Below are 52,304 nucleotides of genomic sequence, written 5' to 3'. Positions count from 1 at the left end.
AATCATGGAAAAAGCGGTCTAGGAGCGACGTCATGATCCAGGTAGAAACCCAGCTCGACGTGGCGGACAATTCCGGCGCGAAGAAGGTCAGCTGCATCAAGGTGCTCGGCGGTTCCCGCCGTCGCTATGCCTCGGTGGGCGACATCATCGTCGTGTCCGTCAAGGACGCCCTGCCCAATTCCAAGGTGAAAAAGGGCGCGGTCATGAAGGCCGTGGTGGTGCGCACCAAAAAGGAAGTCGGCCGTCCCGACGGCTCCTACATCAAGTTCGACTCCAATTCGGCCGTGCTGCTGTCCGCCCAGCTCGAACCCGTCGGCACCCGTATCTTCGGACCGGTCGCCCGCGAGCTGCGCCAGAAAAACTTCATGAAGATCGTGTCCCTGGCCCCCGAGGTCCTGTAGGGCGATCGGCCGCGACATCGAGGAAGCCATGAAAACGTATCGGATCCGCAAGAACGACAAGGTGATGGTCACCGCCGGCAAGGACAAGGGCAAGGTGGGCAAGGTGCTCAAGATCCTGCCCAAGAAAAACGCCGTGCTGGTGGAAAAGGTGAACTTGGTCAAGCGCCACACCAAGGCCAATCCCTACGCCAAGATCCCTGGCGGCATCGTCGAGAAGGAAGCGCCGTTGGACATCTCCAACGTTTCGCTTTTGTGCGACGCCTGCGCCAAGCCGACCAAAGTCGGCTACAAGGAAACCGGTGACGGCAAGAAGGTGCGCTTCTGCAAGAAGTGCAACCACGAAATCGCGTGAGGAGAAAAGGAAACGGTATGACCCGCCTGGAACAAATCTATGCCGAGAAGGTAGCCCCGGAACTGAGGAAAGCGTTCGGGTACACCTCCAGCATGCAAATCCCCCGGCTTTCCTTCATTTCGCTCAACATGGGCTTGGGCGAGGCGAGCAACAACAATAAGCTCATCGAGGAAGCCGTGGTCGAGCTGACCGCCATCTCCGGACAGAAGGCCGTGATCACGCGCGCCCGCAAGTCCATCGCGGCGTTCAAGCTCCGGGAGGGCATGCCGGTGGGTTGCCGTGTCACGCTGCGCCACACCCGGATGTGGGACTTCCTCGACAAACTGATGAATTTCGCCCTGCCTCGGGTTCGCGACTTTCGCGGCGTGCCTGATCGCGGGTTCGACGGCCGCGGCAATTTCACCCTCGGCGTCCGGGAGCACACGATTTTCCCGGAAATCAACGTGGACCGCGTCGAACACGTCAAGGGCATGAACGTCACCATCGTCACCACGGCTCGTTCCGACAAAGAAGGCAAGATGTTCCTCGACCTTCTCGGCATGCCGTTTAAAAAGTAAGGAGAACGGTCGTGGCCCGCAAATCGTTGATGGTGAAAGCCAGCCGCAAGCCCAAGTTTTCCACCAGAGCCTATAACCGCTGTCCCATCTGCGGTCGTCCCAGGGCGTATCTGCGCAAATTCGGCGTCTGCCGTATTTGCTTCCGTAACATGTCGCTGACCGGCGAGATGCCCGGCGTGCGCAAGTCGAGCTGGTAGCTTTAAGGAGCAGGAAACCATGTCGGTGACCGACCCCATTTCCGATATGCTGACCCGCATCCGCAACGCCCACCGGGCCTTGCACGCGGATCTGGCCATCCCGGCCTCGAAACTCAAGGCCTCCATCGCCGCCATTCTCAAAGAGGAAGGCTACATCGCGGATTATTCCGTGGCCGAAGCCGCCCTCTCCATTACCCTGAAGTACCAGGGCGGCAAGCCGATCATTTCCGGGCTCAAGCGTGTCAGCAAGCCCGGCCGGCGCATTTACGTTGGCTCCGGTGCCATCCCCAAGGTCCAAAACGGCCTGGGCATCAGCATCCTGTCCACTTCGCGGGGCATCCTCGAAGGCGGCAAGGCCCGGGAGCTTGGCGTCGGCGGCGAGCTTTTGTGCGAAATCTGGTAGTAAGACACGTCGCGGAGAAGATGTCATGTCCAGGATAGGCAAACGTGAAATCGAGCTTCCCTCCGGCGTGTCCGTCGAGGTGGCTCCCGAGGCGGTGACGGTCGTGGGCCCCAAGGGCCAACTGTCCACGCCCACCCATCCCAAGATCGTCTACGCGGTCGAGGGCAACCTGGTTCGGGTCAGCCGCGTGGACGACACGCGCATCGCCCGGGCCCAGCACGGCCTGCGCCGCACCCTTCTGGCCAACTTGGTCGAGGGCGTGAGCAAGGGCTTCACCAAGACGCTGGAAGTCATCGGCGTGGGCTACAAGGTCTCCGCTGCCCCGGGCTCGGTGACCCTGGCTGTGGGCTACTCCCACCCGGTGGACTTCAAGCTGCCGGACGGCATCGAGGCCAAGGTCGAGGGCAACAAGCTCACGCTCTCCGGCATCGACAAGGCGCTTGTGGGCGAGACCGCTGCCCGCATCCGCCGTGTCCGGCCGCCCGAGCCGTTCAAGGGCAAGGGCATCAAGTACGATACCGAAACCATTCGTCGCAAGGCCGGTAAGTCCGGCGGCAAGAAATAGGACCGCATCATGAAGATGACCAAGACCCTGGCGCGCGCGCGCCGGAAAGTCCGCATCCGCAAGAAGCTTGCCGGTACCGCCGAGCGGCCCCGCCTGGTGGTGTTCCGGTCCAACCGGCACATCTATGCCCAGGTGATCGACGATCTCTCGGGCCAGACCTTGGTGTCCTCCTCCAGCCTGACCCTCGGGAAGGCCGGCGAGCCGCTTAAGGCCGACAAGGAAGCCGCCGCCAAGGTGGGCAAGGACCTGGCCCAAAAGGCCCTGGAACGCAATATCGAAGCCGTGGTGTTCGACCGCAACGGCTACATCTATCACGGCCGGATCAAAGCCCTGGCCGACGGAGCGCGGGATGGCGGCCTCAAATTCTAATAAGCGCGTCAAGGAAGATGGCATGGACCAGCAGTCCGACCTGGGACAGATCGAAAAGATCGTCTACCTCAACCGCGTGGCCAAGGTCGTCAAGGGCGGCCGGCGCTTCAGCTTCTCCGCCCTGGTCGTGGTCGGCGACGGCAAGGGCTCCGTGGGCTACGGCCTGGGCAAGGCCAACGAGGTCCCGGAGGCCATCCGCAAGGCCACCGAGCAGGCGCGCAAGGGCATGATCCGCATTCCGCTGCTCGACGGCACGCTGCCCTACGAGGTCCTGGGCCAGTTCGGCGCCGGCCGCGTCATGCTCAAGCCCGCCTCCAAGGGGACCGGCATCATCGCCGGCGGCCCGGTCCGGGCCATCATGGAAGCCTGCGGCGTCCACGACATCCTGACCAAGGCCATCGGCACCAACAACCCGCACAACGTCCTGCGCGCCACCATGGAAGGCCTGGCGTCCCTGCGTAGCGCCGATACCGTCGGCGCCATGCGCGGCAAGGCCCTGGCCACCCCGCGCAAATAAGGAATACCGCCATGGCGAGCATTACCGTGACCCTGGTGAGGAGCCGTTTCGGCAATACGCCCAAGCAGTGCGCCACCCTGGCTGCCCTGGGACTGAAAAAAATCCGCCAGGCGCGCACCTTCGAGAAGACCGACACCGTTGTCGGCATGATCGCGAAGGTCCAGCACCTTGTTGAGGTGACCGAGTCATGAAGCTGCACGAACTCTATCCCTTCCCCGAGGAGCGCAAGAGCCGCAAGCGCCTCGGCCGCGGCCGGGCCACCGGTCAGGGCTGCACCGCCGGCAAGGGCAACAAGGGCCAGAACGCCCGCTCCGGCGTGTCCGAGCGCCCCTGGTTCGAGGGCGGCCAGATGCCCCTGGCCCGCCGCCTGCCCAAGCGCGGGTTCAAGAACTTCGACTTCAAGGTCGTCTACCAGCCGATCAACATCGAGCGGCTGCTGGCCGCCTTCGAGGGCCAGGATTCCATCAGCCTGGACGACATCTATGCCCGTGGCCTGGCCTTGCCCGGCCAGCCGGTCAAGATCCTGAGCATGGGTGATATTGCCAACGCCATCACCGTTGAGGCCCACCGCTTCAGCGCCAAGGCGGCCGAAAAGATCACCAGCGCCGGCGGCAAGGTCGTGACCCTCGGGGTCGCCACCGAAGAAGCCGAAACCCCTAGCGAATAAACGGAAGTTGCCGTGGCCCTCACTGGAGTCGAAAATCTGGCCCGTCTGCCGGAGCTGAAAAAAAAGCTCCTCTGGACCTTCGTTTTGGTGGCCGTCTACCGCATCGGCGTGCACGTCCCCGTGCCCGGCGTGGATTCGGCCGCCCTGGCGGATTTTTTCGAAAGCGCCAAAAACACCCTGTTCGGCCTGTTCGACATGTTCTCCGGCGGAGGGCTGCGCAACCTGTCCATCTTCGCCCTGGGAATCATGCCCTACATCTCCGCCTCCATCATCATCCAGCTGCTGACCGTGGTCAGCCCCGAGCTGGCCAAGATGCAGAAGGAGGAGGGCGCGGCCGGACGCAAGAAGATCACCCAGTACACCCGCTACGGCACGGTGCTCATCACGCTGATCCAGGGCTTCGGCATCGCCGTGGGCCTGGAGAGCATGGCCAGCCCCACGGGCGCGCCGGTGGTGCTGGCGGCCGGCTGGGGCTTCCGGCTCATGACCATCGTGACGCTCACCGCCGGCACCGTCTTTTTGATGTGGCTCGGCGAGCAGATGACCGAAAAGGGCATCGGCAACGGCATTTCGATGATCATCTATGCCGGTATCGTGGCCGGGCTGCCCCGGGCGGTGCTGTCCACCCTCGACCTCATCAAGGCCGGCGAGCTGTCGCTGTTCGTACTGCTGCTCATCGTGGCCCTGATGCTGGCCGTGCTGGTGGCCATCGTCTTCATGGAACGCGGCCAGCGGCGCATTCCCATCCAGTACGCCAAGCGTATGGTCGGGCGCAAAATGTACGGCGGCCAGACGACCCACCTGCCCCTTCGGGTCAACACCGCCGGCGTCATTCCGCCCATCTTCGCCTCGTCCATCCTGCTGTTCCCGGCGACGTTGGGCGAATTCTCCAGCGTACCCTGGCTCAAGACGTTTGCCGGCTATTTCAGCCCGCAGACCATGACCTACAACGTCATCTTCGTAGCCCTGATCGTCTTCTTCTGCTACTTCTACACGGCCATCATCTTCGATCCGGCCGATATCGCCGAGAACATCCGCAAGCAGGGCGGGTTCATCCCCGGCATACGGCCCGGTGCCAAAACCAAGGAATACATCGACAAGGTTCTGGCCCGCATCACCTTGTGGGGGTCGATGTACATCTCCGTCGTCTGCGTGCTGCCCATGGTGCTGATCCAGCAATTCAACGTGCCGTTCTACTTCGGTGGCACCTCGTTGTTGATTGTCGTCGGCGTGGCCATGGACTTCATGTCGCAGATCGAGTCCTATCTGATCTCCCGCCAGTATGAAGGCCTCATGCAGAAGGGGAGAATCAAGGGCAGGCAGTAGACATTGAAAAAGGTCAGGGGGATCTTCCTCAAAAACGACCTCGAAATCGCTTCCATGCGCCAGGCCTGCCGTATCGTGGCCATCATCCTGGGCGAGTTGCGGGAAGCGGTGCGGCCGGGTGTCAAAACCATGCTCTTTGAGGAAATCGCGCGCAAACGCTGCGACGATTTCAAGGTGAAACCGGCCTTCCTCGGCATGTACGGCTTTCCGTTTGCCCTGTGTTGTTCGGTCAACGAAGAGGTCGTGCACGGGTTCCCGTCGGATCGGGTGCTGGTCCCGGGCGACCTGGTCAGCTTCGACATGGGTGTGGTCTACGACGGCTTTTACGGGGACGCGGCCACCACCGCCGTGGTGGGGGAGCCAGACGAAGCCCGGGCCAAGTTGTTGGACGTGACCCGGGAATCCCTGGCCCAGGGCATCGAGCAGGCCGTGGCCGGAAATGATTTGTATGATATTTCGCGGGCCGTGCAGAAATATGTTGAAGGGCATGGCCTGAGTGTTGTAAGACGGTTTGTTGGTCACGGCATAGGGCGTAAGCTCCACGAAAAGCCCGAAATCCCGAATTTCGAGCCCAAGGGTGCCCCCCGCGTCCCGCTCATGCCCGGGATGGTGCTGGCCATCGAACCCATGGTGACGGCCGGTGGGCCCGATGTCGAAGTCCTTTCCGACAACTGGACCGCCGTGACCAAGGACCGCAGCCTGTCCGCCCATTTCGAGCATACGGTGGCTGTGACCAGAAACGGTCCTCGGATTTTAAGCCTGCCCGATTGATGCGACCGATACCGCACGCGGCATCGGTTGTTTTCGTCGCCAGGAGACGGAGAGCGACATGAAAGTGAAACCCTCGGTGAAAAAACTTTGTCCCAAGTGCAAAATCATCCGTCGCCACGGCATCGTGCGGGTGATCTGCGACAACCCCCGGCACAAGCAGCGTCAGGGATAACGGAGGAACGTCGTGGCCAGAATCGCGGGAGTCGACCTGCCCAAAAACAAGCGGATGGATATTGCGCTGACCTACATCTACGGCATCGGCCGGACCACGGCCCGCAGCATCCTCGAGGCCTCGGGTGTGGATTGGACCAAAAATTCCGATACCCTCACCCCTGAGGAAACCAACACCATCCGCAAGGAAATCGAGGCCAACCACAAGGTCGAGGGCGATTTGCGGCGTGATGTCACCGCCAGCATCAAGCGCCTCATGGATATCGGCTGCTATCGCGGCCTGCGCCATCGCCGGGGCCTGCCCTGCCGGGGCCAGCGCACCCACACCAATTCGCGCACCCGCAAGGGCCCGCGTCGTGGTGTGATGGCCAAGAAAAAGAAGTAGCCTTCCCCATTTTTGGGTCAGCCTGATACAACATGGTAAAACGCCCCGTCGGGGCTTTCGGAGTACGTGATGGCGAAACCGCGCCGCACCGGCAAAAAGGAACGCAAGAACATTCCCGTGGGCGTGGCCCACATTCAGGCCTCGTTTAACAATACCATCGTGACCTTCACCGACCAGAAGGGCAACGTGGTCAGCTGGGCCACTTCCGGCGGCGCTGGTTTCAAGGGGTCGCGCAAGTCCACCCCCTTCGCCGCCCAGGTCGCGGCCGAAAACGCCGCGAGAAAGGCCCAGGAAAACGGCATGCGCACCGTCGGCATTCTGGTCAAGGGGCCGGGCTCCGGCCGTGAGGCAGCCATGCGCGCCATCCACAACGCCGGCTTCAAGGTCAGCTACATTCGCGATATCACCCCCATCCCCCACAACGGTTGCCGTCCGCCCAAACGGCGCCGGGTCTGATCGGGTCGGGGAATCGTCGGCGCCCTTGCGCGCCGACCTGGAGACAGTCATAAGGCCAGGCCCTTTTGGGGGCCTGGATCGATTTTCGGATCGCCGCGGGGGCGCACGTCGCCCGATAGGCCGAAACGGACAACCAGCGGGAAACAGTGCGCCGGCAGCTTGCCGCCACGGCCCGCGGCACTGAGGAGGAACGACCTTGGCACGTTATACTGAAGCGAAATGCCGGATTTGCCGCCGGGAAGGGGCCAAGCTGTTTTTGAAGGGCGACCGTTGCTACACCGACAAGTGCGCCTACGAACGCCGCCCCTACGCGCCCGGCCAGCACGGCCGCATCCGCAAAAAGATGAGCGACTACGCCATCCAGCTTCGCGAGAAGCAGAAGACCCGCCGCATGTACGGCATCCTGGAAGAGCAGTTCCGCGCCTACTTCCAGCGCGCCGACCAGAAAAAGGGCGTCACCGGCGAAAACCTGCTGACGTCCCTCGAACGCCGCCTGGACAACGTGGTCTACCGCCTGGGTTTCGCCAATTCGCGCAACCAGGCCCGCCAGCTCGTCCGGCACGGCATTTTCACCTTAAATGGCCGTCGCGTGAACGTCCCCTCCATCGAAGTCAAGGTCGGGGATGTCGTCGAAGTGCGCGAGCGCAACCGCCAGTCCCCCATCATCCTGGAAGCCCAGCAGGTCATCGCCCGCCGTGGCTGCCCGGCCTGGCTGGAAGTGGACGGCGAGAAGCTCAAGGGCAAGGTCAACGCGCTGCCCACCCGCGAGGACGTGCAGTTCCCGATCAACGAGCAGCTCATCGTCGAGCTCTACTCCAAGTAATCGGCAAAGTACGCTTTGCATAAGGTGACGCCATGTTGATTCGTAACGGCCAAAGGCTCATCAACTCCCGGAACTGGACCGAGCTGGTCAAGCCGGAAAAGCTCGAGCGCGACCCGTCCTCGACCGACACCGTCGGCCGGTTCGTGTGCGAGCCCTTGGAGCGCGGCTTCGGCACCACGCTCGGCAACGCCCTGCGCCGGGTCCTGCTGTCCTCGCTGCAGGGCGCGGCCATCGTCGCCGCCCGCATCGAGGGCGTGCAGCACGAGTTCTCCACCATCCCGGGGGTCATCGAGGATGTGACCGAGATCATCCTCAACCTCAAGCAGGTTCGCCTGGCCATGACTACCGAGGACTCCCAGCGGTTGACGCTTTTCGCCAACCAGAAGGGCGAAGTCCTGGCCAGTGCCATCCAGGGCAACCAGAACGTCACCGTCTTAAGCGAAGATGTGCTGATCGCCACCCTGTCCGAGGACCGGGAGCTGCGCATCGAGCTCGAGGTGCGCATGGGCAAGGGCTACGTGCCGGCGGACATGCACGAGGGCCTGGACGCCGAAATCGGCCTGATCCTGCTCGACGCCAGCTTCTCGCCGGTCAAGAAGGTGGCCTACACCATCGAGCAGGCCCGTGTCGGCCAGATGACCAACTACGACAAGCTCGTCCTCGACGTCGCCACCGACGGCTCCATCAGCCCCGAGGACGCCATCTCCTACAGCGCCAAGATCCTCAAGGACCAGCTGACGGTTTTCATCAATTTCGACGAGAAGGAATCCGAGGCCGACAAGGCGCGGCGCCGCGACGACATCGAACTCAATCCGAGCCTTTTCAAGAGCATCGACGAGCTTGAGCTTTCCGTGCGCGCCACCAACTGCCTCAAGTCCGCCAACATCCAGACCGTTGGCGAACTGATGCAGAAAACCGAAAACGAGATGCTCAAGACCAAGAACTTCGGCAAGAAATCCCTCGAGGAGATCCGCCGCGTCCTTGAGGACATGGGACTCGAATTCGGCATGCGTATCGAGAACTTCGAACAAAAATACCAGGAATGGCTGAAGAGGAAGCAGGTCGATGAGACATAGCAAATCCGGACGCAAGCTTGGCAGGACCGCCTCCCATCGGAAGGCCATGCTGCGCAATATGGCGCGCTCGCTTTTCATCCACGAGCGCATTCGCACCACCGAACACAAGGCCAAGGAGCTGCGCGGCGTTGTGGAGCATCTGGTGACCCTGGCCCAGACCGACAGCGTCCACGCCCGTCGCCTGGTCTACAAGGTCCTGGAAAACCACCAGCTGGTGGCTAGGCTCTTCAACGAGATCGCCCCCCGTTTCAAGGGCCAGCCCGGCGGCTACACCCGGGTGGTCAAGATGGGGCTGCCCCGGGCCGGCGACTGCGCCGCCATGGCGGTTATCGAGCTGACCAAGCAGGCCGGTGAAACCGTCGCGCCCGCCGCCAAGCCGGAACCGGAAGCCGCGGAATAAGTGACAAGGCAGGACTGCGGTCCTGCCTTTTTTTGCCCTTTGCTATAGTTTTTTTCTATGGAGTAAATATCTCCCATGGATGTCCACCGGCTGCAAGCTTTTGCCAAGGTGTATGAATTACGCAGCTTTTCCAAGGCCGGGGAAGAGATGATGCTGTCCCAGCCCACGATCAGCGCCCATGTCATGGCCCTCGAAGAGGAACTCGACACCCAGCTGTTCGATCGCTTGGGCCGCACCGTCCTGCCCACCCAGGCCGGCAATGTCCTCTACCGCTATTGCAACACCATTTTCAGCCAACTCGACAACGCCAAGGCCGACATCCTGGCCCTGTCCAAGCGCGTGGCCGGGGACCTGCTCATCGGCGGCAGCACCATCCCGGCCCAGTACATCATTCCCCGCCTGGTGGCCGGGTTTCTGGACAAGTACCCCGAGGTGCGCATCGAGCTGCTCGGCGGGGATACGACGGAGATCATCAATCAGGTCCTCGAGGGGGGCATCCATGTCGGCATCGTCGGCGCGCCGGCGTTGCAAAACGAACTGGTCAGCCGCTCCATCCTCGAAGACGAACTCCTGCTCATCGGCGCCCCCCGGTTCGCCGCCAGCGGCGACGCCGGCCGGGACTGGCAGGCCCGGTTGACGGCCTTACCGTGGGTCATGCGCGAAACCGGTTCGGGGACACGGCTGGCCCTGGAACAGGCCCTGGTCCGGGCGGGCATGGACATCCGGGACCTGCGCCCGGTGTTGCAGGTCCATTCCTCCGTGGCCGTGCTCCAGTGCGTGGAAGCCGGGCTTGGGGTGTCGGTGGTCTCGCGCATGGCCGCCGCCAGCTACCTGGAGCGCGGCACCGTGGTCGTCCTGCCCGTGGACGGCCTGGTCATGCGGCGGGAATTCTACGTGGTCTACCATGGCCGTCGGTACATGTTTCCGGCCCATCGCCTCTTTTTGGCCGCCTGCGGCGAACTTTAAAGCGCGTCCGGCCGCTGTCGGGCCATGTGTCGCCTCGGTGGCGCCAGGCCGATGGACCACTGGTGCCCCGGCCGAGGCCATGAAAAAGGCCGCTCCGGTTTTCCGGGGCGGCCTTTCCGTTTGGCTGGGGCGGGCGGTTATTAACCACCGATGAGCTGCATGGCCATCTTCGGCAGGGAGTTGGCCTGGGACAACATGGCCACCGCCGACTGGGTCAGGATCTGTTCGCGCACGAACTGGGTCATTTCCGTGGCCACGTCCACGTCGGAGATCTGCGACTCGGCGGCTTGCAGGTTCTCGGCCTGGATCTGCAGGTTGGAGATGGTGTTCTCCAGCCGGTTCTGCAGGGCGCCCAGGTTGGCGCGGATCTTGTCCTTGGAGACGATGGCCGTCTTGATGGCTTCCAGGGCTTCCTGGGCCTGCTGCTGGGTGGAGATGGAGCGGCCGGCGCTGCCCGAGGCGGCGCCGATGCCCACGCCCAGGGCCGAGGCGGTGGAGGTGCCGATCTGGACGTAGTAGTAGTCCTCGGCACTGGCGTTGCCGGCGCCGAAGTGCACCTTCATCTTGCCGGTCGACACGGCCCCGGAGCCGTCGTGGGTCGCGCCGGACAGGTTGCCGTTGAGCAGGTAGATACCGTTGAAGTCCGTGGCATTGGCGATTCGGGTGATTTCCGAGGCCATGGCCTGGTATTCGGAGTCGATGATCAGGCGCTGGTCCGAGGTGTAGGTGCCGGTAGCCGCCTGTTCAGCCAGTTCCTTCATGCGGATGAGCTTTTCGTCCACGACCTGGAGCGCGCCGTCCGCCGTCTGGATCATGGAGATGGCGTCGTTGGCGTTGCGCACGCCCTGGTTGATGGCCGAGATGTCCGACCGCATGAGTTCGCGAATGGCCAGGCCGGCAGCGTCGTCGGCAGCGGTGTTGATGCGAAGGCCCGAAGAAAGACGCTGGGTCGAAGTGGCCAGGGCGCCGTACGAATTGGACAGGTTCCGGGCGGCATTCATGGCCATCATGTTGTGGTTGATCACGAGAGACATGGCTTTTCCTCCTTGAAAAGTGTGTGCATCCAGCTAGTTTCCCATGAAGGCGAGGAGCTCGCCGGCGGCATGGGGTAGAACTGTTCTTTGGTTTAGGGCTTGCGCCGGCCTGCTCCGTCGAACTGACATTGTAGAAAGCCTCCTGATCCGTAAACCCTTCCGCGGTGCGCCTGGTCTGGCGACTGCTTGCCCCACCTATCGGACTTCTCGGAAAACCCTTTAGGATAAAAATGGGGAAAATATTGCTTCGGATCGAGAAAGCAACAGGACAGATTGTCCGGATGACCCAGAAATGTCCGGAGATATTGATACGTTTATGAGAACAGTTTGCGCTTGAGACGTGATGATGCAGTGATGTTGCATCATAGGTGGGAAATACTGCCCTTCGTCGCTCTTATCGTCAGCATCGCAAAACCCTTTAGCCGTGTTTTGCAAAAAGATTCCCGTGATTTTTCTGCCGGACTCGCCTTGTGGGGAAATGTAAGGTATGCCATAGTAATAGCTATGTTAAGTCAAACAAAACAGAGGAGAAAATCATGCGGATACCCACCAACCGGTTCCTGATTGTTGGACTGCTGGCCGCCATCCTGTGCGCCGCCCCGGCCGTGGCCCGTTGCGAGGCCACCACGCTCATGATGGCCACCACCACCAGCACCGACGACACCGGCCTTTTGCCCGTCCTGGCCGAAGCCTTTAAAAAGGACACCGGCATCGAACTTAAATGGGTGGCCGTGGGTACCGGCAAGGCCTTGGAGCATGGCAAGAACTGCGACGTGGACGTGCTGCTTGTCCATGCGCCGGGCGCGGAGAAGAAGTTCGTGGAGGAAGGCAACGGGGTGAACCGCACCGAAGTCATGTACAACGACTTCGTGCTCGTGGGGCCGGCCGCCGACCCGGCCAAGATCAAGGGCAAGAAGGTGGCCGAGGCCCTGGCCGCCATCGCCGCCGCCAAGGCGCCCTTTGTCAGCCGCGGCGACGACTCCGGCACCCACAAGATGGAACAGTCCCTGTGGAAGGGCGCGAACCTGCCCCTGCCGGACAAGGAGTCCTGGTACGCCTCGGCCGGCCAGGGCATGCTCCAGACCATGGCCATGGCCGGTGAACGCGGCGCCTACACCCTGGCCGACCGGGGCACGTTTATCGCCTACGAGGACCAGGCCAAGGGCAAGCCGGCCCTGGTGGTGCTGGTCGAGGGCGACAAGCCGCTGCTCAACCAGTACAGCGTCATTTCCGTCAATCCCGAGAAGTGCAAGAGCGTGAAATTCGAGGCCGCCGAGACCTTCCGCAAGTGGCTGGCCTCGGAAAAGGGCCAGAAGGTCGTGGGCGATTTCACCCTCAAGGGCAAGAAGCTGTTTACCCCCAACGCCGCCAAGCCGTAAGCCGGGCGGCCCTTTGGGCGGCCGGGGCGCCACCGGCGCTTCGGCCGCCCAAGGCCATACGCCATGAACTACATCCTGGACGGACTGCGGCGGGCCTTGGAGCTGCTGTGGGGCGGCGACCCGGAAACGTTTTCCGCCGTCTGGACCACCCTCGTCGTCACCTTCGAGGCCATGGCCGCCACCTTGCTCGTGGGCGCACCGGCCGGCTTTCTCCTCGGCTACGCCGAGTTCCCGGGCAAGCGGGCGGCCAGGCTTGTGGTCGAGACTTTTTTGTCCTTTCCCACGGTGGTCATCGGCCTCGTGGTCTACGCCTTCATTTCCCGGCGCGGCCCCCTGGGCGAGTGGGGGCTTTTGTTTACCGTGCCGGGCATGGCCGTGGGCCTGACCATCCTGGGCCTGCCCATCGTCATCGCCCTGACCGCCCAGGCCGTGGAAAACCTGGACCCGCGCCTGCGCCCGACGTTGCTCACCCTCGGCGCCCGGCCGCGCCACGTCTTCTGGACCACGGTCACCGAGGCCCGTTTCGGCATGCTGCTGGCCGCCACGGCCGCCTTCGGCCGTATCGTCTCGGAAATCGGCATTTCCATGATGCTTGGCGGCAACATCAAATGGGACACCCGCACCATCACCACAGCCATCGCCCTGGAGACCGGCAAGGGCGAGTTCGCCACGGGCATTGCCTTGGGCATCGTGCTCATGGTCATCGCCTTCGCCGTCAATCTGGTCGCAGCCGCCTGCCGGGGACGGTCGGCCGCATGAGCGCCCTGTACGAACTGTCCGGCGTCGTCCAGCGCTACGCCGGCCGCCTGGTCCTGTCCATCGACAGCCTGGCCATCCCGGCCGGGGCGATCCTGGGCCTGGCCGGGCCCAACGGCGGCGGCAAGAGCACGCTGTTGCGGCTGCTGGCCTTCCTAGAGCCGCCGGCCGCGGGCGAAGTGCGTTACCTGGGCCAGCCGACCCTTGGCCGGGAATACGAGCTGCGCGGCGAGGTCACCTACTTTCCCCAGGAGCCCTACCTGCTCAAGCGTTCGGTGCGGGCCAACGTGGGCTATGGCTTGGCCGTGCGCCGCGCCCGGGATATACGGGAGCGCGTGGACGAGGCCCTGGCTCTGGTCGGCCTGGACCCGGGCCGGTTCGCTTCCCGCTCCTGGCGACAGCTCTCCGGGGGCGAGGTCAAGCGGGTGGCCCTGGCCGCCAGGCTGGCCCTGCGGCCGAAAGTGCTGCTGCTCGACGAGCCCACGGCCAACCTCGACCGCGACAGCGCCGAACTGGTCCGCCGGGCCGTGGTGACGGCACGCCGGGAGCACGGCACGAGCCTGGTGATCAGCGGCCACGACCAGCAGTGGCTGCGGGCCATCAGCGACGACATCCTCTGGCTGCGCGAGGGCCGCCTGGCCACGCCGGCCAGCGGGGAACGGCACGGACAAACCGATTTTCCCGCCCCAGCGGGCAGGGACCAGGAGGAACGGACATGAAGGGCGTACAGGTTCTCGGTTTCAAGAAATCCGGCAAGACGGCCCTGTGCGAGGCCCTGGTGGGGCATTTCGCCGGACGGGGTATCGAGCCCTGTGCGCTCAAGTGCACGCACAACCCCAACATCGACAAGGAGGACACGGATACCGACCGTTTCCTGCGCCATTGCCGCACCGTGGGCGCCATTGCCGGCAAGGAAAGCGCGCTGTTCTGGAACGACCCCCGCAAGCTTTCGGACCTGATCGCCATGCTCGAGGGCGAGGTGCTGGTCATGGAAGGAGGGCGCGAACACGCCGTCTGCCCCAGGGTGCTGGTGCTGCGCGATCCGGCCGAGGCGGACGAGCTGTCCGATCCGGGGCTGGTCCTGGGGGTTTTCGGGGCGGTGCGCGTTCCGGGGCTGCCCCATTTCGAGACCGTGGAGGCCGTGGCCGAGGCGGTGCTGGCCCGGGGATTCACCCTGCCGGGGCTCGACTGCGCCGCTTGCGGCCGGGACAGCTGCGGCGCCCTGGCCGCCGAGATCCTGGCCGGCCAGGCCACGCCCGGCGACTGCGCCACCACCACCGTCGCCCTGACCGTCCATGTCGGCGGCCGCCAGCTCACGGTCAACCCCTTCGTCGAGCGCATCCTGTCCTCGGGCATCCGGGGCATGCTGCGCGAACTCAAGGGCTTCGGACCGGGCCCGGTCGAAATCCGCATCGGTTAGAACGCGCATATTGTCTTCGCCGGATATCGCGGGTATGGATGGGGAAATCGCATCCGGGAGGCCTCGCATGCAAAGCGCCAGGGACGTCTCCGAGACGCTTCGGGTCTTAAGCCTTGGCGCGTCCGATGATCCTTCCGTGCTCGACCGGCACGTATTGGAGGCGGTGGCCCGCCGTGTCCATCAGAAAATGGACGACTACGAGGCCTACAGCTTCACCACGCTGCAAAGCATCTCGCTCAACATCTTTTTCGACTTGGCCCAGGAGTTCCCCACCCTGGAGCATCTGTACGCCGTCTGCCTGCTCATCCCCAAGATGTTTTTCGACATCGACTGCAACCTCTACGTCCTTGACAACAAAAGCGGCAGTATCCGGCGCTGCGCCTACCAGTGCCTGGAGGCCGACGCCGGCGAACTGGCCGATCTGCCCTTTCCCCAGAAGACCGTGGAACGCGAGGGCCGGCTGTTAATCCCCATCAAGGGCAACCATGAACTGATCTCCCAGCTGCCGTTCACGCCCCGGGAGGACGTTTTCGGCATGCTCGAGATCTTTCCCATCGACAAGCTCTCCGAGCACGATAGGCTGTTTTTCGAGCGTTACGCCAACCGTTTCGGCTACCAGCTGCACAACCGCATCCTGGCCAACAAGAACAAGGAGCACCTGCAGTTCATCCGCAGCCTGGTCAAGGACATCGGGCACAACGTCATCGTGCCCAACATCTATTTCAAGCTCTATTACAAGCGCCTGCGTTCCAAGATCGACCTGCTGAAATTTTTTGAATGGAAGCTCAAGCAGTCCTTCGAGGCCGAGGCCGGCCCGGGCAACCCCGTGTCCGAAGCCCACGACAAGCTCCTGCGCGACCTCGGCTACATCCACGAAGGCCTCATGGACCAGTACCGCCAGATCCTGACCCATTACGAGCAGACGAGCCTGTTTCTGGAAACGCTCCTGCGCCGTTCCCACTTCGAGGAGGGGCGCTATGTGCTCGAGAAGCGCAACTGCAACTTCAAAAAGCAGGTCATCGACCTGCAGCTCGAGCGCTACCGGCCCCGGTTCGAGGAGCGCGGCATCGAGATCGACACCTCCCTTGGCGGCGTGCCGGACCAGGAAATCGAGGTGGTGGTGGACATCGGCCTGGTCAGCCAGGTCTACGCCAACCTGTTTTCCAACGCCGTCAAATACACCCGCGAGGTGACCGAGCCGTCGGGGCGCAAGCGGCGGTTCATCTCTTTTGGCTGGGAGCGCAAGGAAAACTATTTCGGCCCCGGCCGCGACGGCATCAAGCTCAACGTCTTCACCTCCGGCCCGCCCATCCCGCCGGAAACCGCCGCCCACCTCTTCGAGGAGGGCGTGCGCGGCGAGAACGCCTCGGGCGAGTACGGCACCGGCCACGGCCTCTATTTCATCCGCGAGGTGGTGCGCCTGCACGGCGGCGTGGAAGGCTACGAAGCCACGTCGCTTGGCAACAACTTCTTTTTCATTCTGCCCATGGACCCGGTGCTCTAGCCGCCGGGCCGCCTGTTACCGAACCCTTCCCGACCGCCACAGCCGCCACATGGTCGCGCCGTTGACCAGGGCGACGCATGTCTCCAGCAAGGTGCCGCCGATGGAGCCCGACAGTACGTTGTTGGCCAGCCAGCACAGCGTGGCGCAAAAAAGCAGCAGCCGCAGCCCGATCCCGCGCAGGAAAAACACGGCCACCGTCCCGGAAAGCCCGGCCGCGATGGGAAAGGCCGCCGTCCAGGACGCGGCCACGGCGATGCCGAGGGCGAGGTTCGCGGCCAGAAAAAAACCCGCCACCCAGGGCGAGCGGGTCCGAAGCGAGGTAAAGGTGCGCACGGCCGCCAGCAGGGCGCTCACCGCCGCCGCGTTGTTGCCGAGCAGGAAAAAATGGGCCGTGTAGACGAGGCATTCGCTGGCCACCAGGAACTTCAGCCGCCAGTCGATGCGTTGGGCGAAGGCGGCGATGCCGAGGACGAAGGCCAGGTAGCCGAGAAGCTGGGCCGGCGAGGCGAAATCCATGGGGTGTCCGAGGTGCTGTGTGTGTGATCCGGCGAAGGGGGAGGGCCGAGGCGGGCGGCCGTCCGGGGGCTTCGCGCCTGCACGGGCATAGTGTGCCTGGGGCGGCGAGGCAACCCTTTTGCCGGTCAGCCGGGTTATTGACACCACTTTCAAGTGGTGCTAGCTTCGACACCACTGAAGGGTGGTGCCATATGATCGATGCGCAGGAACTGACCGGGCTTGGCCTGACGTCCTACGAGGCCGCGGCCTATCTGGCCCTGCTCGAACGGGCGGAGCTGACCTCGGCCGACGTGGCCGCCCGGGCGGCCATTCCCCGGCAGCGGGTCTACGACGTGCTGGGCAGCCTCGCGGCCAAGGGGCTGTGCCTGGCCCGGGACGGCGCGCCCAGGGCCTTTGCCGCCGTGGACCCGGCCACAGCCCTGGAGCTTTTGGCCCGGGAGCGCGAGGCGGCCCTGGTCAGGCAGGGCGAGGCCGGCCTTGCCCTGGCCCGCCGGCTGGCCGACAGCCTGGGGCCGCTCTTCGCCGCCGGCCGGGGCGAGACCGATCCGTTGGCCTATGTGGAGGTGCTCTCCGGCCCCAGGCGCATCGCCGGCCGGGCCCTGGCTTTGGCCGAGGGGGCGAAGGTCAGCGTGGCCTCGGCCATCACGCCGCCCATGATTCTCTCGTTGGAACAAAACCGGGCCTTCATGCGCGTGCCGCTTGGCCGTGGGCTGTCCTATCGGGCCTTGTGCGACGACGGCGTGCTGGCCGATCGGGCGCTGGCGGCGTTTTTGGGCGAACTGCGGCCCCTGGGCCTTACTGTGCGCCGCGTGCCGGCGCTGCCGCTCAAGATGCAGATTTTCGACGACGAGGTGGTGCTGCTCTCCATGCAGGACCCGGCCGGCGGCGCGCCGCGCTTCACGGCGGTGGTCATCCACAACCGGGGCGTGGCCTCCATGCTGGGCCTGGCCTTCGAACACCTGTGGCAGGGGGCGAGCCCCCTTGGGGAGGAACGGTGATGTCGGCGGAAATCGGCGCGAAACGGACGGCTGGAGGCGACGTGGCCATCCGCTGCGGCTACGAACCGGGAGTGGTTGGCCGGGTGGGCGAGCTGCATGGCCGCTATTACGCCAAGGCCTGGGGCGCGGGCGCCCCCTTCGAGATCCTGGCCACCCGCGACATGTGCGCCTTCATCGAGGGCTACGATCCGGCTTGCGACCTCATGCTCGGGGCCTATGCCGGCGACCGGCTGGTCGGGTCGGTGGCCATCCTCGGCCGTTTGCGGCAGCCCGACGGCGCGCAGTTGCGGTTTTTCATCGTGGACCCGGACTGGCACGGCCGGGGCCTGGGCAAGGCGCTCCTCGACCGGGCCCTGGCCTGGTGCCGGGAACGCGGCTTTGGCCGGGTGTTCCTGTGGACCGTGGACGGGCTGCCGGCCTCGCGGCGACTTTACGAGAAAGCCGGCTTCCGCATCGTCGCGCGCGTGCCCGATGCCCGCTACACCGTGCCGCGCGAGAGCCTCAAGATGGTGCTGGAGCTGTCCGCCGAGTTCCTTGGCGGCCGCGCATCGTGATGCCGGCATTGCGCTTTCCGTGAGGCGTCAGTTCACTTATGGAAAAAAGAGAGATGGATATGCGTGCCCTAAAGTTGTTGCCATTATAACCGATATAGGCAGAGACGACACACTTGCAGGAAAAAGGAGGGGCGACATGGTGGACGCAACGACCTTTCCCGTAGGCGGCGGCGAGGTGTTGAATCTGTCCCGGGCGTTGCAGCAGGACCCCAGGCAGACAGCGACCGCCACCACGCAGAATTCCGCCCAAACCTCGGCGTCAGGTCTTTCGGCCGCCTCGCTCGCTTCGAGCAAAACCCCCGCTTCGAATGTGCTGTCCGGCAATTTCGTGCATACGGGACACAACGAATCGCAGTATATTGCCGCGACGAAAAACGCGCTTGCCATCGACAGGCAAATGGACGCCAGCAGCATGCTGGACGTTCTTGCGAGCATCCTGCCAGAATCCGTGACGGATGCGGCGTTCTGGTACGGCGATGACCAGATGGCACAGGCGAAGGCGCTCAAGGATTCCACGCAATCCAATGCGCAAAATCTCCAGGACATGCGAGAGGACATCGACCGGAAGGCCGCCGAGGCCCAGAGTCAGACCGCTGAAGGCGAATCCGGTCGGGAAGCGTCCCGGGATGGCGACGCCGGGCAAGCGGCCGCCCAAAACGACGACGCCGGGCAGGCGGCCGACGCGTCTCGGGCCGGCGGCGGCGATGCCGGCGCGGCGCCGGTTTCCGGCGAGCAAACCGTGGCGGCGCAGGCTTCCGCCACTGCCGCCGTGTCCGCCGCGGTTCCCGAAGGGGCGACAGCAACCGTTCCCGCGCCGCAAGACACGGCCGATGCCGCGGGCGCGCAAACGCTGCCAACGTCGTCCATCGACATTTTCGTCTGAATCATCCCCGGGCGAGCAAACCGCCGCCGCCGACGAAACGGCCGGGAGGCGATTCCCGGAGCCACGGGCAGTCGCGGCTCCGGTCCGCGCGCGAAACACGCCGGCCGTCCTTCACGGGAGCCGCGCCTTAGCGCCAGTATTGGGGATAGCGCCGCCGGGGGGCCAGGTTGTTGGCCAAAAGGGCCACGGCCAGCATCACGGCCGCGCCGGACAGGGCCGGAACCAGGGCGAAGAGGTAGCCCAGGGCAATGATGCCCGGGCCGCCGGTGACGGCGATCAGCGCCGTGGCCCCGCCGGGCGGATGGAGGGTGCCGGTTGCGTGCATCAGCGCAATGGCCACGGCCACGGCCAGGGCGCAGACGAGCCAGCCCGGCCCGGGCAGGAGCGACCGCGCGGCCACGCCCACGAGCGCCGACAGGAAATGGCCGCCCAGCACGTTTCGCGGCTGGGCCAGGGGGCTTGCCGGCGCGCCGTAGAGCAGCACGGCCGAGGCCCCGAAGGAGCCGATGAGAAACGGCAGCCCGGCCGGGCCGACCACGTCCTCGTGCAGCCAGGCCACCAGGCCGATGCCCACAGTGGCCCCGATAAACGACCAGGCGATTTCGGCCAGCCCCACCCGGGGCGGACTGGCGCCGCCGCCGCCCATTTTACCCAATAGGTTCATAGCCCGCAGCCTCCTCCCATGCCCCGGCAGGAGCGCACCACGTCGCCGCGGCTGACGATGCCGCACAGCCGGCCGGCGTCCACCACGGGCAGCCGGTTGACCCGGCGTTCGGTCATGCGCCGGGCCGCCTCCAGTCGGCTGGCCTCGCGGCTAATGACCAGCGCCGGGCTGGTCATGAGGGACGCGACGGGCGTTCGGCCGGCGTCGGCATCGGGCGTCGGGGCCAAACAGGCCGCCGGGTCCAGCAGCCGGGCCGCCACGGCCGCCACGCCGGCGTCCATGGGCAGGCGCAGGTGGCGGAGCAGGTCGCGCACGGACAGCACGCCCACCACCGTTTGGCCTTCCACCACGGGCAGGCCGGACACGCCGGCCTCGGCCATGCGGCGCGCCGCCGTCAGGGCGTCTGCCCGCGGGTCGATCACGATCACGGCCTCGGTCATGATGGCCGCCACGGGCATGTCCCGGGCCAGGCGGGCCGCCGCGTGTGCGTAGGCCCGCCGGTACAGGGCCAGGGCGTCGGCCGGGGCGATGTCCAGGTAGACGCCGGCTTGGCGCATGGCGTCGAGGATGTCCGCGTCGGACAGGGAAAGGGGCGGGGCCAGGGGGCCTTCGGGTCGGGGCATGGTCGTTTCCTCCGGCACCGAACCTGCCTCGCCCGGGCCGGCGGGAACATGACCTAAGTCAAATCCGTGGCCGGCGGCGCCCAAAACGCCACGGCCGGGGAGCGCCGGAACGCATTGTTCGAAAAACTGGGCTCCCCCTCGCAAAAAGCGAACACCGGGGAGAGCGCCGTAACGCGCTCTCCCCGGTGTCGGTGGGGCGGGGCGGGCGCGCGCCCGCCCCGCACGGGGCAACCGAGCCCTCAGATGGCCTGGTCGCCGGTCTCGCCGGTGCGGATGCGCACCACGTCGGCCAGGTCGTAGATGAAGATCTTGCCGTCGCCGATGTTGCCGGTATTGGCCGTCTCGCGGATGGCGGTCACGGCCTTTTGGGCCAGGTCGTCGGGCACGACCACCTCGAGCTTGACCTTGGAATTGAACTGCACCTGGTATTCCACGCCACGATACGCTTCCACGTGGCCCTTCTGGCGGCCGTAGCCGCGCACTTCGGTCACGGTCAGGCCGTGGATGCCGAGCTTGTCCAGGGCGTCCTTCACTTCGTCGAGCTTGAACGGCTTGATGATGGCTTCGATTTTTTTCATGGCGATCTCCGTGTCTTACCGGTGGGTTTTCTGCAGGACGAATTCCGGATAGGCGGTCACGGCCACTTCGTGCTGGTCGAGGCCCTCAAGCTCGTACTCCGGCTTCACGCGAAGCGGGGTGATGAGGTTGAGCACCTTGAAGAAGACATACATCACGAGGAAGACAAACACAAAGTTGGTGCAGATGCCGATGAGCTGGGCCATGAGCTGGCCGCCGTCGCCGTAGAAAAGGCCCTTCACCGTGCCTTCCACGCCGTTTAAGGCATCGCCGTAGGATCCATCGGCGAAAAGCCCCACCGAAAGCAGGCCGAAGGCGCCGTTGACGCCGTGGACCGAGATGGCGCCCACCGGGTCGTCGATCTTGAGGGTGCGTTCGACGAAGAAGACGCTGACGCACAGCAGCACGCCGGCGATGGCGCCGATGATGACGGCCGAGACGGAGTTGACGAAGGCGCACGGCGCGGTGATGGCCACCAGGCCGGCCAGCAGGCCGTTGGCCGACATGGAGATGTCGGGCTTGCCGTAGAAGGTCCACATGTACATCATCGAGGCGAACGCGCCGGCGGCCGAGGCCAGCATGGTGTTGGTGGCGATGACGCCGATGCGCAGGTCGGTGCCGGCCAGGGACGAGCCGGCGTTGAAGCCGAACCAGCCGAAGGCCAGGATGAAGCAGCCGGCAACGGCCATGGGGATGTGGTGGCCGGGCAGGGCGTTGGGGGTGCCGTCGGGCTTGTACTTGCCCAGGCGCGGCCCAAGGATCAGGCCGCCGGCCAGGGCGGCCACGCCGCCGGTCATGTGCACCACCGAGGAGCCGGCGAAGTCCACCGTGCCGTGGCCCAGGGCGAAGTACTTGCCGAGCGTGGACAGCCAGCCGCCGCCCCAGACCCAGTTGGCGTAGAGCGGATAGACGAACATGGAGATGAAGAAGGCGTAGACCACGAAGGATTTGAAGGTCCAGCGCTCGGCCATGGTGCCGGTGGGGATGGTGGCCGTGGTGTCCATGAAGACCATCTGGAACAGGAACAGGGTAAACACCACCGCGTCGTAGGACACGCCGGACAGGAAGAAGCCGGTGGTGCCGAACAGGCCGAAGTCGTTGCCACCGATGTTGATGCTGAATTCATTGGCCAGCACCTGGGCGCCGCCGAGGCTGGCCACGCCGCCCACGCCGCCCATCTGCAGGGCGAAGCCGCAGATCCAGTAGCCGAGCATGCCGATGCCGTAGACCATCATGTTCATGGCCATGGTGTGGCCGGCGTTCTTGGCCCGGGTAAAGCCCGTCTCGGCCAGGGCGAAGCCGGCCTGCATGAACATGACCAGGAAGCCGCAAACGAGCGTCCAGACCGTGTTGATGGAGATACGGTTGTGGCCGACCGCGTCGGCCACCTTGGCGGCCAGGGGTTCCTTTTCGGACAGGGTGGCCAGGTCTTCCTTGGTGGGCGCGCCGGGGGACATGCCGACGATGTCGGCGGCGGTGCCGATGGAGGCGCCCGAGGGGTCCGGGGTCGGGGCCGGGGCGTCGTCGGCCAGGGCCGTAAGCGGCATGGCCAGTGTGATGGTCAGCAGGGCCAGTAACAACAGATGGATGCCTTTTTTCATGTTCTTCTCCACGTCCGTGGTTTTCCCGGGCGGATGCGCCAGGGCCTTGGGGCAGCGTTTCCCGCACAAGCCGTATGGGTCCGACGGGCTATGAAGAATCGATTCCTGTGACCATGGTTCCCCTCCGCTTGAAATGTGTTGCGTCGCCTTGTCGACGGGGTGATGCAGGGACCGGGCCAGCGCTTTTTCCCCTTGAAATCATGGCTGATCCCTCGGTTTGGCCGCCGGCCGGCCCCGGTAGGCCGCGTGCTTGCGAACAAGAATGTCGTATGCGTCGCCATAGGCATGCAAAATTGTATTTTTCATGCCGAACGATGTCAGCTTTCTTTGTTTTTCCAGGGATGCCATACTCCAAGGCCGCTGATTTGTAACATTTCAAATTTGTAATAATTGACGTAATTGTCGTTTGTAGTGGCTTAGACCCCTTTACAGTCCTGACGTTTTGTTGCCGTTCAGGAATGAAAATCCGCCCAAGCCCGTCAGCCCGCGACTATCGCCCCGGCCCAGCCTCTGCCAATGGCGCCCGGACCACGCCCATCGCCCCGCCCGAACCGCTTCCCCGCCGCTTCCCACCGGCCCCTCCGGACCGGTGCTGGACAGGCGCCCTCCCTTGCCGCATTATCGAACCATGCTGCGCGCAACTGCCTGGTATCTCCTGGCCGCCCTTGCCGAAATCGGCGGCTGCTACGCCTTTTACGCCTGGCTGCGCCTTGGCCGTTCCCCCCTGTGGACCCTGCCCGGCCTGGCCTCGCTGCTCGTGTTCGCCTGGGCGCTGACCCGGGTCGAAGCCGCCGCCGCCGGCCGCATCTTCGCCGCCTATGGCGGCATCTACATTTTTGCCTCCCTGGCCTGGCTGTGGCTGGTCGAAGGCCAGCGGCCCGACCGCTTCGACCTGGCCGGCGTGGCCCTGTGTCTGGCCGGCAGCGGCGTCATCCTGCTCGGGCCGCGCCCCTGAGGCGCCGCCCCGCGTCGCCGGGCCACGAGGCCGGGCAATGGCCTTCGGGTCGCGTCCCGTGGCGCGGCCGTCTTGTCCCCGCCCCCTCCCTGGCCTAGACTGCCCCCATGCCCGACACCGACACCGCGTCCACCGTTTCCCTGGCCTGGAATGGCGTCCGCCTGAACGTTCCGGCCGATTGGCACCCGGCCCGCCTGGGGCTGGGCTACCTCTATTTCGAGGACCCCGACGGCCCGGCCTTCGAATGCAAATGGCGCCGGGGCGCCGGCCGCGACGGCATGGAGGCGGCGCTCACGGCCCTGACCCCCAAGGGCCGGGCCAGGGCCGGCGCGACGTTGCCCGAGTCCTGGTGCGACGCCCTGGCCGACTTCGAGCTCATGCCCCTGTCCTGGCGCCGCGACGGCCACACGGGCCTGGGGGCGGCCCTTTTTTGTCCCGAATGCGGCCTGGCCGCCGTGTTCCAGGCTTACGGCGGCAAGGACGGGCCGGACGCGGCGCGCCTGGCCGCCGTGGCCGCCGTGCTGGCAAGCCTTCAGCACCACGAGCCCGGGCCGCCGGCCTTTCGCCTCTACGGCCTGTCTTTCGTCGCGCCGGACGGCTTTTCCCTGGCCGCTTTCGAATTCGAGCCGGGCCGGTTTTGCCTCACTTTCGCCGCCAAGGGCCGCCGGTTGGATGTGGTGCGCCTGGCCCCGGCCGAGGTCATCCTGGCTCGCGAGGGGCTTGGCCAGGTGGCCGCCCGGACGTTTGGCTGCGAAACGGCCACGGTGCTGGAAGAGGCAAGCCTGGGCGGCTGCCCGGCGGTCTGGCTGGCCCGGCGCCAGGGCAGCGGCTTCGTGGACGTCCTGGCTAGGCGTCTGGGCCGGGAAGGGCGGCTGGCGGTCCTTCGCCACGACAAAAACGTCAACAAGCTCCTGGGCGCGGCCCTGACCGCCCGGGCACCCGTGGACCGCAACTGGCTTTCCCGAACGGCGGCGGCCTGTGTTTCCCTTTAAAAAGCCCGCCCCCCCGGCCGATGGCGGCCTGTCCCGGCGCCAGGCCCTGGCCCTGTGCCCGGTGGTCAGCCGCGACGTGGGCGTCGACGAAACGGCCGCCGGGCTGGTGCGGCTGTCGCTGCCCGTGGCCGTGCGCCCGGCCCTGGCCGGCCTGGCCCGGCGGTTGGGGCTGTGGGACGGCCGGGTGCTGCGCAAGACCGTGGAACTCGACGCCATGGGCTCCACCGTGTGGCGGCTCATCGACGGCCGGCGCACGGCCGGGGACATCGCCGCCGCCCTGGCCGCGCGCTACGGCCTGGATGCCCGCGAGGCCGAACTGGCCGTGGCCGCCTTCCTGCGCCAGCTCGGCCGCCGCGGCGCCGTGGCCGTGGCAAGGGGTGATGCCGAGACGGGCGAGCGGGAGGCGGGAGAAAAGATGCCTCCGGCGGCCGGGAGGGATTGAATCCCTCCCGGACCCTCCCCTTTGGGGGGAAGGGGCGGGATTGCGTCGACGGACGGGAATCGTGTAAGGATGGGGAGAAGGAGTCTCCTCATGGCAGGTATCACGCGAAGGATGTTTTTGGTGATCGTGGCCGGGACGGCGCTTTGCGGCCGTTTCGCCCGCGAGGCCTGGGCCCGGTTCGTCTCGTTTTTCCCTGTGCGCGCCGTGGAGGTCGAGGATTTCGGCTTCGACCCGGCCAGGGGGGTGGTGACCCACGACAACGGCCCGGCCACGCCCTATGCCCTGGTCGTGGACGGGCTGGTCGCCCGGCCGTTGCGCCTGGACTACGCCGCGCTCGTGGCCCTGCCCCAGGAGCGGCAGGTTTCGGATTTCCATTGTGTCGAGGGCTGGTCCGTGGCCGACCTGGCCTGGGGCGGCCTGCGCCTCAAAACCCTGGCCGACCTGGCCGGCCCGGCGCCCGAGGCCCGCTATGTCATTTTTCACAGCCTCGGCCGGACCCGCTCCCGGCCCGGGGGCCTGGACCATTATGTCGAGTGCCTGCCCCTGGTTGATCTCCTCAACCCCGACCTGGCCTACCTGTTGGCCCTGACCTTGGCCGGCGAGCCCTTGCCCATCGACCACGGCGCGCCGCTGCGCCTGGTGTGCCCCTACGACCTGGCCTACAAGGGCGCCAAGTTCATCGGGCGCCTGGAATTCACCGCCGCGCCCGTGGACGGCTGGTGGACCCGGGCCAACTCGATCTATCCGCCTGTCGCCCCGGTGGACCCGGATCGGCTGCGTCGGCCCGATCCCCGCAGTGGCCGGAAAACATCCTGAGGCGGCGCGGGGTTGCCTGGCCAGCCCTTGACGCGGCGGCCGGGATGGGACAGGCCTTGGAAAAGGGCGGCCCGCGCCGCCCCGTCCCCGCCCCTTCCTGATGCCGCCGCGTGGGCAAAGCCGGCAAGAGGCCCGCGCGCGTCGGCGCCGGGCGTGGCCCGGCGCGGCCGACCCGATCCACCGGGGGTACGGCCATGAACGAGTATCCGTATGAAGCGCAACTGCTGCTGCGCCTGGTCCTGGCGGTGTTGTGCGGCTCGGTCCTGGGCTACGAACGGGAACGCCACGGCATAAGCGCCGGACTTCGCACCAACCTGCTGGTCTGCCTGGGCTCGGCCCTCATGATGGTTATCTCCAAGTACTTCTATTACCTGGCGGGCGAGGACCCGGGCGGCATTCCCGTGGGCCTCGACCCGTCGCGCATCGGGGCGCAGATCGTCACGGGCGTGGGGTTTCTGGGCGCGGGCGTGATCATCAAGGACAAGGGCGGCATCCGGGGCCTGACCACGGCCGCGACCCTGTGGTTCAACGCCGGGGTCGGCATGGCGCTCGGGGCCGGCATGATCCTCATCCCCGTGGCCTGCACCGTGCTCGGCGTGGTCTCCCTGACCATCCTCAAGCACCTCCAGCGCCGCATCCGCCGCGAGGCCTACCGGGTGCTGTCCGTCACCTGCCGGGAGGCCCGGGACTGCCTGGACCAGTTGCTGGCCTTTTTCCGCTCCCGGGATTTGAGCGTCGAGAACCTGAGCCTCAGCAAGGTCAAGGGGGGGCTGTCCACCTACCGCTTCACCCTGCGCTGCGACTGGTCGTGCCTGGAGGCCGTGACCTGCGTGCGCGACCTGGCCGGCATCGGCTTCGTGGAGAAGGTCAAGATGGGCTAGTGGGGCGTTCGCTAAAAAATATGTTCATATTTTTTAGAAAAAACCATTAGTTAAGTATGTTGTTCTCGGGACTCGTATGTACGAATTTCGAGAACGCGACACTGGGGGCGGGCAGCCCGGCCGGTCGGCAGGCGCGGGGACGGGGGCCGCGCCCTGCGGGGAAGGCGCCGCCCGCCGGCGCCGCCTCAGCAGGCCGGGAGGACGGCGGCCAGAAGCCGGGTCAGTTCCGCCTCGGCCCGCCGGGCCGTCTCGAGGACCGCCTCGAGGGTCGTTTCGGCCATGCAGTCCGGCAGGTTGACGTTGGTCAGGCAGGAGATGGCCAGGACGGAAAGGCCCAGATGCCGGGCGGCGATGACCTCGGTCACCGTGGACATGCCCACGGCGTCGGCGCCCAAAAGCCGCAGCATGCGCGTCTCGGCCGGCGTCTCCAGGCTCGGGCCCACGACCCCGGCGTAGACGCCGCGCTCCAGGCGGAGACCGCAGGCCAGGGCCGCGGCGTCGGCGATGGCCCCCAGGCGCGGGCAATAGGCCCGGCTCATGTCCGGGAAACGGGGGCCGAGCGTGTCGTCGTTGGGGCCGGTCAGCGGGTTGCGCCCGGTCAGGTTGATGTGGTCGGTGACGCGCATGAGCCCGCCGGCCGTGAAATGGGGGTCGAGCGCCCCGGCGGCGTTGGTGAGGACGAGGGTTTTGACGCCAAGCCCGGCCAGCAGCCGGACGCCGAAGGCCACCTCGCGCGGGCCGTAGCCTTCGTAAAGGTGCTGGCGGCCGCACAGGACCAGCACCGGCCGTTCGCCCACGCTGCCGGCCACGAGTTTTCCGGCGTGGCCCGGGGCCGTGGCCCGGGGAAAGCCGGGCAGCTCGGCCGTGGGCATCTCCCGGGCCTCGGCCACCATGGCCGCGATGCCGCCCAGGCCTGTGCCGGTCACGACCCCCACGCAGCCTTCCCCGGGCGCGCCGAGGACGGCCAGGGCCGCGGCCACCGCCTGCTTTACATCCTCGCCGTAGTGCATATAGATTCCTCCCGTTGTCGCCAGGATAGCACAGCGCCGTGTCGCGGGAAAGGGGAAGGCCGCCGCGTCCGGAACACACCGTAACAATACGACAGCCCGACGGATGGTGGCATGGACTTCGCGACCTTTCTGGGGCTCGCCATTGGCGTGTCCATGGTGCTCGGCGCCATTTTCATGGGCGGAACCCTGGCCCCATTCCTGAACCTTCATGCCATCATGATCGTCGTCGGCGGATCGTTGGCCTCCATTTGCGTCACCTATCCCTTCAAGGAGGTCTTTCAAGCCTTCTCGGCCATGCTCCTGATTTTCTCCTCGCGCAAGGTCCGCGACGCCGAGGTCGTCCACATGATGGTGCGCATCGCCGAGATCAGCCGCCGCGAGGGCCTCATCGCCCTGGAGAACATCCACACCGAAAACGCCATCCTTAAGAAGGCCTGCCAACTGATCGCCGACAACGCCGATGCCTCGCTTATCCGCGAAACCCTGCGCATCGAGATCAGCTCCATGAAACACCGCCACGCCGTAGGCGAGGCCGTGTTCAAGTCCCTGGCCGGCTACGCCCCGGCCTTCGGCCTGGTCGGCACGCTCATCGGCCTGGTGCAGATGTTCTCGCTCCTCGACGACCCCAAGTCCCTGGGCCCGGCCATGGCCGTGGCCATCACGGCCACCTTCTACGGGGCGCTTTTGTGCAATCTCTTCTTCCTGCCCGTGGCCGGCAAGCTGCGCTCCCGCACCCTCGTGGAGACCCTCCAGCTGGAGATCATCTTCGAGGGGGCCAAGTGCATCCTGGAAAACAACAACCCCCGGCTGGTCTACGAGAAGCTGTCCTCCTTCATCGCGCCCAAGGACAGGCATTATGGCCGATGACGACGCCTTTTCCCTGGGCGAGGAGCGGGAGGAATCCGGCCCGTCGCACCATTGGCTCATCTCCCTGGCGGACATGTCCATGCTGCTGATGAGCTTTTTCATCCTCCTTTTTTCCATGTCCAACATGGACAGGCAGAAGTTCTCCGCCTCCGTGTCCTCGGTGCAGCAGGCCCTCGGCGAAAGGGGGAAACAAACGGTGACCGGGTCGGTGACCGCCCCGGTGGAGATGTCCGCCCTCGTCGAACAGGCCAGGGTCAAGCAGCGCCTGATTGGCGAACAGCGCCGCGTCTACGACCAGTTCCGGGCCTTCGCCGCCCAGCAAGGCCTCGACGGCCTGGTGTCCGCCAGCCTGGACTCGGGCAAGGTCACCATCTCCCTGCCCACCGGGGTGCTGTTCCCCAAGGGCGACGCGGACCTGACCGAAGCGGGCAAGGCCCGGCTGCGCCTGCTCTACGATTTCCTCATCAAGACCGCCGGCGAACGTATCAACATCCGGGGGTTCACCGACGACCAGCCGCCGGGGCCGGCCAGCCGGTTTCGTGACAACTGGGAAGTCTCGTCATTGCGGGCAGTTGCCGTCCTGCGCTACCTGGTCGCCCAGGGGATGCCCTCCAACCGATTGACAGCCACCGGATTAGCTGATTTAGAACCCCTCTATCCCAACGACACCCCCGAGCATCGGGCGCGCAACCAACGCGTGGAGTTCGTGTTGGAACGCTCCATCGGCGAGTAGGGAGGCCGGCATGGACTTCACGTTCACGCTGGAGGGGGAGGCCGGCCGGCGGGCCGCCCACCGGGAACGCGTCCGCGGGCTGGTCGCCGTGTGGGACGACGACGGCGATCGCCGCTTCGTCGTCCACGACGTCAGCGCCACGGGGCTCTCCCTGGCCGATACCGAGGGGGTGCTCGCCCCCGGCCGCACCGGCCGCGTGACCCTGGCCATCGGGCCGCGCACGCTCATCGCGGGCCTGCCCGTGACCGTGGTGCGCGTCTCCGGCCGCACCGGCCGCGTGACCCTGGCCATCGGGCCGCGCACGCTCATCGCGGGCCTGCCCGTGACCGTGGTGCGCGTCTCCGGCCCCGGGCTGGCCGGGCTGGCCTTCGGGGAACTGTCCCTGCGCCAGGAGGCCTGGCTCGACAAGCTGGTCCTGGAAATTCAAAAGCGGCGCATCGACCTGCGCAAGGCGCGGGAGAGGGCCGACAACCTCGAGGACAAGAAGACGGATCGTGCCGACGAATAAACATAAGGTCCTGGTAGCCAACCGGGGCGAGATCGCCATGCGCATCATCCAGGCTTGCGTTTCGCTCGGCCTGGATTTTGTTTGCATCCATACCAAGGCCGACGCGGCCTCGGGGCACCTGGCCCTGGCCCAAAGCCTCGGCGGCCCGGGCTGCGCCTACCGCGTCAGTTCCTACCACGACGCCAACGAGATTTTAGCTGTGGCCGACCATGCCGGCGCCACGGCCATCCATCCCGGCTACGGCTTTTTCGCCGAGGATTTCCGCTTCGCCCGGCGCGTGGCCGAGCGGTCGCGGGGGCTGGTTTTCATCGGCCCCTCCTGGCGCATCATCCGGTCGCTGGGGGATAAGATCAACACCAAGCGCCTGGCCCGCAGCCTGTCGATCCCAACCGTCCCCGGCTCCGACCGGCCGGTCTACGACGAGATGGAGGCCGAGGAGATCGCCGAGACGCTTTTTGCCTTCCAGGCCGAGCAGGGCATTGCCCACTCCGTGGTCCTGGTCAAGGCCTCGGCCGGCGGCGGCGGCATGGGCATCGAGGAAATCTACGACATCGAGCAGTTCAAGACCGTCTACCGGCGCATCCGCAACTACGCCAAGCGCCAGTTCCACGACGAAGGCGTGCTCATCGAGCAGCGCATCTTCGACTTCAACCACCTGGAAGTGCAGATCGTCGCCGACCGCTCGGGCAAAAACATCGTCCACTTCGGCACGCGCAACTGCACCATCCAGTCCACGGGCCGGCAAAAGCGCGTGGAAGTGGCCCCGGGCTTTCGGCCCGGGGAAGTCGCCTACGCCTTCGACGCGGCCAAGCTCCTGGACGACATCGTGGGCTATTCCCTGTCCATGGCCCGGGAAGTGGCCTACGACAACGTGGGCACCTGGGAATGGATCGTCTCGCCCACGGGCCAGCCGTTCCTGATGGAGGTCAACACCCGCATCCAGGTGGAAAACGGCGTCTCCGCCGCCATTTCCCGCATCAAGGGCCAGGGGGGGGTCAACCTCATCGCCGAACAGATCCGCATGGGCCTTGGCGAACCCATGGGCTACGACCAGTCCGACATTACTTTCGACGGGGTCGGCATCGAATACCGCGTCATCGCCGAGGACCCGGCCAACCGCTTCACCCCCTGGGTCGGGCGCATCGACCAGTTCCTGGCCCCGACGCTGCCCTGGGCCAGGCTCCATACCCACATCCCCATGGACGCGCCCTACGAGATCCCCACCGAATACGACCCCAACCTGGCCCTGGCCATCATCTGGGGCGCCGACCTCTCCGAGGCCAAAAAACGCGGCGTGGGCTACCTCGACGAGCTGACCCTGTCCGGGGCCGACGGCGCCGGCCAGGAACTCAAGTCCAACGTGCGGTTTTTGCGGGACAAGACCGCCACGATCCTGCAATTCTAGGACGCCCGCCCGGACCAGGCCCCGTGCCCGGCCCGGGCGGCGTTTTCGGGAAGACAGCCTATGGAAATCGAAAAGCGCGTGGTCGAACTGGCCGATCGCTTGCAATACATTCAGGACATCTTCGGCGGCCGGGAAAACGCCAATATCGCGCTCATGCGCTCGCGCCTGGCCGAGCTGCGCTCCCGGGAAGGCGCCCCCCCCGGCGAGTTGGCCCAGATGCTGCGCCAGCTCGAGGACCTCTTCACCTTCCTGGAAGGCAAGCTCGACGAGGAGCTCGTCCCCATGGACCGGGTGCGCATCGTGCGCCACCCGGCCCGGGTCAGCCTCAAGGACATCCTGGAAAACGTCTACGACAACTACACCGAGATCGGCGGCCAGGACGAATACTCCATCGACCCGAGCATGCTCATCGCCCGGGCCTACATCACCCGGCGCAAGGGCGACAAGGTCATCAACCAGCCCGTCATGGTCATCGGCCAGGAAAAGGGCCATGGCCAGGAGTTCCGCAATGGCGGCTCGGTCAAGCCCTGGGGCAACGCCAAGGCCCTGCAGTACATGAAGGTCGCCGAGACCGAGCGCATCCCCATCCACACCTACGTCTTCACCCCCGGGGCCTTTCCGGTGGAGGACTTCCCCGGCGCCGCCCAGCAGATCGCCCGCAACCTCTACGAGATGGGCGGGTTGCGCGTGCCGGTGGTGTCGGTGATCTCCGAGGGCGGCTCGGGCGGGGCCGAGGCCATCGGCCTGTCCGACGTGCGCCTCATGCTCTCCCACGGCTACTATTCCGTCATCTCGCCCGAGGGCGCGGCGGCCATCGAGGCCGGCATCCGCCAGGGCCAGCGCGTGGCCCCGGAGCTCATCGAGGCCTGCGCCAGGCGGCTTTGCATCACCGCCGCCGACAACCGGCGCATGGGCTACGTCGACAAGGTCATCGCCGAGCCGGACCTCGGCGCCCGGCCTCACCACTACGAATTCTTCAAGGACCTGCGCCAGGAGGTCATCCGGGCCACGGACCAGGTGTTCCTGGGCGTGGCCGGCTTCAAGCTCTTCCGGGCCCTGGTCGCCTCCCGGCGCAAGGGCGGCGACGCCGAGGGCATGTTCGTGCGCTGGACCCTGGACGAGGCCGCGGCCGACCGGCTGGTCTGGAAGCGCTACTGCAAGTACCGCCGCATGGCCGAGACGGCCTTCCGCGACGGCCGCCCCTCGGGCGCGCGCATCGCCTCCCGGGCCCAGAGCATGCTCTGGGGCGGCTATTCCTTCCTGCGCTACGACTTCATCGGCAAGCACGTCAAAAACCTGGCCAAGACCGTGGGCGACCTGGAGGCCGAGGCCCGGCTGGTGGTCAACCGCCTGACCGCGCCCCTGCGCCGCGCCCGCGGCAAGAACGCCCCGGTCACCTGCGACCCGGAAAAAAGCCGTATGCTGGTCGAGCTGTCCCAGCCCGAACAGGGCGCCTGCCTGGAGGATTTCGGCTGGCGCTACGTCAGCCCCAAGGCCGGCGAGGACAAGGCCGTCACCTGCCCCGAATCCAAGACCTACGGCTGCCCGGACCTGTGGGCCCCGGACCTCTACGGCGATTTCGCCGGCGTGTGCGTCCACTGCGGCCACCACTTCCCCATGGAGTACCAGTGGGTGCTCGGCAACGTCTTCGACCCGGGCTCGGTCACCGAGTACGACAACGACATCGAGGCCGGTAACCCCCTGGACTATCCCGGTTTCGAGGACAAGCTCAGGGACGCCAAGAAAAAAAGCGGCCGCCAGTCGGCCTGCGTGTCCCTCGATGCCAAGATCGACGGCATAAAAATCGTGTCCGCCGTGCTGTATTCCGCCTTCCGGGGCGGGTCGGTGGGCGCGGCCGAGGGCGAGAAGTTCATCCGCGCCCTGGCCAGGGCCCGGCGCCGCCATTTCCCCTTCCTGGCCTACGTCCACGGCACGGCCGGCATCCGTATCCAGGAGAGCTTAAACGGCCTGATCCAGATGCCGCGCGTCACCCTGGCCGTGCGGCGCTACATCGAGGCCGGCGGGCTCTACCTGGTCCTTTACGACACCAATTCCTACGCCGGGCCGGTGGCCAGTTTCCTGGGCTGCTCGCCCTACCAGTTCGCCGTGCGTTCGGCCAACATCGGCTTCGCCGGGCCGGGCGTCATCAAGGAAACCACCGGCATCGACATCCCGCCCGACTACCACCGGGCCCACAACGCCCTGGCCCGGGGCCATATCCAGGGCATCTGGGACCGCCGCGAGATCCGCAAGAACCTCAAGCAGGTGCTGCTGACCATCGGCGGCCGCAATTTGTACTATCGGTAGCGGGAAGAGGAAGATGCCTCCGGCGGCTGGGAGGGGATGATCCCTTCCCGGACCCTCCCCAAAGGGGGCGACGGGGGGGCGGCGCGATTGCTTCGGGGCGCGCCGCGATGTAACGATACGGAAACTCCAGTGCCGGGCCATGGGCCGGCGGCGGGGAATGCTCGTGATAGACGTCAAAGCCTTGCTGGAAAAGATCAAAGCCGCGCCCTTCGAGGAGATCGTGGTGGAAGCGCCCCACACGGGCGTGGTGCGTTTCGCCGCCATCGAACCCGGAACCAAGGTCGTGGCCGCCTCGGGCACCTACGGCGAAAAGCCCGGCACCCTGCTGGCCAAGCTCACCCGGGAACACAACGACAAGCCGCTTTTCGCCGAGGCCAAGGGCGTGATCGGCACGGTGCGCAAGGAACTCGAGGGCACCTTCGTCGAGGCGGGCACGGAGCTGGCCGTCATCCGGCACTACCTGTCGAAAGACGAGGTCATCGCCGCCATCCTGCGCCAGGTGCTGTACCTGTTTTGCGCCCCGGAGCGGGCCAAGTACTATTTCATCCCCAGCGTGGACAAGAAGGTCAAGGCTTCCGGGCCGCGCGCGGTCACGGTCAAGCCGGGGATGGAGCTTTTCATCGTCTCGCGCATGAAGCGGGAAAAGCCGCTCGTCTACGAAGGCCCCGAGGGGGTCATCTACGCGGTCTATTTCCAGCACGACCAGAACGTGGACCAGGGCGCGCCCCTTGTGGGCGTGTGCCCCGAGTCCCAGATGCACCTCATCCAGGACGTGGTCAACCGCGTGCGCACGGACTGGGAGGAAGGGGAGTAGCCGCCATGGGCAAGTTCCTGCAGATTCGCGTCATTGCCCAAACCTACGACGAGGCCGCCGCCGAGGAGCGTTTCGCCAAGCTCTATGCCCTGGCCTGGCCCGTGGCCGCCACGCCGCCGGCCGGCCCCAGGGGGCTGCTGGAACTCGCGGCCGCCCTCGACGACGCCGTGCGCCTGGGCGACCTGTCCTCCGGCGACCGGGCGGCGCTTCTGCCCGGGGTGGAGAAGGCCATGGCCGTCAAGGCCGCCCTGGAAGCGGCCCTGGGCGAGCGCGACCCCAAATCGGCGGACAAGCTGTCCTACGACCTGGAAGACGCCCTGGCCGAGCTGGAAAAGCTCGCGCCCAAGGCCTGACGGGTTTTTCACAACCGTCCGGGGCACCCGGAAACGGACTTCGGGCCGCAGGCCGACAGGTCGAAGCCGCGAAGGGATTCCGAAGGGCCAAGGCCCTTTGGCTCCGGCATTCCCCAGACACTTTGCCACGCCAAGGCGCGTGATGCAGGAGGCGGCACATGGCCGGAAGCATCAACAAAGTCATTTTGGTCGGCCGGCTCGGCCAGGACCCCAAGCTGACCTACATGCCCTCGGGCAGCCCCGTGGCCGAGATGAGCGTGGCCACGGACGAGTCCTACAAGGACCGCGAGGGCAACAAGGTGGACCGGGTGGAATGGCACCGGGTCAAGGTGTTCGGCAAATCCGCCGAGTTCTGCGGCAACTACCTGTCCAAGGGCCGGCTGGTCTATGTCGAGGGGACGTTGCGCACCCGCAGCTGGGAGGACCAGCAGGGCCAGAAGCGCTACATGACCGAGGTGGTGGTGACCGGCCCCGGCCACACCATCCAGGGGCTCGATTCGCGTGGCGGCATGGCGGCCGAGGCGCCCATGGGCGAGGACGAGTTCGCGCCCCAGGGCGGCCGGCGCGCCTACCAAAGCGGGCAGGGCGGGCAGGGCGCTCCCCAGGGCGGTCAGCCCGGCGGCGGCCCGCGCGGTGGTTCCGCCCCGCGCGGCGGCGCGGGCGCGCCCCGAAACAATCAGTCCTATCCCGACGAGGGGCCTGGCCCGGCCTTCCCCTCCGAAGCCTCGGGCATGGACGACGTGCCGTTCTAGGTCGCTTCGCTGGCTAAGGTTATGAATTTGGCTCTATTCGCGGTCGGCGTTGACGATTCCGTTCCGTGAATAGAGCCAAACTATTTATTTTTTCATTTTCTAATGAAGAAGATCGCGTTGTCATTCCCTGATAGAAGATTTTACAGCGCCTGTGGTCTGCCTATTTTTAAATTGTTTGTCAAAATGTTGCTGCGTGCAGGTTTTGCTGTCAAAGTACCCGTAATAGATAAAGCAGGAGTAGATTTCGTCAGATTTAACGTTTTTTGTGCTGTAAAAGTTAATATCCCACCCAACGTCTTTTGTGTTCGGTTTTACCCGGTAATTTGTATCGTATATGATTTCTCCTATTGGATCGGTGCTATATGTCCCTTCCTTAGGACTGGTTTTTACTAGGGCCGATGGCTTTCCTTGTTTGGCATTTACTGAATACCAGCTTTTTTTGACTTTTGTTATCACCATGTCGCAATCGCCTTTGTTTTCTATCCAGTACTCATGGTGAAACGTATCGCCAGGTTTATTGGGTTTATCGTCGGCTGGTAGCTGGGAAATATCGGGACAGGCAGCGGTTTCAATAAGGTCTGTTTGTGCTAAACAGGTAGCTGGGACGAGTAATAGAAAGAAAAAAAGGTAGATCCGCATTCAGGTACCCCCCCCCATTTGCCAGGGTTAAATATCTGTAAAAAAACAAGAAATCGTGTCTTTGTCAAGTAAGGCGTGAAAGATATTTTGCGTGCGGCGAGCTCTATTCGCACCGATCCAACTCTCGCTCATAAGTGCCAACAAAATAGTGCCCTTTGTAACTTTCGGAATATACTTCGAAATGTGTTTGTTGTGTTGCCCGCTAGCTAGATCGCGTTAACTGGTATTGCTAAGTTCTTTCGAGTAGCAGACATCTCCGGGCTATTCGCGCAAGAGCCGCAGCCCGTTGGCGATCACCAGCAGGCTCGTGCCCATGTCGGCGAACACCGCCAGCAGCATGGAGCCGTACCCGGCCACCGTCAGCGCCAGCACCAGCCCCTTGAGCCCAAGCGCCAGGGCGATGTTCTGCTTGAGGATGGCCACCGTCGCCCGGGACAGGCCAATGAACGCCGCGATCTTGCGCGGGTCGTCGTCCATGATGGCCACGTCCGCCGTCTCGATGGCCGCGTCCGTGCCGGCCGCGCCCATGGCGAAGCCGATGTCCGCCCTGGCCAGGGCCGGGGCGTCGTTGATGCCGTCGCCGACCATGGCCACGTAGCCCTGGCCGCCAAGGCCCGCCCGCAGGGCGTCCACCGCCGCCGCCTTGTCCTCGGGCAGTTGGTCGCCCCGGGCCTGCCCGATGCCGGCTTCCTTGGCGATGGCCGCGGCCGTGCGGGCGTTGTCGCCGGAAAGCATGATGGTCGTCACGCCCAGGCGCGAAAGCGCTTCCACTGCCTCCCGGCTGTGGGGCCGGATGGCGTCGGCGGCGGCGAAGACGGCCAGGACGCCTTGGGCGCCGGCCAGCAGCACCGTGGTCTTGCCGGCCTCCTCCAGGGCGTCGAGCCGCGCCTCTATGGCCGGCGAACACAGCCCCAGTTCCTCGATGAGCCGGTGGTTGCCCAGATGGTAAGCGTTCCCGCCCACGACGCCGTGCACGCCCAGGCCCGGCAGGGCGGTGAAGGAGTCCACATGGCCGGGCACGATGCCGTCCTGGCCGGCCCGTCGGGCCACGGCCCGGGACACGGGATGGTCCGAGCGCGCCGCCAGGCTGGCGGCAACGGCGCGGTTTATCGCCGCATCGCCGGAGAGGTTCTCGAAATCCGTCTGCACCGGCCGGCCCGTGGTCACGGTGCCGGTCTTGTCCAGGGCCACGGCCCGAAGCGAGCCGCCGCGCTCCAGGAACAGGCCGCCCTTGACCAGGATGCCGCGCCTCGCCGCCGCCGCCAGGCCGCTGACCACGGAAACAGGCGTGGAGATGACCAGGGCGCAGGGGCAGGCAATGACCAGGATGACCAGCCCCTTGTAGACCCAGTCCGCGAAGCTCCCCCCGAAAACCAGCGGCGGCAGCACGGCCACGGCCACGGCCACGGCGAAAACGGCCGGGGTGTAGACCGCCGCGAAACGGTCCACGAAGCGCTTCATGTCCGCTTCCTTGCCCGGCGAGGCGACTACCGCCTTGGTGATGCGGGCAATGGTCGCGTCGTCGGCCAGGGCCGTGCTGGTGGCCAGAAGCTCCCCTTCCTGGTTGACCGTGCCGGCGAAAAGCGCGTCGCCCGGCGCCTTCTCCACGGGCAGGCTTTCGCCCGTGACCGGCGACTGGTCCACGGACGAGCGGCCCTCGGCCACCACGGCGTCAAGGGGCACGCGCTCGCCCGGTGCGATGCGGATGACCGATCCCACGGCCACGCCCTTGGCCGCGACCGCCTCGAAGGAGCCGTCGTCGCGGCGCACGGTGGCCACCTCGGGGGCCAGGGATAAAAGCGCCGTCACGGCCTTGCCGGCCCGGGCCAGGGACACGGATTCGAGCTGCTCGGCGACGGCGAACAGCACCATGACCATGGCCGCCTCGGGGTACTGGCCAAGGATCACGGCGCCGGTCGCGGCCACGCTCATCAGGGCATTGATGTTGAGCTCGCGCCGGGACAGGGCGATCCAGCCCTTCTTGAAGATGGGCAGGCCGCAGGCCAGGATGGCCACTGCCGCGCAGGCCAGCGGCAGCCAGGGCCTGGCCCAGCCTTGCCATTCGGCCAGCTCGGACACGACGGCCAGCGCCAGCCCCACCGCCTGGACCGGCGTCACCCACGGCCCGGTTTCTTGGCTGTCCGCCCGCGCGGCGGTATCGGCCGTCACGGGCACGGCCTCCATGCCGAGCGCCGCGATGGCCGCCACGATGCCGAGCGTGTCCGGCAAATCGTGGTGCACCGTCAGCTCCCGGGCCAGCAGGTTGAACCGCAGCCCGGCCACGCCCGGCATGGTGCCCAGGGCCTTACGGATCATGGCCTCTTCGGTCGGGCAGTCCATGGCCTCGATGCGAAATACGTCGCTTCTGGCGGACTGGGGCGCGGGGCTGTCGTCTCCGGGCGGCGGGGTGTCGCCCTTGGCGCAGCTTGCGCCGCAACAACACGGCGCCTGGCCTCCAACGGGCCGTAATTCCTCGAATGTATGACTGTGGTCAGGGGTATGACCGGGATGGTGCGCAGGCATAGCAAAACCTCCTTGCCTTGTCCGTAATCATGAAGCACCTTGGAGCAACTCCAGGGTCAAGGTTTTTTTCAAGGAGGTTGCCATGCGCATCGGCGAACTCGCCCGCCGCACCGGCTGTCGGCCGGATACCGTCCGCTACTACGAAAAGGAAGGTTTGCTGGCCGATCCGGCCCGTTCCGACGGCAACTACCGGCTCTACGACGCCAGCCACCTGTCCCGGCTGACCTTTATCCGCAACTGCCGCGCCCTGGAAATGAACCTCGATGAGATTCGGGCGCTGCTGTCCCTCAAGGACGGTTCGGCCGGCGACTGCGCCGGGGTGAACCTGCTGCTCGATTCGCACATCGACCAGATCACCGAACGCATCGCCCGGCTGCAGGCGCTGCGGGAACAACTCGCGGCGCTTAGGGAATGCTGCACCGGCACCACGCCCGTGGAGGAATGCGGCATCATGCGGGAACTGGAAGAGCGGGGCGTCGGCGGTGGGGGCGACTGACGCGGGGGAGGGGGGGGCCCCGCATGAGCGGGGACGAACCGGACGTGCTTTTTCAGTCTGGGAGAAGCCATGGTGTTCCCCGCGCCAGCGGGGATGATTGACACCACCGCCCCCTTGCCGCAAAACCTCGGCCAAGGAGCCTCGACCGCCACCATGCCGCGCCTGCTCGCCATCGACTACGGACAAGCCCGGGTGGGGCTGGCGGTCACCGATCCCGGCGGGACGGTGGTCTTCGCCCTGCGCACCATAGCCTGGGAGACCCGAGACGCCTTGTTTCGCGAACTGCTTGCGGTTATGGCACAGCAGGCCCCGACGCGCATCGTGGTCGGCTACCCCGCCCGCGCCGGCGGCGACGAAGGGCTCACCGGCCGCCAGGTGCGCAACTTCATCGCGCGCCTGCGGCGCCGCACCGACATCCCGGTGGCCTGCGCCGACGAGGCCCACTCCACCGAGGAGGCGGCCGAACGGCTGCGCGCGGCCGGCCTTTCCGGACGCGAACTGGCCGCGCGCCTCGACGCCGAGGCGGCGGCCGTCATCCTCGAGCGCTACCTGCGCGGCGGAGAACTATGCTGCGATCCATCCTCCTCGGCTTCGTCGTCTTCTGCCTCGGACTGGCCGGATTCGTCGGCTACCGGGCCTACGAATTCCTGAGCCTGCCGCCGGCCAAACCCGGCCAGACCAAGGTCATCCTCATCGAACCCGGGCAATCCTTCGAAGCCACCGCCAAGATGCTCGCCGCCGAGGGCGTGGTGCGCGACGCCGACGGCTTGCGGCTGCTCGCCCGGCTCACGGACAAGGCCGGCAAGGTCAAGGCCGGCGAATTCGAAGTCAGCACCGGCTGGACCCCGACCCAGCTCCTCGACTACCTGACCACCTCCAAGGGCGTGCAGCACAAGCTCGCCGCGCCCGAGGGCCTGACCATGCGCCAGATCGCCAAGCTGGCCGAGGATGCCGGCCTGTGCTCGGCCGCCGCGTTCCTTCGGGCGGCAAGCGACCCCAAGCTCCTGGCCAAATACAACATCCCGGCCGCGTCCGCCGAAGGCTTCCTTTTCCCCAACACCTACCTGTTCACCCGCAAACGCGGCGACGACGGCGCTTACGTCGTCGAAGCCATGCTCAAGGAGTTCTGGCGCCAGGCCGAGGCCGTCTGGCCCGCCGACAAGCCGGCCGGCAAGGAACTGCTCGCCGCCGTGACGCTGGCCTCCATCGTGGAAAAGGAAACCGGCGTCGACGCCGAACGGCCCAAGGTGGCCGGCGTGTTCGTCAACCGCCTGGCCAAGGGCATGCTGCTGCAAACCGACCCGACCATCATCTACGGCCTGGGCGAAAAATATAACGGCAACATCACCCGGTCCAACCTCGAAGACACGGCCAACCCCTACAACACCTACGTGCGGCCGGGCCTGCCGCCGGGGCCCATCTGCTCGCCGGGGCTCAAGTCCCTGCAGGCCGTGGCCGCGCCAGAGGCCCACGACCTCTATTATTTCGTGTCCACGGGCGAGGGCGAGCACAAATTCAGCAAAAGCCTCGACGAGCACATAAACGCCGTCAACAAGTACCAGCGGGGGCGCGGCAAGAAATGACCCGGCCCGTCCCGCGCGCCGTCAGGCGGGAGGACGCCATGCCGACCATAGCCGAGGAGATCGTCGCCTGGATGGCCGACCGGGCCAACAACGCCCTGTTCCCGGGCGCGGGCCTGCCGGCCTTCGATACGCCGCTGATCGGCGTGGCCGCCGGGGCGGACCCGATATTCGACTTCCTGCGCCACGACATCGGGCCGCAGTTCTATTGGACGCCCGAAGACGCCTTTGCCCGGGCCTTTCCCGACGACCCGGCCCCGGCCGGGGACCTGTCGGTCATCGCCTGGGTCCTGCCCCAGACCGCCGCAACCCGGGCCGACCACCGGGCCTGCCGCGACCTGCCGAGCCTGGCCTGGAGCCGGGTGCGGCACTACGGCGAGATGCTCAACGAAGCCCTGCGCCGCCATGTGGTGGACGGGCTGGCCGGCCGGGGCGTCCCGGCCGTGGCCCCGACACTGCTGCCCGCCTGGGACCGGCGGGATTCGCCGCGCTACGGCTTCGCCTCCAACTGGTCCGAGCGCCACACCGCTTATGCCTGCGGCCTGGGCACCTTCGGCCTGTCCGACGGGCTCATTACCCCGGCCGGCAAGGCCGTGCGGGTGGGCAGCGTGGTGGCGCGCTGCGCGCTTCCCGTCACGAAACGCCCCTATACGCGCCATGACGCCTGGTGCCTGCGCGCCGTGGGCACGCCGTGCAAGGCCTGCATCCGGCGCTGCCCGGCCGGGGCCATTTCCGAGGCCGGCCACGACAAGGTCAAATGCATGCACTACATCCGCGGCGTCACCGGCCCCTACGTGGCCCGGGAGCAGATGGACGGCATCGCGGTCAACAGCTGCGGCCTGTGCCAGGTGGGCACGCCCTGCGAGGCCGGCGACCCGACCCGCCGCAAACGGCAAAAAGCGGCCGCGACGGACGCGGGCGCCTGAGGCCGGCCGTACGGGGGAGCGGGGGAAGGGCGCCTAGGCCTCGCGCGGCGGCAGGCCGCACTTGTGCTTGTAGTCGATGGCCTTGCGAATAAATATCGTGGATTCGGCGATGTTGGCGCACTGGTCGCAGATGCGCTTGAGGCTGTGGGCCACGAAGGACTGCTGCACGGCCCGCTCCACCGGCCTGGCCTCGCGGATCATCTCGCCCGTGACTTCCCGGAAGATGCGCACGTTGAGGTCCAGCGCCGCGGCGTTTTGCTCGATGACGGCCATGGCCGCCTCGACATTGAGGTCCATGTAGCAGTTGATGCAGGCGCGGGTGAGTTCCAGGGCCAGGTCGGCCAGCAGGCGCATGTCGTCGTGCATGGGCTGGCGCGGCTCGGTGGTCAGGACCAGCACGCGCTCGGCGATGTTGACCGCCTCGTCGCCCAGCCGCTCGATGTTGACCAGCATGCGCATGGACCCCACGATAAAACGCAGGTCCTTGGCCACGGGGTGGTGCAGGGCCAGGATTTTCAGGCTCTCCGAATCGACGTGGCACTCGAAGGCGTTGATTTCGCGGTCCGCGTCGATGACTTCGCGGGCCTTGACGGCATCGTGTTCGACGAGGCTGGCCACCGCCTTTTTGACGGCGTCCTGGGACAAGTGCATCATGTGCAGCACATCCACCTTGAGGGAATGGATGGCATTGTCGAGCGGGCTTTCCACGTCACACTCCGGTACGGTTGCCTGGCGGATCGCCAAGGGGCGTCGAAAAGGTTAACCCTTTTCGCCCGCTCGTATGGGCGACGATGTTGTGACAGGATTGTGACGATTGGCGCAAGGCCTGTCAACAGCCTCCTGGGCACAAGGCGGCGGCAGGCGCAGGTTACGAAAGCGTGTCGCGCTCCCGCACGCCCACCAGGTAGAGGATGCTGTCCAGGCCCAGGGTGGAGATGGCCTGGCCGGCGCCTTTTTTGACCACGGGCTTGGCGTGGTAGGCGATGCCGAGGCCGGCGATGCCGAGCATGGGCAGGTCGTTGGCCCCGTCGCCCACGGCGATGACCTGCTGCAGGGACAAGCCCTCGCGGTCGGCCAGCATGCGCAGGATCTCGGCCTTTTTGGCCGCGTCCACGATGTCGCCCACCACCTCGCCGGTCAGTTTGCCGTCGCGGATCTCCAGTTCGTTGGCAAACACGTAGTCGATGCCGAGCTTGTCCTTGAGGCGTTTGCCGAAGTAGGTGAAGCCGCCGGAGATGATGGCGATTTTGTAACCGAAGCGCTTGAGGTTGGTGATCAGCCGCTCGGCCCCGTCGTTGAGCGGTATGCGCGCCCCCACGGCCTCCAGGGTCTCGGCCGGCAGGCCCTGCAGTTGGCGCAGCCGGCGGCGCAGGCTCTCCTTGAAGTCGATCTCGCCGCGCATGGCCGATTCGGTGATGGCCGCCACGGCCTCGCCCACGCCGGCCGCCTTGGCCAGTTCGTCGATGACCTCGGCGGCAATGAGCGTCGAATCCATGTCGAAGGCCACCAGCCGGCGGTTGCGGCGGAAGGCGTTGTCTTCCTGGATGGCGATGTCCACGCCGAGGGCGGCCGAGATGGCCAGGAATTCGCTTTTGAGCGCCGTGAGGTCGGCCGGCGTGCCGCGCACGGAAAATTCCACGCAGGCCATGCGCGGCGAGTTGGCCGGGTCGAGCGAAGCCCGGCCGGACAGGCGGGTGATGACGTCGATATTGAGCCCGTTTTCGGCGATCACGCCGGTGACGGCGGCGATGTGCTCGGCGCTTAAGCGCCGGGCGAGCAGGGTGACGATGCGCCGGTCCTTGCCCTGGGCGTCCACCCAGGCCTCGTAGCTGGCCGCGTCGACCGGGGTGAAGGTCAGGTTGACGCCGAGCTTGTGGCCGCAAAAAAGCAGGTCCTTGAGAAAGGGCGTGGCTTCGCCGCCGGCCGGGGCCTTGACCAGGATGCCCAGCGACAGGGTGTCGTGGATGACGGACTGGCCGATATCCAGGACATCGGCCCTGTGCCGGGCCAGTTCGGCGGTGACGGCGGCGGTCAGCCCCGGTTTGTCCGGGCCGGAGACGCGGATGAGAATGATTTCGGGCTCGCGCATGGGGAGCCTATAGCCTCAAGGGGGCGCGGCGGGCAAGATGGGGCGGGCGGCGATTGTCGGCCGCATTTTTCCTTTTCCCCGGCCCGGCTTTGAGCTATTCTCGATACGCGTCGCATCGGCTCTTGCGTGCGGCCGCGCTGGCCGGCGGGAGCCGGACAACCCTGACACGGGAGGAGCAGTGGCAAAAAACGCCTACACATTCGCCAAGCGGTCCAAGGAATTGGCCAAGAAGAAAAAGAAGGAAGAAAAACTGCAGCGCAAGTCCGAACGCGGCGGCGCCGAGGACGGGCCTTATTACGACGAGGCCACCGGCGAGATCGTCTATCCCGAATCCAGCCAGGCCTCCGAGTCGGACGAGGCCACCGAGCCCGAGGCCGTCGCCCACGAGTCGGCCGAGCCGGCCAAGCCCGGCGCCCCCGGGGACGCCCCGGACAAGACCGCCGGCTGACCGGCCGCCGGCCCCCCCCTCGGCCCCCTGGCCCTGGTGGAGCGGCCCGGCCAGCCACCCTGGCCCCGGTGGAGAGCCCCCGTCGGCCTCCTGGCCCTGGTGGGGCGACCCGGCCGGCCCTCTGGCCCTGGTGGGGCGACCCGGCCGGCCCTCTGGCCCTGGTGGGGCGACCCGGCCGGCCCCCTGGTCCCAGTGGAGCGGCCCGGCCGGCGCGTCTGGCCCCGGTGGAGCGGCCCGGCCGGCGCGTCTGACCCCGGTGGCGCGCCCCGGCGCGGCGGGGAGGAGCCTGGCCTGTCCGGCCGCCTTTGCCGGTTCGATCGTTACGTCCCGTCGCGGCGGAAAGGGGTGCCTGGTGTGCCCGTGCCGCCGCGTGCGTGGGCGCTTGGCCTTCGCAACGGTGGCCGTCGCCACCAGGCAAACGCTTTGTCACCACCACATCGCCGCGCCGCCACGGGCGCGCCGGTTCGCCGGCCGGCTGCGGTCCGGCCCAGGCGGAGCCGACAGACGGCCGGACCGAGCAATGTCCCTGCGGCCACGGGTACGGGCGTGGCCTGTGCCGGCGCGAGGGGCCGGCCTTTTCCGGGCCAGCCCTCCCGGCGGCCGCCGACCGCGTGCACCTGGGGCCACCGAGATGGTCACCCTGGGGCACCCGCAAGGCATCCCGCCATCCGCGCGCCCCAGGGGTAACCTAGGGCAGCAGGAACGACGGCGTTTTTTGCCGCATGGTGCGAAAGTCCTGCCGGCCGGCGACTTGCGTCAGGCAGTCGTTGCTTTGGCGGTCGAGGATGCGCGCCAATTCCCCGTTGGCCACCGGCGCGCAGGCGGCCACGGCCAGGGTAGCGAGCACAAGCAGAATGCGTGACATGGCCCAATGCTCCTTGTCGGGACGATTTTGCCGTCCCGGCGTAACCATGCACCATCCATGCCCGTCCGTCCCTGTTCGGCGGCATCTGCCCGGCAGTGTCCGGCCAGTGGCGCTCCATCCGGCCGTTCCCGCACGCCGGCGTCGGACCGGTGACACTCCATCCGGCCGTCCCCGTCCGGCGGCGCCTGGCCGGAGGCACACCATCCGAACATGCCCGTCCGGCGGCGCCTGGCCGGAGGCACATCATCCGAACATGCCCGTGCGGCGGTACCCGCGCGGCAGCGATTGCCCGGGCCGGGCTTTTGCCGTAGGTTGCCCGCCTCACCGACAACACGGAGCATTGCGCCATGTCCGACACGCCCTTTGCCACGCACACGCTTTTCATCACCGGCCCGACCTACGTGCGCCCCGAAGTGCGCGCCGCCGGGGCCTGGCCCGAATTCGGCCACCGCGACAGCGAAAACGCCAAGCGCTTCGAACCCATCTTCACGGATTTGCGCGCCATCGCCGAACTGCCCGAGGACTACAAGACCATCCTCTTTCTGGGCTCGGGCTCCACGGCCATGGAAGCGGCCGTGCGCTCGCTGGTCGCTTCGGACGAGACCGTGCTCCACGTGTCCATGGGCGCTTTCGGCGACCTGTGGCACAAGATTTCGCTGGAAAACGGGAAAAAGGCCGCAAAGCTCGCCGTCGAGCCCGGCCGCACGGCCACGGTGGCCGCCCTGGAAGCGGCCATGGACGCCCACCGGCCCGCCGTGGTGGCGATTACCCACAACGAGACCTCCACGGGCGTGACCAGCGACGTGGCGGCCCTGTGCCGGGTGGCCAAGGCCCGGGGCGCCCTGGCCATCGTCGACGGGGTGAGCATCTTCGGCGGGGCGCCAAGCGGCATCGCCGCCTCCGGCTGCGACATGTACTGCACGGCCACGCAAAAATCGCTGGGCCTCAACGCCGGCTTCGGCATCGGGTTCGTGAGCCCGGCGGCCATCGACAAGGCCGGCCACGTCACGGCCCGGGGCCACGCCACGGACATCCTGGCCCACCTCGGCCGGGCGGCCAAGTTCCAGACCCAGTCCACGCCCAACGTGGCACTCGGCAACCAGATGTGGCTGCAGCTTAATTACATCGTCAGGCAGGAGGGCATCGCCGCCCGGTTCGCCCGCCACGCGGCCATGCGCGAACAGGCCGTGGCCTTTGTCGCGGCCCTGCCGGGCTACGGGCTTTTTGCCGAACAAGGCCACCGCTCGCCCACCGTGACCACGGCCGTGGTGCCCGCGGGCATGACCTTCGCCGACTTGCGGGCGGCCAAGGAAGCCATGCGGGCGCGCGGCTACCTGTTCGACCCCGGCTACGCCAAGCTCAACGAGGACCTGGAAGCGGCCGGCAGGCGCCCGATCTTTCGCATCGGCCACATGGGCGACATCACCCCGGCCATGCTCAAGGGCTTTCTCGACGCCCTGGGCGAGGTGCTGCCGCGATAAGCCCGGGCGGCGCGGCCACAGCCGGCCGACGCCCCTTGGGACCGCAAAGCCCCCGGCCTGGTGCCGGGGGCTTTTTGTTGGCCGGCCGGCTCAGGCGCTCCGCCCGGCGGCAGCGTGTCCCGAAGCCTCGTCCCAGGCCCGCTGGCAGCGCTCGGCCCAGGTGCGGTTTCGGCCGGCGGCCTTGGCCTGGTAGAGGAGGGTGTCGGCCCTGGAGACGATGTCCGAGGCCTTGGCGACATCCGTGCAGGCGCAGGTGGCCGCGCCGCAACTGATCGTCACGCATCCGCCGGCGTCGCTTGCGGCATGGGGAATGCCAAGGGCCGCGACGCCCCGGCGCATCTGCTCGGCCACGTCGTAGGCGCCACGGCTGTCCGTCATGGGCAGGATGCACACGAATTCCTCGCCGCCGTAGCGGGCGACGAAGTCGCCGGCCCGGCCGACACTGCGGGAGAGCACGCCGCTGACGCGGCGCAGGCAGTCGTCGCCGGCCACATGGCCGTAGAGGTCGTTGAAGGCCTTGAAGTGGTCGATGTCGAGCAGGATCAGCGACAATTCGTCCCCGGAGCGGGCGTGCCGGGCGATTTCCCGGGCCAGGGCCTCGTCGAAGTGCCGCCGGTTGGCGATGCCGGTCAGGCTGTCGGTCCGATTGAGGGCGGCCAGTTTGCGGTTGGAGGCCTCCAGGGCGTGGTCGCTTTTTTCCTTGGCCAGAAGCAGCAGGCTGACGCCGCCGATGAGCATGATGCAGTAGATCGAGGGCTGCATGACGGCATAGACCGCCGGCCCGAACCAGCCCGAGACCTTCTCGAGCCCAAGGGACAGCAGCAGGAAATGGGTCAGGAACAGCAGGCCGAGCAGCAGGTAGCTGACGCCGAGGAAACGGCGCAAAAGCGACGCCGCGACACCCGGGCGCATGAGGCTCCAGGCCGGCAGCAGGTAGAACAGCGTGTGCAGGCAAAACAGGACGCCGGCCCGGCCGGGCGGGGCGAGGCCGTAGGTCGCCAGGCAGGCGGCGGCGACCAGGGCCATGACCAGGACATGCCGGCGGCCGGAGGCGGGACGGCCGACCAGATACAGGACGGCCCAGTATTCCTGGACGCAGCCCAGCAGCACCAGGGCGTTGCCGGTGGCCACCGTGCCGAAATCCGGCGCCAGGTCCCGCAGGTACATGATCAGGGAACCCAGCCCCTGCAGGAATTTGGCCGAGGCCAGGTAGGGTATGCGCTCGCGCGCCTCCTTGCCGTGCTGGAAGACGACCAGCAGCAGGCAGAAGACGAACGAGCCGAGGGACAGCAGCAGGATGACGGTCCTGGTGTCCATGGCTCAACCCGGGAGGCGGATCGCCGGCAAAAGCGGCCTTGCATGCGGCATGACAGTCAAACGCCCCTGTTGCCTGGGTGACTTGCGGCGGATGGCGCCGGGTGGCTGGCCCCCGGCCGCCGTTTTCGGGGTTACGACCGCTGCCGGACCAGTTCGCGGATGCGGCACACGCCGCAGACCTCGCTCGAGGAAGGATAGCCGCAGGTGGCGCAGGCGAAGAGGGTCTCCGCGCCCTCGCGGCCGGCCCCGGCGAAATGCTTTTTGCCCTTGGCCAGAAAGGCTTCGTAAAAGGCCGTCTTCTGGCCGGGGCTGGCGTATTCCAGGTCGGCGAAGAGCTTCTTGTGGCCGGTGAAGCTGGCCCCGCCGGAATAGGGGCAGGCCGCCTTCCAGTGGTCGATGCCCTTTAAAAAGCAGTAGGCCGCGGTCTCGAATTCCGTCAACCGGTACAGCGGCTTGATCTTGCGCACGAATCGCCCCTCGGCCGGCAGCGTCGGCCCCTGGCCGCCGAGGTAGGGCGCATCCCAGCGCAGGACATTGGCGAAAAGCCGGGCCACCTCGTCGTCGAGGTTGTGGCCCGTGGCCAGGGCGGCAAAGCCGTTTTCGTAGGCGAACCGGTTGAAATAATGCCGCTTGATCTTGCCGCACACGGCGCAGATGGGCCGGCGCACCGCCGCCTTGACCTCGGGGATGGCCAGGCCCACGTCGGCCGTGCGCAGGACGTGGAGGGGGAAGCCGTTGTCGCGGCAATAGGCCTCGGTGCGCTGGCAGACCGGGTCGGACGAGTCCGGGATGCCCAGGTGCACGTGCAAGCCGGTCACGTCGTGGCCGAGGTCGGACAGCACGCGCATCAGCGCCAGCGAATCCTTGCCGCCCGAAACCGCCACCAGCACCTTGTCGCCCGGCGCGATCATGCCGTGGCGCCGGATGGCCGTCTCCACCTGCTTTTTGAAAAACCGCTCGAAACATGCGGGGCAAAAGCCCGCATGGTGGCTCGGCAGCTTCACCGCCGCCAATTCGCCGCATCGTTTGCACTTCATGAAAAATTCCTTGGGGAGGCGGGGGGAGGAATCGGGGGGAGGGAACCCTTTTTTGAAAAAAAGGGTTCCCTCCCCCCGGCCCCCCTCCTTCCCCAAAAACTTTTAAAGGGGCAAAGGGTTGTTTCAGACTTTTTTTGTCGGCAATATGTGTTCCCGTCAAGGGCGTCCTTCGGCCCCCCCATCGGGGAGGTCCAGGAGGGGATCATCCCCTCCTGGCCGCCGGAGGCCTCCCAAACGCCCCTACCCGCGCGATACGACGGGGCGGACCGTGACGTGGTCGCCGTGGCGCAGGGAGCGGTCGGGGGTGAGCAGTTCACCGTCGCGGATGACCAGGGCGTCGTTGACACGAAGGTGAAGTTTGCCCAGCAATTGGAGGACGGTTTTGATTTTTTCGTAGGCGACTGGCGTTTTGTCCGTGCCCAGTGTTACGGTGATCATGGCTTGGCCATGTAGCCTGGGACCGCGTTGGAATCAAGCGGCCCGCCCGGGAAAACGGTTGACCGGCTCCGGGCTTTTCAGCATAACATTGGAGTCGAGAAACGCGCCTGTTGTGTCGAAAAAGCGTCGTTTTGCAAGGAGTTGATCCATGAGCGGGAAGATTTTGGTCGTCGACGACGAGAAGCATATCCGGATGTTGTACCAGGAGGAGCTCGAAGGCGAAGGCTACGAGGTGGTGACCTCCGACGGGGAGGAGGACATATTGCCGCTGATGGCCCGGGTGGAGCCGGACGTGGTGGTGCTCGACATCAAGCTTGGCGGCAACCGCTCGGGGCTCGACCTGCTCCAGGAGATCCGCGGCAAGGACCAGAGCGTGCCGGTGATTTTGAGCACCGCCTACGACAGTTTCCAGCACGACCTCAAATCCATCGCCGCCGACTATTACGTGGTCAAGTCCGTGGATCTGGGCGAACTCAAAAACAAGGTCGCCCAGGCCATGGAAAAGGCCGGCTGATTCCGGCCGTGCCCGCGCCCGCGACGCCCCGGGCAGCCCCCGGGGCGCGGCGCTTCCCGGCCGGACCGGTCGCTGGCCGGACGAGCGCGGGGTTTCCGGGCGAGTGCTTCCCCTGCGGCCGGACGCGTCATCCCCTGAGGCAACCGGCGCCCCCCGTCGAGGCCGGCGCCGACCTTGCCCCGGCCGGCCGTTCGTGCTAGCCGCCTAGCCCATGTTCCCCGATTTTTCCCAGACGATGCAGGAAATCGTCCTGCTGGTGCCGCCGGTGCTGATGGCCGTGACCTTTCACGAGGCGGCCCACGGCTACGTGGCCAACTGGCTCGGCGACCCCACGGCCCGCCTGGCCGGCCGGCTGACGCTCAACCCCTTCCGCCACCTGGACGTCATCGGCACCCTGGCCTTTCTGCTCACCCGCATGATCGGCTGGGCCAAGCCCGTGCCCGTGGACCCTCGCTATTTTAAAGATCCGGCCAAGGGCATGATGCTCGTGGCCCTGGCCGGCCCGGCCATGAACGGCATCCTGGCCGTAGTGTGCTCCCTGGCCGTGCGGGGCATCGAATACGCCGGCCGGGGCGTGGTCGAAGGAACGCTGGCCTACGGCATCCTCGAACCGCTGCTGTACATGTGCGCCGCCGGGGTGACGGTCAATATCGCCCTGGGCGTGTTCAATTTGCTGCCCGTGCCGCCGCTGGACGGCAGCAACGTGCTGGCCGGTTTCCTGCCGCCGCGCCTGGCCCTGCGCTACCAGGAATTCGGCCGCTGGGGCTTTTTGCTGCTGCTGGTCCTGGCCGTGGCCGGGGTGCTCGGCAAGATCCTCATGCCGCCCGTCGCCTACCTGTCCCGATTGCTGCTGTAGGAGGCGGCCCGGGCCGCCTTCCTTTTTTCCATACCCTTCACGAGGAAACGGATCATATTGCCATGAGCGAGAACACACCCAAGGAAAACAAGCGGATCGTCTCCGGCATGCGCCCCACCGGCCCCCTGCACCTGGGCCACTACTTCGGCGTGCTCAAGAACTGGATCGAGCTCCAGCACAGCCATGAATGCTATTTCTTCGTGGCCGACTGGCACGCCCTGACCACGGAATACGCCGAGCCCAAGCGCATCAAGGGCTTCGTGCCGGAACTGGTCAAGGACTGGGTGGCCTCCGGGCTCGATCCGGACAAATGCGTGATCTTCCAGCAGTCCCAGGTCAAGGAGCATGCCGAGCTGCATTTGCTGCTGTCCATGCTCACCCCCGTCTCGTGGCTCGAACGCTGCCCCACCTACAAGGACCAGCTCCAGGAGCTGGCGGCCAAGGACCTGACCACCTACGGCTTTCTGGGCTATCCGGTGCTCATGGCCTCGGACATCCTCCTGTACAAGCCGGGCTTCGTGCCCGTGGGCCAGGACCAGTTGCCGCACCTGGAGCTGACCCGGGAGATCGCCCGCCGGGCCAACCACCTGTACGGCAACGTCTTCCCCGAGCCCCAGGCCCTGCTGACCCCGGACGCCAAGCTGGCCGGCCTGGACGGGCGCAAGATGAGCAAGAGCTACGGCAACGCCATCGGCCTGTCCGAAGACCCGGGGACCATGAAGAAAAAGGTCATGAGCATGCTGACCTGCGAGAAGCGGGCCCGGCTGACCGACCCCGGCGACCCCAAGGAATGCAACCTCTACCCCTACCACGAACTGCTGACCGACCCGGAAAAGCTCCCGGCCATCGTCGACGGCTGCACCCACGCCACCTGGGGCTGCGGCGACTGCAAGAAGGTGCTGGTGGAATCCATGGCCGCCTTCCTCGAGCCCATCCGCGACCGGCGCAAGGCCTTTGACAACAACCCGGACCTGGTGCGCGAAGTGCTGGAAAAGGGCAATGCCGCCGCCCGGCAGCGGGCGGTGCGCAACCTGGAAACGTTCCGCAAGAAGCTCAACCTCAATTTCTAGGCGGCGCCGGGGGCTGCTCCTGCCCGGGCCATGCCCCGGGCAAGGGCAAGGCTCGGCAACGGCGACAGGCCATCCCTCGCGGACCCCGGAAAGCGGGGCGCCTTGACGCGCCCCGGCTGCCGCCGGCGCTTGCGGCTGCGGCTGCGGATGGGCTGCGGCCGTTGCCGACGCGCCCCGGTTGCGGGCCTTGGCCCGGCGCGGGCCGGGCCGGCCGGGACTTTCGACCGGACGGGCGCCGGCAAATTACCTACGGGAACATGCATATGGTTTGCGAAGCATA

At 66.4% G+C, this 52,304-nt stretch carries 66 protein-coding genes (2 of these 66 running past the window's edge); 51 read left to right on the top strand and 15 right to left on the bottom strand.

Translation table 11 applies throughout. The features are described 5' to 3' along the window. From rpsQ to ACP59X_RS17120, 20 genes are all read left to right on the top strand, one after another. A protein-coding gene (gene rpsQ / locus ACP59X_RS17215) for a 30S ribosomal protein S17 (protein ID WP_428560714.1) crosses the window boundary here: on the top strand, positions 1–22 show its 3' end. It extends 239 nt beyond the left edge of the window; only the last 22 of its 261 coding nucleotides appear in the window; its start codon lies off the left edge, out of view; its stop codon occupies positions 20–22. A gap of 10 nt (positions 23–32) precedes the next feature. Further along, positions 33–401, top strand: a complete 369-nt coding sequence (rplN, locus tag ACP59X_RS17210) for a 50S ribosomal protein L14 (RefSeq protein WP_029459050.1) — start codon at positions 33–35, stop codon at positions 399–401. Between the two features lie 28 nt (positions 402–429). Then, a complete protein-coding gene (rplX, locus tag ACP59X_RS17205; RefSeq protein ID WP_323428799.1) occupies positions 430–753 on the top strand; it encodes a 50S ribosomal protein L24 in 324 nt (107 codons plus the stop codon). A 17-nt stretch (positions 754–770) separates the two neighbouring features. Beyond that, positions 771–1,310 carry a 50S ribosomal protein L5 gene (rplE, locus tag ACP59X_RS17200; protein ID WP_428560710.1) on the top strand — a complete coding sequence of 180 codons (540 nt, stop codon included), beginning with the start codon at positions 771–773 and terminating at the stop codon, positions 1,308–1,310. 11 nt (positions 1,311–1,321) lie between these two features. Beyond that, on the top strand, positions 1,322–1,507 hold the full coding sequence (locus ACP59X_RS17195) for a type Z 30S ribosomal protein S14 (protein WP_015859939.1): 186 nt from the start codon (positions 1,322–1,324) through the stop codon (positions 1,505–1,507). Between the two features lie 19 nt (positions 1,508–1,526). Continuing rightward, positions 1,527–1,910 (top strand): 30S ribosomal protein S8, encoded by a 384-nt coding sequence (gene rpsH / locus ACP59X_RS17190; RefSeq protein ID WP_428560707.1) that lies wholly within the window; start codon positions 1,527–1,529, stop codon positions 1,908–1,910. Positions 1,911–1,935: 25 nt separating this feature from the next. Next, complete coding sequence (rplF, locus tag ACP59X_RS17185; protein ID WP_428560704.1) at positions 1,936–2,475, top strand: 50S ribosomal protein L6; 540 nt, start codon at positions 1,936–1,938, stop codon at positions 2,473–2,475. A gap of 9 nt (positions 2,476–2,484) precedes the next feature. Continuing rightward, positions 2,485–2,844, top strand: coding sequence for a 50S ribosomal protein L18 (rplR, locus tag ACP59X_RS17180; protein ID WP_428560702.1), 360 nt, complete (start codon positions 2,485–2,487; stop codon positions 2,842–2,844). Between the two features lie 22 nt (positions 2,845–2,866). After that, positions 2,867–3,361, top strand: coding sequence for a 30S ribosomal protein S5 (gene rpsE, locus ACP59X_RS17175; RefSeq protein ID WP_428560700.1), 495 nt, complete (start codon positions 2,867–2,869; stop codon positions 3,359–3,361). An 11-nt stretch (positions 3,362–3,372) separates the two neighbouring features. Next, positions 3,373–3,552, top strand: coding sequence for a 50S ribosomal protein L30 (rpmD, locus tag ACP59X_RS17170; RefSeq protein ID WP_428560697.1), 180 nt, complete (start codon positions 3,373–3,375; stop codon positions 3,550–3,552). Beyond that, on the top strand, positions 3,549–4,028 hold the full coding sequence (gene rplO, locus ACP59X_RS17165; protein WP_428560695.1) for a 50S ribosomal protein L15: 480 nt from the start codon (positions 3,549–3,551) through the stop codon (positions 4,026–4,028). Before rpmD ends, rplO begins: the two co-directional genes overlap by 4 nt. Before the next feature lie 12 nt (positions 4,029–4,040). Beyond that, positions 4,041–5,354 carry a preprotein translocase subunit SecY gene (gene secY, locus ACP59X_RS17160; protein ID WP_428560692.1) on the top strand — a complete coding sequence of 438 codons (1,314 nt, stop codon included), beginning with the start codon at positions 4,041–4,043 and terminating at the stop codon, positions 5,352–5,354. A gap of 3 nt (positions 5,355–5,357) precedes the next feature. Next, on the top strand, positions 5,358–6,125 hold the full coding sequence (gene map, locus ACP59X_RS17155) for a type I methionyl aminopeptidase (protein ID WP_428560690.1): 768 nt from the start codon (positions 5,358–5,360) through the stop codon (positions 6,123–6,125). Positions 6,126–6,183: 58 nt separating this feature from the next. Beyond that, a complete protein-coding gene (gene rpmJ, locus ACP59X_RS17150) occupies positions 6,184–6,297 on the top strand; it encodes a 50S ribosomal protein L36 (RefSeq protein ID WP_428560688.1) in 114 nt (37 codons plus the stop codon). Positions 6,298–6,309: 12 nt separating this feature from the next. Beyond that, positions 6,310–6,681, top strand: a complete 372-nt coding sequence (gene rpsM, locus ACP59X_RS17145; RefSeq protein ID WP_428560686.1) for a 30S ribosomal protein S13 — start codon at positions 6,310–6,312, stop codon at positions 6,679–6,681. Between the two features lie 69 nt (positions 6,682–6,750). After that, positions 6,751–7,137 carry a 30S ribosomal protein S11 gene (gene rpsK, locus ACP59X_RS17140; protein ID WP_323428794.1) on the top strand — a complete coding sequence of 129 codons (387 nt, stop codon included), beginning with the start codon at positions 6,751–6,753 and terminating at the stop codon, positions 7,135–7,137. Positions 7,138–7,333: 196 nt separating this feature from the next. Further along, complete coding sequence (gene rpsD, locus ACP59X_RS17135) at positions 7,334–7,960, top strand: 30S ribosomal protein S4 (RefSeq protein ID WP_428560683.1); 627 nt, start codon at positions 7,334–7,336, stop codon at positions 7,958–7,960. A 32-nt stretch (positions 7,961–7,992) separates the two neighbouring features. After that, on the top strand, positions 7,993–9,036 hold the full coding sequence (locus tag ACP59X_RS17130; protein ID WP_428560681.1) for a DNA-directed RNA polymerase subunit alpha: 1,044 nt from the start codon (positions 7,993–7,995) through the stop codon (positions 9,034–9,036). Next, a complete protein-coding gene (gene rplQ / locus ACP59X_RS17125) occupies positions 9,026–9,436 on the top strand; it encodes a 50S ribosomal protein L17 (protein WP_428560678.1) in 411 nt (136 codons plus the stop codon). The genes ACP59X_RS17130 and rplQ overlap by 11 nt, the downstream gene beginning before the upstream one ends. Before the next feature lie 75 nt (positions 9,437–9,511). Then, positions 9,512–10,402, top strand: a complete 891-nt coding sequence (locus tag ACP59X_RS17120; RefSeq protein ID WP_428560676.1) for a selenium metabolism-associated LysR family transcriptional regulator — start codon at positions 9,512–9,514, stop codon at positions 10,400–10,402. Between the two features lie 140 nt (positions 10,403–10,542). Here ACP59X_RS17120 and ACP59X_RS17115 read toward each other — a convergent pair whose 3' ends face one another. Continuing rightward, positions 10,543–11,436 carry a flagellin N-terminal helical domain-containing protein gene (locus ACP59X_RS17115; protein ID WP_428560674.1) on the bottom strand — a complete coding sequence of 298 codons (894 nt, stop codon included), beginning with the start codon at positions 11,434–11,436 and terminating at the stop codon, positions 10,543–10,545. A gap of 536 nt (positions 11,437–11,972) precedes the next feature. Between ACP59X_RS17115 and ACP59X_RS17110 the strand changes: the two genes are divergently transcribed. The 5 genes from ACP59X_RS17110 to ACP59X_RS17090 all read left to right on the top strand — a co-directional run bounded on the left by ACP59X_RS17110 (position 11,973) and on the right by ACP59X_RS17090 (position 16,495). Next, on the top strand, positions 11,973–12,815 hold the full coding sequence (locus tag ACP59X_RS17110; RefSeq protein ID WP_428560671.1) for an ABC transporter substrate-binding protein: 843 nt from the start codon (positions 11,973–11,975) through the stop codon (positions 12,813–12,815). A gap of 63 nt (positions 12,816–12,878) precedes the next feature. After that, on the top strand, positions 12,879–13,574 hold the full coding sequence (locus ACP59X_RS17105; RefSeq protein ID WP_428560668.1) for an ABC transporter permease: 696 nt from the start codon (positions 12,879–12,881) through the stop codon (positions 13,572–13,574). After that, a complete protein-coding gene (locus ACP59X_RS17100) occupies positions 13,571–14,290 on the top strand; it encodes an ABC transporter ATP-binding protein (protein WP_428560666.1) in 720 nt (239 codons plus the stop codon). The genes ACP59X_RS17105 and ACP59X_RS17100 overlap by 4 nt, the downstream gene beginning before the upstream one ends. Next, complete coding sequence (locus ACP59X_RS17095) at positions 14,287–14,991, top strand: molybdopterin-guanine dinucleotide biosynthesis protein MobB (protein ID WP_428560664.1); 705 nt, start codon at positions 14,287–14,289, stop codon at positions 14,989–14,991. Before ACP59X_RS17100 ends, ACP59X_RS17095 begins: the two co-directional genes overlap by 4 nt. 67 nt (positions 14,992–15,058) lie before the next feature. Beyond that, entirely contained in the window at positions 15,059–16,495 is a 1,437-nt protein-coding gene (locus tag ACP59X_RS17090) for a sensor histidine kinase (protein WP_428560662.1), read from the top strand. Positions 16,496–16,510: 15 nt separating this feature from the next. Here ACP59X_RS17090 and ACP59X_RS17085 read toward each other — a convergent pair whose 3' ends face one another. After that, a complete protein-coding gene (locus tag ACP59X_RS17085; RefSeq protein ID WP_428560660.1) occupies positions 16,511–17,011 on the bottom strand; it encodes a YgjV family protein in 501 nt (166 codons plus the stop codon). Between the two features lie 191 nt (positions 17,012–17,202). Here ACP59X_RS17085 and ACP59X_RS17080 point away from each other — a divergent pair, with 191 nt between their 5' ends. The 3 genes from ACP59X_RS17080 (at position 17,203) to ACP59X_RS17070 (ending at position 19,446) form a co-directional block, all read left to right on the top strand. Then, positions 17,203–18,009: a TrmB family transcriptional regulator gene (locus ACP59X_RS17080; RefSeq protein WP_428560658.1), complete on the top strand. Its 807-nt coding sequence runs from the start codon at positions 17,203–17,205 to the stop codon at positions 18,007–18,009. Further along, on the top strand, positions 18,009–18,563 hold the full coding sequence (locus ACP59X_RS17075) for a GNAT family N-acetyltransferase (protein ID WP_428560656.1): 555 nt from the start codon (positions 18,009–18,011) through the stop codon (positions 18,561–18,563). The genes ACP59X_RS17080 and ACP59X_RS17075 overlap by 1 nt, the downstream gene beginning before the upstream one ends. A gap of 136 nt (positions 18,564–18,699) precedes the next feature. Further along, entirely contained in the window at positions 18,700–19,446 is a 747-nt protein-coding gene (locus ACP59X_RS17070; protein WP_428560654.1) for a hypothetical protein, read from the top strand. 127 nt (positions 19,447–19,573) lie between these two features. Here ACP59X_RS17070 and ACP59X_RS17065 read toward each other — a convergent pair whose 3' ends face one another. From ACP59X_RS17065 to ACP59X_RS17050, 4 genes are all read right to left on the bottom strand, one after another. Beyond that, entirely contained in the window at positions 19,574–20,110 is a 537-nt protein-coding gene (locus tag ACP59X_RS17065) for an HPP family protein (protein WP_428560651.1), read from the bottom strand. Next, on the bottom strand, positions 20,107–20,733 hold the full coding sequence (locus ACP59X_RS17060) for a CBS domain-containing protein (RefSeq protein ID WP_428560649.1): 627 nt from the start codon (positions 20,731–20,733) through the stop codon (positions 20,107–20,109). The genes ACP59X_RS17065 and ACP59X_RS17060 overlap by 4 nt, the downstream gene beginning before the upstream one ends. Positions 20,734–20,972: 239 nt before the next feature. Next, positions 20,973–21,311 (bottom strand): P-II family nitrogen regulator, encoded by a 339-nt coding sequence (locus tag ACP59X_RS17055; protein WP_428560646.1) that lies wholly within the window; start codon positions 21,309–21,311, stop codon positions 20,973–20,975. 15 nt (positions 21,312–21,326) lie between these two features. Next, entirely contained in the window at positions 21,327–22,910 is a 1,584-nt protein-coding gene (locus ACP59X_RS17050; RefSeq protein WP_428560644.1) for an ammonium transporter, read from the bottom strand. A gap of 610 nt (positions 22,911–23,520) precedes the next feature. Here ACP59X_RS17050 and ACP59X_RS17045 point away from each other — a divergent pair. The 5 genes from ACP59X_RS17045 to ACP59X_RS17025 all read left to right on the top strand — a co-directional run bounded on the left by ACP59X_RS17045 (position 23,521) and on the right by ACP59X_RS17025 (position 26,996). Beyond that, on the top strand, positions 23,521–23,865 hold the full coding sequence (locus ACP59X_RS17045) for a YnfA family protein (protein WP_428560642.1): 345 nt from the start codon (positions 23,521–23,523) through the stop codon (positions 23,863–23,865). A 107-nt stretch (positions 23,866–23,972) separates the two neighbouring features. Next, positions 23,973–24,857: a hypothetical protein gene (locus ACP59X_RS17040; protein ID WP_428560640.1), complete on the top strand. Its 885-nt coding sequence runs from the start codon at positions 23,973–23,975 to the stop codon at positions 24,855–24,857. Further along, positions 24,844–25,299, top strand: a complete 456-nt coding sequence (locus tag ACP59X_RS17035; protein WP_428560638.1) for a PqqD family protein — start codon at positions 24,844–24,846, stop codon at positions 25,297–25,299. Before ACP59X_RS17040 ends, ACP59X_RS17035 begins: the two co-directional genes overlap by 14 nt. 69 nt (positions 25,300–25,368) lie before the next feature. After that, the gene (locus ACP59X_RS17030; protein ID WP_428560636.1) at positions 25,369–26,115 is read left to right on the top strand and encodes a molybdopterin-dependent oxidoreductase; all 747 of its coding nucleotides are present in this window, start codon (positions 25,369–25,371) and stop codon (positions 26,113–26,115) included. Positions 26,116–26,309: 194 nt separating this feature from the next. Further along, complete coding sequence (locus tag ACP59X_RS17025; RefSeq protein ID WP_428560633.1) at positions 26,310–26,996, top strand: MgtC/SapB family protein; 687 nt, start codon at positions 26,310–26,312, stop codon at positions 26,994–26,996. 185 nt (positions 26,997–27,181) lie between these two features. Here ACP59X_RS17025 and ACP59X_RS17020 read toward each other — a convergent pair whose 3' ends face one another. Further along, positions 27,182–28,006: a purine-nucleoside phosphorylase gene (locus ACP59X_RS17020; protein ID WP_428560631.1), complete on the bottom strand. Its 825-nt coding sequence runs from the start codon at positions 28,004–28,006 to the stop codon at positions 27,182–27,184. A gap of 111 nt (positions 28,007–28,117) precedes the next feature. Between ACP59X_RS17020 and ACP59X_RS17015 the strand changes: the two genes are divergently transcribed. The 8 genes from ACP59X_RS17015 to ACP59X_RS16980 all read left to right on the top strand — a co-directional run bounded on the left by ACP59X_RS17015 (position 28,118) and on the right by ACP59X_RS16980 (position 35,745). After that, positions 28,118–28,873, top strand: coding sequence for a motility protein A (locus tag ACP59X_RS17015; protein WP_428560628.1), 756 nt, complete (start codon positions 28,118–28,120; stop codon positions 28,871–28,873). After that, positions 28,863–29,606 (top strand): OmpA/MotB family protein, encoded by a 744-nt coding sequence (locus ACP59X_RS17010; protein ID WP_428560626.1) that lies wholly within the window; start codon positions 28,863–28,865, stop codon positions 29,604–29,606. The genes ACP59X_RS17015 and ACP59X_RS17010 overlap by 11 nt, the downstream gene beginning before the upstream one ends. A 10-nt stretch (positions 29,607–29,616) precedes the next feature. Then, the gene (locus ACP59X_RS17005; RefSeq protein ID WP_428560624.1) at positions 29,617–30,114 is read left to right on the top strand and encodes a PilZ domain-containing protein; all 498 of its coding nucleotides are present in this window, start codon (positions 29,617–29,619) and stop codon (positions 30,112–30,114) included. Further along, positions 30,101–31,519, top strand: a complete 1,419-nt coding sequence (locus tag ACP59X_RS17000; protein ID WP_428560622.1) for a biotin carboxylase N-terminal domain-containing protein — start codon at positions 30,101–30,103, stop codon at positions 31,517–31,519. The genes ACP59X_RS17005 and ACP59X_RS17000 overlap by 14 nt, the downstream gene beginning before the upstream one ends. Positions 31,520–31,579: 60 nt before the next feature. After that, positions 31,580–33,826: an acetyl-CoA carboxylase carboxyl transferase subunit alpha/beta gene (locus tag ACP59X_RS16995; protein ID WP_428560619.1), complete on the top strand. Its 2,247-nt coding sequence runs from the start codon at positions 31,580–31,582 to the stop codon at positions 33,824–33,826. A gap of 163 nt (positions 33,827–33,989) precedes the next feature. Continuing rightward, positions 33,990–34,640: a biotin attachment protein gene (locus ACP59X_RS16990; protein ID WP_428560616.1), complete on the top strand. Its 651-nt coding sequence runs from the start codon at positions 33,990–33,992 to the stop codon at positions 34,638–34,640. Positions 34,641–34,645: 5 nt separating this feature from the next. Beyond that, positions 34,646–34,993, top strand: a complete 348-nt coding sequence (locus ACP59X_RS16985) for a hypothetical protein (protein WP_428560614.1) — start codon at positions 34,646–34,648, stop codon at positions 34,991–34,993. A 158-nt stretch (positions 34,994–35,151) separates the two neighbouring features. Next, positions 35,152–35,745, top strand: coding sequence for a single-stranded DNA-binding protein (locus tag ACP59X_RS16980; RefSeq protein WP_428560612.1), 594 nt, complete (start codon positions 35,152–35,154; stop codon positions 35,743–35,745). 120 nt (positions 35,746–35,865) lie between these two features. On the opposite strand, the gene ACP59X_RS16975 is transcribed toward ACP59X_RS16980, so the two are convergent. Continuing rightward, complete coding sequence (locus tag ACP59X_RS16975; protein WP_428560610.1) at positions 35,866–36,384, bottom strand: hypothetical protein; 519 nt, start codon at positions 36,382–36,384, stop codon at positions 35,866–35,868. Between the two features lie 261 nt (positions 36,385–36,645). Further along, a complete protein-coding gene (locus ACP59X_RS16970; protein ID WP_428560608.1) occupies positions 36,646–38,907 on the bottom strand; it encodes a heavy metal translocating P-type ATPase in 2,262 nt (753 codons plus the stop codon). Positions 38,908–38,989: 82 nt separating this feature from the next. Here ACP59X_RS16970 and cadR point away from each other — a divergent pair, with 82 nt between their 5' ends. From cadR to ACP59X_RS16950, 4 genes are all read left to right on the top strand, one after another. Continuing rightward, the gene (gene cadR, locus ACP59X_RS16965) at positions 38,990–39,403 is read left to right on the top strand and encodes a Cd(II)/Pb(II)-responsive transcriptional regulator (RefSeq protein WP_428560605.1); all 414 of its coding nucleotides are present in this window, start codon (positions 38,990–38,992) and stop codon (positions 39,401–39,403) included. 153 nt (positions 39,404–39,556) lie between these two features. Further along, entirely contained in the window at positions 39,557–40,054 is a 498-nt protein-coding gene (gene ruvX, locus ACP59X_RS16960; protein WP_428569945.1) for a Holliday junction resolvase RuvX, read from the top strand. After that, on the top strand, positions 39,970–40,986 hold the full coding sequence (gene mltG, locus ACP59X_RS16955) for an endolytic transglycosylase MltG (protein ID WP_428560603.1): 1,017 nt from the start codon (positions 39,970–39,972) through the stop codon (positions 40,984–40,986). Before ruvX ends, mltG begins: the two co-directional genes overlap by 85 nt. 38 nt (positions 40,987–41,024) lie before the next feature. Beyond that, positions 41,025–41,909, top strand: a complete 885-nt coding sequence (locus ACP59X_RS16950) for a 4Fe-4S ferredoxin (protein ID WP_428560601.1) — start codon at positions 41,025–41,027, stop codon at positions 41,907–41,909. Between the two features lie 33 nt (positions 41,910–41,942). On the opposite strand, the gene phoU is transcribed toward ACP59X_RS16950, so the two are convergent. Both phoU and serB read right to left on the bottom strand, forming a co-directional pair. After that, the gene (phoU, locus tag ACP59X_RS16945; RefSeq protein ID WP_428560598.1) at positions 41,943–42,617 is read right to left on the bottom strand and encodes a phosphate signaling complex protein PhoU; all 675 of its coding nucleotides are present in this window, start codon (positions 42,615–42,617) and stop codon (positions 41,943–41,945) included. A 160-nt stretch (positions 42,618–42,777) separates the two neighbouring features. Further along, complete coding sequence (gene serB / locus ACP59X_RS16940; protein WP_428560596.1) at positions 42,778–43,998, bottom strand: phosphoserine phosphatase SerB; 1,221 nt, start codon at positions 43,996–43,998, stop codon at positions 42,778–42,780. Between the two features lie 178 nt (positions 43,999–44,176). Between serB and ACP59X_RS16935 the strand changes: the two genes are divergently transcribed. Further along, a complete protein-coding gene (locus ACP59X_RS16935) occupies positions 44,177–44,446 on the top strand; it encodes a hypothetical protein (RefSeq protein ID WP_428560594.1) in 270 nt (89 codons plus the stop codon). A gap of 688 nt (positions 44,447–45,134) precedes the next feature. Here ACP59X_RS16935 and ACP59X_RS16930 read toward each other — a convergent pair. Then, positions 45,135–45,311: a hypothetical protein gene (locus tag ACP59X_RS16930; RefSeq protein WP_428560591.1), complete on the bottom strand. Its 177-nt coding sequence runs from the start codon at positions 45,309–45,311 to the stop codon at positions 45,135–45,137. Positions 45,312–45,658: 347 nt separating this feature from the next. Between ACP59X_RS16930 and ACP59X_RS16925 the strand changes: the two genes are divergently transcribed. After that, positions 45,659–46,792 carry a pyridoxal-phosphate-dependent aminotransferase family protein gene (locus tag ACP59X_RS16925; RefSeq protein WP_428560588.1) on the top strand — a complete coding sequence of 378 codons (1,134 nt, stop codon included), beginning with the start codon at positions 45,659–45,661 and terminating at the stop codon, positions 46,790–46,792. A 90-nt stretch (positions 46,793–46,882) separates the two neighbouring features. Here the strand turns inward: ACP59X_RS16925 and ACP59X_RS16920 are convergent, their stop codons facing one another. The 3 genes from ACP59X_RS16920 to ACP59X_RS16910 form a co-directional block, all read right to left on the bottom strand. Further along, the gene (locus ACP59X_RS16920) at positions 46,883–48,109 is read right to left on the bottom strand and encodes a GGDEF domain-containing protein (RefSeq protein ID WP_428560585.1); all 1,227 of its coding nucleotides are present in this window, start codon (positions 48,107–48,109) and stop codon (positions 46,883–46,885) included. Positions 48,110–48,240: 131 nt separating this feature from the next. Further along, positions 48,241–49,146 (bottom strand): PP-loop family protein, encoded by a 906-nt coding sequence (locus ACP59X_RS16915; protein WP_428560582.1) that lies wholly within the window; start codon positions 49,144–49,146, stop codon positions 48,241–48,243. A 240-nt stretch (positions 49,147–49,386) separates the two neighbouring features. Next, a complete protein-coding gene (locus ACP59X_RS16910) occupies positions 49,387–49,584 on the bottom strand; it encodes a ubiquitin family protein (protein ID WP_428560579.1) in 198 nt (65 codons plus the stop codon). A 148-nt stretch (positions 49,585–49,732) separates the two neighbouring features. Between ACP59X_RS16910 and ACP59X_RS16905 the strand changes: the two genes are divergently transcribed. From ACP59X_RS16905 to ACP59X_RS16890, 4 genes are all read left to right on the top strand, one after another. Further along, positions 49,733–50,098, top strand: coding sequence for a response regulator (locus ACP59X_RS16905; protein ID WP_428560577.1), 366 nt, complete (start codon positions 49,733–49,735; stop codon positions 50,096–50,098). Positions 50,099–50,309: 211 nt separating this feature from the next. After that, a complete protein-coding gene (locus ACP59X_RS16900; RefSeq protein ID WP_428560574.1) occupies positions 50,310–50,954 on the top strand; it encodes a site-2 protease family protein in 645 nt (214 codons plus the stop codon). Positions 50,955–51,016: 62 nt separating this feature from the next. Further along, the gene (gene trpS / locus ACP59X_RS16895) at positions 51,017–52,024 is read left to right on the top strand and encodes a tryptophan--tRNA ligase (RefSeq protein WP_428560572.1); all 1,008 of its coding nucleotides are present in this window, start codon (positions 51,017–51,019) and stop codon (positions 52,022–52,024) included. Positions 52,025–52,287: 263 nt separating this feature from the next. Beyond that, positions 52,288–52,304: the 5' portion of a class I SAM-dependent methyltransferase gene (locus tag ACP59X_RS16890; RefSeq protein WP_428560570.1), read on the top strand. 655 nt of this gene lie beyond the right edge of the window; only the first 17 of its 672 coding nucleotides appear in the window; the start codon lies at positions 52,288–52,290; its stop codon lies off the right edge, out of view.

The sequence above is a fragment of the Solidesulfovibrio sp. DCME genome, assembly GCF_049995385.1.
Taxonomy (GTDB): domain Bacteria; phylum Desulfobacterota; class Desulfovibrionia; order Desulfovibrionales; family Desulfovibrionaceae; genus Solidesulfovibrio.
Note: the sequence above shows the minus strand (reverse complement) of the source record. Positions and strands in the feature narration are given on the sequence as shown.

Coding starts and splice junctions, on each gene's coding strand:
- ACP59X_RS17040 (WP_428560640.1), top strand. CDS start 23,973: ATGCCCGACACCGACACCGCGTCCACCGTTTCCCTGGCCTGGAATGGC.
- ACP59X_RS16950 (WP_428560601.1), top strand. CDS start 41,025: ATGCCGACCATAGCCGAGGAGATCGTCGCCTGGATGGCCGACCGGGCC.
- ACP59X_RS17115 (WP_428560674.1), bottom strand. CDS start 11,436: ATGTCTCTCGTGATCAACCACAACATGATGGCCATGAATGCCGCCCGG.
- ACP59X_RS17130 (WP_428560681.1), top strand. CDS start 7,993: ATGTTGATTCGTAACGGCCAAAGGCTCATCAACTCCCGGAACTGGACC.
- ACP59X_RS17080 (WP_428560658.1), top strand. CDS start 17,203: ATGATCGATGCGCAGGAACTGACCGGGCTTGGCCTGACGTCCTACGAG.
- ACP59X_RS17030 (WP_428560636.1), top strand. CDS start 25,369: ATGGGGAGAAGGAGTCTCCTCATGGCAGGTATCACGCGAAGGATGTTT.
- ACP59X_RS16925 (WP_428560588.1), top strand. CDS start 45,659: ATGTCCGACACGCCCTTTGCCACGCACACGCTTTTCATCACCGGCCCG.
- rplE (WP_428560710.1), top strand. CDS start 771: ATGACCCGCCTGGAACAAATCTATGCCGAGAAGGTAGCCCCGGAACTG.
- rplF (WP_428560704.1), top strand. CDS start 1,936: ATGTCCAGGATAGGCAAACGTGAAATCGAGCTTCCCTCCGGCGTGTCC.
- ACP59X_RS16970 (WP_428560608.1), bottom strand. CDS start 38,907: ATGCCTGCGCACCATCCCGGTCATACCCCTGACCACAGTCATACATTC.
- rplR (WP_428560702.1), top strand. CDS start 2,485: ATGAAGATGACCAAGACCCTGGCGCGCGCGCGCCGGAAAGTCCGCATC.
- ACP59X_RS17120 (WP_428560676.1), top strand. CDS start 9,512: ATGGATGTCCACCGGCTGCAAGCTTTTGCCAAGGTGTATGAATTACGC.
- trpS (WP_428560572.1), top strand. CDS start 51,017: ATGAGCGAGAACACACCCAAGGAAAACAAGCGGATCGTCTCCGGCATG.
- rpmJ (WP_428560688.1), top strand. CDS start 6,184: ATGAAAGTGAAACCCTCGGTGAAAAAACTTTGTCCCAAGTGCAAAATC.
- ACP59X_RS17015 (WP_428560628.1), top strand. CDS start 28,118: ATGGACTTCGCGACCTTTCTGGGGCTCGCCATTGGCGTGTCCATGGTG.
- mltG (WP_428560603.1), top strand. CDS start 39,970: ATGCTGCGATCCATCCTCCTCGGCTTCGTCGTCTTCTGCCTCGGACTG.
- ACP59X_RS17105 (WP_428560668.1), top strand. CDS start 12,879: ATGAACTACATCCTGGACGGACTGCGGCGGGCCTTGGAGCTGCTGTGG.
- rplX (WP_323428799.1), top strand. CDS start 430: ATGAAAACGTATCGGATCCGCAAGAACGACAAGGTGATGGTCACCGCC.
- rplN (WP_029459050.1), top strand. CDS start 33: ATGATCCAGGTAGAAACCCAGCTCGACGTGGCGGACAATTCCGGCGCG.
- ACP59X_RS17085 (WP_428560660.1), bottom strand. CDS start 17,011: ATGGATTTCGCCTCGCCGGCCCAGCTTCTCGGCTACCTGGCCTTCGTC.
- rpsH (WP_428560707.1), top strand. CDS start 1,527: ATGTCGGTGACCGACCCCATTTCCGATATGCTGACCCGCATCCGCAAC.
- ACP59X_RS17050 (WP_428560644.1), bottom strand. CDS start 22,910: ATGAAAAAAGGCATCCATCTGTTGTTACTGGCCCTGCTGACCATCACA.
- ACP59X_RS16910 (WP_428560579.1), bottom strand. CDS start 49,584: ATGATCACCGTAACACTGGGCACGGACAAAACGCCAGTCGCCTACGAA.
- ACP59X_RS16915 (WP_428560582.1), bottom strand. CDS start 49,146: ATGAAGTGCAAACGATGCGGCGAATTGGCGGCGGTGAAGCTGCCGAGC.
- ruvX (WP_428569945.1), top strand. CDS start 39,557: ATGCCGCGCCTGCTCGCCATCGACTACGGACAAGCCCGGGTGGGGCTG.
- ACP59X_RS17095 (WP_428560664.1), top strand. CDS start 14,287: ATGAAGGGCGTACAGGTTCTCGGTTTCAAGAAATCCGGCAAGACGGCC.
- rplQ (WP_428560678.1), top strand. CDS start 9,026: ATGAGACATAGCAAATCCGGACGCAAGCTTGGCAGGACCGCCTCCCAT.
- ACP59X_RS17070 (WP_428560654.1), top strand. CDS start 18,700: ATGGTGGACGCAACGACCTTTCCCGTAGGCGGCGGCGAGGTGTTGAAT.
- ACP59X_RS17060 (WP_428560649.1), bottom strand. CDS start 20,733: ATGCCCCGACCCGAAGGCCCCCTGGCCCCGCCCCTTTCCCTGTCCGAC.
- ACP59X_RS17090 (WP_428560662.1), top strand. CDS start 15,059: ATGCAAAGCGCCAGGGACGTCTCCGAGACGCTTCGGGTCTTAAGCCTT.
- ACP59X_RS17110 (WP_428560671.1), top strand. CDS start 11,973: ATGCGGATACCCACCAACCGGTTCCTGATTGTTGGACTGCTGGCCGCC.
- ACP59X_RS16930 (WP_428560591.1), bottom strand. CDS start 45,311: ATGTCACGCATTCTGCTTGTGCTCGCTACCCTGGCCGTGGCCGCCTGC.
- ACP59X_RS17055 (WP_428560646.1), bottom strand. CDS start 21,311: ATGAAAAAAATCGAAGCCATCATCAAGCCGTTCAAGCTCGACGAAGTG.
- ACP59X_RS17005 (WP_428560624.1), top strand. CDS start 29,617: ATGGACTTCACGTTCACGCTGGAGGGGGAGGCCGGCCGGCGGGCCGCC.
- ACP59X_RS16980 (WP_428560612.1), top strand. CDS start 35,152: ATGGCCGGAAGCATCAACAAAGTCATTTTGGTCGGCCGGCTCGGCCAG.
- ACP59X_RS17025 (WP_428560633.1), top strand. CDS start 26,310: ATGAACGAGTATCCGTATGAAGCGCAACTGCTGCTGCGCCTGGTCCTG.
- ACP59X_RS16985 (WP_428560614.1), top strand. CDS start 34,646: ATGGGCAAGTTCCTGCAGATTCGCGTCATTGCCCAAACCTACGACGAG.
- serB (WP_428560596.1), bottom strand. CDS start 43,998: ATGCGCGAGCCCGAAATCATTCTCATCCGCGTCTCCGGCCCGGACAAA.
- ACP59X_RS17100 (WP_428560666.1), top strand. CDS start 13,571: ATGAGCGCCCTGTACGAACTGTCCGGCGTCGTCCAGCGCTACGCCGGC.
- ACP59X_RS16905 (WP_428560577.1), top strand. CDS start 49,733: ATGAGCGGGAAGATTTTGGTCGTCGACGACGAGAAGCATATCCGGATG.
- ACP59X_RS17020 (WP_428560631.1), bottom strand. CDS start 28,006: ATGCACTACGGCGAGGATGTAAAGCAGGCGGTGGCCGCGGCCCTGGCC.
- ACP59X_RS16975 (WP_428560610.1), bottom strand. CDS start 36,384: ATGCGGATCTACCTTTTTTTCTTTCTATTACTCGTCCCAGCTACCTGT.
- ACP59X_RS16900 (WP_428560574.1), top strand. CDS start 50,310: ATGTTCCCCGATTTTTCCCAGACGATGCAGGAAATCGTCCTGCTGGTG.
- ACP59X_RS17010 (WP_428560626.1), top strand. CDS start 28,863: ATGGCCGATGACGACGCCTTTTCCCTGGGCGAGGAGCGGGAGGAATCC.
- ACP59X_RS16920 (WP_428560585.1), bottom strand. CDS start 48,109: ATGGACACCAGGACCGTCATCCTGCTGCTGTCCCTCGGCTCGTTCGTC.
- rpmD (WP_428560697.1), top strand. CDS start 3,373: ATGGCGAGCATTACCGTGACCCTGGTGAGGAGCCGTTTCGGCAATACG.
- cadR (WP_428560605.1), top strand. CDS start 38,990: ATGCGCATCGGCGAACTCGCCCGCCGCACCGGCTGTCGGCCGGATACC.
- ACP59X_RS17065 (WP_428560651.1), bottom strand. CDS start 20,110: ATGAACCTATTGGGTAAAATGGGCGGCGGCGGCGCCAGTCCGCCCCGG.
- ACP59X_RS17075 (WP_428560656.1), top strand. CDS start 18,009: ATGTCGGCGGAAATCGGCGCGAAACGGACGGCTGGAGGCGACGTGGCC.
- rpsK (WP_323428794.1), top strand. CDS start 6,751: ATGGCGAAACCGCGCCGCACCGGCAAAAAGGAACGCAAGAACATTCCC.
- ACP59X_RS16995 (WP_428560619.1), top strand. CDS start 31,580: ATGGAAATCGAAAAGCGCGTGGTCGAACTGGCCGATCGCTTGCAATAC.
- rplO (WP_428560695.1), top strand. CDS start 3,549: ATGAAGCTGCACGAACTCTATCCCTTCCCCGAGGAGCGCAAGAGCCGC.
- rpsE (WP_428560700.1), top strand. CDS start 2,867: ATGGACCAGCAGTCCGACCTGGGACAGATCGAAAAGATCGTCTACCTC.